This is a genomic window from Streptomyces sp. NPDC005566 (genome assembly GCF_040605575.1).
In the GTDB taxonomy this organism is placed as follows: Bacteria; Actinomycetota; Actinomycetes; order Streptomycetales; family Streptomycetaceae; genus Streptomyces.
Window position 1 is genome coordinate 1 of record NZ_JBEXDB010000003.1, and the last position, 55,703, is coordinate 55,703.

Sequence of the window (55,703 nt, forward strand, 5' to 3'; positions counted from 1 at the left end):
GTCCCGTTTCACCGGGGCCCTCCGGGCGCTTCCCTTCGTTCTTGCGTTTCCGACTCTATCAGACTCTTTCGTGTCCGATTCCCGGTCGAAGCGGGCCCCCTGCGAAGCAAGAGAATTGTTACTGCGCTTTCCAGTTCTTCGCTTTCGCGTTTCCCTTTCCGGCGAGTCCGACTCTATCAGATCCTTTCGGGCCTGATTCCCAGTCAGTGGGGCTTGTCTTCCCGGCTGTTGGGCCGTTCCGACGAGTGAGACTTTAGCGGAATCCGGGGCCCCGACGCTAATCGGGGCATCGTTCCTTCGAACGTGGATTCCTCATTCCGAACGTGCACACAGAAAACGTGCGACACAGGTCGCCGGTTTCTTGTGTTCACTACGGAATGGCTGTCCGGGGACCGACCGGGGTCGGCGCTCACGTCGGACAACTCGGAGCACACTACGGATCCGTACGGACGGTGTCAACCTCCGGCCCGGCCCCCGCGTCGCGGAAAGCTGTCCGGTAGTCGCGCGGACTGGTGGAGAGGTGTGCCGCGAAGCGCTGGCGCATGGTGACCTCGCTGCCGAACCCCGTGCGGCGGGCCACCTCCGGGAGGGGAAGGTCCGTGCGTTCGAGGAGCTTCTGGGCTGCGGCGATGCGTTGCGAGATCAGCCAGCGCAGTGGGGTGGTCCCGGCGGTTGCCTGGAAGTGCCGGGCGAAGGTGCGCGCGGACATGCCGGCTCGGGCGGCGAGGCCGGCCACGGTGTGCGGTTCCGCCAGGTGGGCCAGCGCGTGGGCCCGGACCGAGGCGAGCGTGTCGGCGTCCCGGTCGGACTCCGGGGTGGGGTGCTCGATGAACTGGGCCTGGGTTCCGGTCCGGAACGGGGCCGTGACCATCGAACGGGCGATCGTGGCTGCCGCTTCGGCGCCCTGGGTGATGCGGACGAGATGGAGGCAGAGGTCGATGCCGGCCGCCGTGCCCGCCGAGGTCCAGATGTTTCCGTCGCGGAGGAAGAGGGCGTCCGGCACCACGGTGACCTGGGGGTGATGGGCATGGAGGAGGTCAGTGAGGTTCCAGTGGGTGACGGCCTGGCGGCCGTCGAGCAGCCCCGCCTGCGCGAGCGTGAAGGCGCCGCCGCAGAGCGCGGCGATGGGCGTGCCCCGCGCGTGGACACCGCGCAGGGCTTCGAGCACCGCGGGCGGGGCCGGTGTGAGGTGGTCGTCGAGGCCGGGCACCACGACCAGGTCGCAGCGGGACAGCCAGGTCAGCGTCCGGTCAGGGGTGAGGGACAGACCACCGCGGAGCGGAATGGGTGCCGGGTCGGCGGCAGTGCGGCGCAGGTCGAAGGCGGGGACACCTCGGTCGGTGCGGTCCACGCCCCAGACCTCGGTGATGACGGAGACGTCGAACGCCCTGACTCCCGGGAACGAGACCAGGGCGATGCGGACGGGGCGGTTCGGCGGCGCGGTCATCTTGGCAGTAAAGCATCGATCGATGACTTTCCCTGCTCTGGGAGATGGCCGGCCGTGGGCGGACAGTGGAGGCATGGAGATCGCAGGGAACGCAGCGCTGGTCGTGGTGGATGTGCAGCAGGGGTTCGAGGAGGAGGCGTACTGGGGACCGCGGAACAATCCGGATGCCGACAGGAACATCGCGGGGCTGATCGATGTCTGGCAGGCGAGCGGCCGGCCCGTCGTGTTCGTGCGGCATGACTCGACCGAGCCGGGCTCGCCCCTGCGGGTGGGCCGCCCGGGCAACGCGTTCAAGGAGTACGTGGAGGAGCGTCGCGGAAAGGGGAGCGGGGCGGAGTTGTTCCTGACGAAATCGGTGAACTCAGCCTTCTACGGGACGCCCGATCTGGATGCCTGGCTGCGGGAAGCCGGGGTGCGGCAGATTGTGGTGGCCGGGATCCAGACCAATATGTGCGCGGAGACGACAGCGCGCATGGGCGGCAATCTCGGGTACGAGGTGTTCTTCGCCTTCGACGCGACGTACACCTTCGACGCGGTGGGGCCGTGGGAATGGGCCCTGGGCGCGGACGACCTGGCGCGGGCCACCGCCGTGACGTTGCACGGCGGTGGGTTCGCGAGCGTGGTGCGCAGTGCGGAGCTGGTTGCTGCGGTGAAGTAGGCGAGTGACGTAGGTGAGGTGGGTGGGGCAGGGGCTCGTCAGGTCAGCCGTTGCCGGAGGCGAGCTCGCGGCTGCGGTCGCGGGCTGCTTCGAGTGCGGCGATGAGGGCGGCCCGTACGCCGTGGTTCTCCAGTTCCCTGATGGCGCTGATGGTGGTGCCGGCCGGGCTGGTGACGGCCTCGCGGAGCTTGACCGGGTGCTCACCGCTGTCCCGGAGCATGATCGCGGCGCCGATGGCGGCCTGGACGATCAGGTCGTGGGCCTGGGCGCGGGGCAGGCCGAGCAGGATGCCCGCGTCGGTCATGGCCTCGACGAGGAAGTAGAAGTACGCGGGTCCGGAGCCGGAGAGTGCGGTGGCGGCGTCCTGCTGGGACTCCGGGACGCGGAGGGTCTTGCCGACACCGCCGAAGATCGCCTCGGCGTGGGCGAGGTGTCCGGGGGTGGCGTGGCTGCCCGCGGAGATCACGGACATGCCCTCGTCCACGACGACGGGGGTGTTCGGCATGACACGTACGACCGGGGTGCCCTCGGTGAGGCGCTCCTCGATGAACGCGGTCGGGATGCCGGCGGCGGCGGTGATGACGAGACGGTCGGCGGTGACGTGCGGGGCGAGTTCGTCGAGGAGCTTGCCCATGTCCTGCGGCTTGACCGCGAGGATGAGGATGTCCGCGCTCTTGGCCGCTTCGGCGTTGCTGACGGACTCGACGCCGTAGCGGGTGCGGAGCTCTTCGGCGCGCTCGGAGCGCCGTGTGGTCACCAGGAGATCGGCGGCGCGCCAGCCCGCCCGGATCATGCCGCTGAGCAGAGCCTCGCCGATCTTTCCTGTACCGAGGACTGCGACTGTCTGGGTCATGCGGTTTCACCCTCCGGGTGGCGGTTCTCGTCGTTGCCGCCATCCTCGCACCGGGCGCTCAGGTGGTGCGGCGGCGGAGGGTGGCCGCGCCCAGGCAGAGGACGAGCAGGGCGCAGCCCGCGACGATCACGATGTCGCGGAAGAAGTCGGCGGTGATGTCGGTGTGGGTGAGGACCTCGTTCATGCCGTCGACGGCGTACGACATCGGCATGACGTTCGAGATGGCTTCCAGGACGGGGTGCATCTGGTCGCGCGGGGTGAACAGTCCGCACAGGAGCAGCTGGGGGAAGATCACGGCCGGCATGAACTGGACCGCCTGGAACTCGGAGGCGGCGAAGGCCGAGACGAACAGGCCGAGCGCCGTGCCGAGCAGCGCGTCGAGCAGGGCGACCAGGAGCAGCAGCCAGGGCGATCCGATGACGTCCAGGCCGAGCACCCACACGGAGAGTGCGGTGGCCAGCAGGGACTGGACGACGGCGACCGTGCCGAAGGCGAGTGCGTAGCCCGCGATCAGGTCGCCTTTGCCCAGGGGCATGGCGAGGAGACGTTCGAGGGTGCCCGATGTGCGTTCGCGCAGCGTGGCGATCGAGGTCACCAGGAACATGGTGATGAGCGGGAAGATGCCGAGCAGCGAGGCGCCGATGGCGTCGAAGGTCTGCGGGCTGCCGTCGAAGACGTAGCGCAGCAGCGTGATCATCAGGACCGGGACGATCAGCAGCAGCGCGATGGTGCGGGGGTCGTGCCGGAGCTGGCGCAGGACGCGGGCGGCGGTGGCCAGGGTGCGGGCGGGGCTCAGCGGCTGCGGGGTGGGCGCCGGGGCTGTGGTGCTCATCGGGTCGTCTCCTGGCGGGTGGCATCGGCGGCTTCGTCCACGAGGTGGAGGAAGGCCTCTTCGACGGTGGCGGAGTCGGTGCGGGTGCGCAGGCTTTCCGGGGTGTCGGAGGCGAGGATCTCGCCCGCGCGCATGAGCAGCAGCCGGTGGCAGCGCTCGGCCTCGTCCATGACGTGCGAGGAGACGAGGATCGTGGTGCCCCGGTCGGCGGCGAGGGTGTGGAAGAGGTTCCAGAGGTCCCGGCGGAGTACGGGGTCGAGACCCACGGTCGGTTCGTCGAGGACCAGGAGTTCGGGGGTGCCGAGCAGGGCGACCGCGAGGGAGACGCGGCTGAGCTGGCCACCGGAGAGGTTCCCGGCCAGGGCGTCGGCGTGGGTGGTGAGGTCGACGTCCTGGATGGCGCGGGTGACGGCTTCCCCGCGGGCGTTCCGGTGGCTGCGTCCCGGCTGGAGCACGGCCGCGAAGTAGTCCAGGTTCTGCCGGACGGTGAGGTCGGTGTAGACGGACGGGGCCTGGGTGACGTAGCCGATGCGGGGGCGCAGTGCGGGGTGCCCGGCGGGTCGGCCGAGGACGTCGAGGGTGCCGGTGACCTTGGCCTGGGTGCCGACGACGGCGCGCATGAGTGTGGATTTCCCGCAGCCCGAGGGGCCGAGAAGTCCGGTGATCCTGCCGGGTTCGACGGCGAAGTCGAGGCTGCGCAGGACGGTGCGGTCGCCTCGTTCGACGGTGAGGGCGCGGGCTTCGACGGCAGCTGCGGCGGTGGGCGCGTGCCCGGCACCCGCACCGTGCGGAGAATTCATCATGTGATGAATTTTCGTCCCGCCGGAGGTCCCGCGTCAAGGGATCGGCGTGGCGTGGGGCGCAGTCGGCCCGGGGCGTGATCGGAATGAGTGGTCCCCTCCCGTTCCACCCCGTTCTGCACCCATGCTTCTCACCGCCCACTACCGACGGAGGCACCTTCTTTGCGTGGCATCCCGGTCTCTCGCGCCGACTTCACCGCTTCACTCGTCGTCTTTCTCGTTGCCCTGCCCCTGTGCGTGGGCGTGGCCGTCGCCTCGGGCGTGCCGGCCGAGCTCGGACTGATCACCGGGATCGTCGGAGGAATCGTCGCGGGGCTGCTCCCTGGCAGCAGCCTGCAGGTCAGCGGTCCCGCGGCCGGGCTGACCGTGCTGGTGTACGAGGCGGTCGCGCTCTACGGGATCGGCGCCCTCGGGGTACTGGTCCTCACCGCCGGCGCACTGCAGGTGGCTCTGGGCGTCATGCGGCTCGGACGGTGGTTCCGTGCCGTGTCCGTCGCCGTGGTGCACGGGATGCTCGCCGGGATCGGGCTGGTCCTGATCTCCGGTCAGGTGTACGTGCTCGCCGACGCGACGGCTCCCGGCTCCATGGGGCAGAAGATCGCCGGGCTGCCCGGCCTTCTGCTCGGCAAGGGGGTGTCCGGTCCGGCCGTCGCGTTGGGGGTGGGGACCGTCGTCGTCCTGACGCTCTGGCCGAAGTGGCGGCGTGCGGCGCGCGTGGTGCCCGCACCGCTGGTGGCGGTGGGGCTCGCGGCCGGGGCGACCGCGGTGTTCGGTCTGCCGGTGCGCCGACTGGAGGTGAACGGCCTGCTCGACGCCGTACAGCCGCCCGGCATCGCCGACTGGGCGCGGCTCCTCGAAGCCGGGGTCCTCGGCACCGTCCTCGCCTTCGCGCTGATCGCCTCGGCGGAGTCACTGTTCAGCGCGGCGGCGGTGGACCGGCTGCACAACGGGAAGCGGACGGACTACGACAAGGAGCTGATCGCGCAGGGGGCGGGCAACGCGGTGTGCGGGGTGCTGGGCGCCCTGCCGATGACCGCCGTGATCGTGCGCAGCGTCGCCAACGTGCAGGCCGGTGCGCGGACGAAGGCGTCCCGGATCCTGCACGGCGTATGGCTGCTGCTCTTCGCCGCGGCCCTGCCGATCGCGCTGGGGATTATTCCGGTGGCGGCCCTGGCGGGCGTGCTCGTCCACGCCGGCTACAAGCTCATTCCCGTACGGACACTGGTGCCGCTGTGGCGTGAGCACCGCGGTGAGGCGGTGGTGCTGGCAGTGACGGCCGGGACCATCGTGGCGACGAGCCTGTTCGAGGGGGTCGTGGTCGGACTGGTGCTGGCCGTCGCCAAGACCGCCTGGGACATCAGCCATGTGCATGTGGAGGTGGAGGAGGGCGTCGGTGGTGTGCTGCGCGTCCGGGTGGCGGGCAATGCCACGTTCCTGCGCCTTCCGAAACTGCTGGACGCCCTGGATGCCCTGCCGCGCGACCGGGTGGTGGAGCTGGATCTGGCCGGGCTCCGGCACACCGACCACGCGTGTGCGGCCGCTCTGGAGGGATGGGCCGAGTCCCACGAGGCACGGCGGGACCAGGAGACCGGCGCGGTCAGCGGATCGCCACGATGAGGTCGGCCACGTAGTGCTCCTCTACCGTGCCGTTCGGAAAGAGCGCTGCGAGGTGGCCGCGCTCCGCGCCGAGGAAACGGCGGGTGGCCTCCTCGCCGGCCCTACCGAGCACGAGGAACGCGGAATGGCTGGCGAGGTTGGCGAGGTGGGTCTCGACCGGCACCTTCCGGGACCAGGGGAGCAGGCGCTGCGCGAAGCTGCTGCCGGCCGGCCCGGGCAGCTCCCGGAACCGGCTGCCGGGGACCGGGGACGCGGGTGATGAGCCGTGGGCACTGTCGTCGGCGCCCAGGTGGCGGCGCAGACGGGTGTCCTGGTCCGCGATCCAGGGGACGGAGTGGTCGGAGACGTTCCACCACAGCGCCAGGGCGCCTCCGGGGCGCAGAACGCGGAACGCCTCGGGCATCGAGCGCTCCGGGTCCGTCCAGTGCCACGACTGTGCGTAGGTGATCAGGTCGGCCGACGCGGTGGCCAGGGGCAGACAGTTGCCGTCGCCCCGCACGACCGGTACGGACGGCAGCGTCCGGTGCAGTTCGGCCGCCATTCCGGGGCCCGGCTCCACGGCCGTGACCCTGGCACCCCGGGCGTGGAGCAGCCGGGTGGCGATACCCGTTCCGGCGCCGATGTCGACGGTGCGGGCGCCCCGCAGGGGACGGCCCGCCAGTTCCTCGACGGCGTCGAAGAGGGCGGGCGGGTAGTCGGGGCGGGCCGCCGCGTACTGGGCTGCGGCCCGGTCGAACGAGAGGGCGCGGGCAGAGGACATGGATTCATCGTGCCTCGGCCCCGGCATACGCGGGAGCGGTTTCGGCAAGCGCTACTTCCGCCCGGTGCGCTTGCCCCTGGCGCTCCTGCGGGCCGCCGGGTTTCCCGTGCGGGTCGAGCGGCGCTTCACGTACTGGGCGAGCGCCGTCTCGTACTCCGTGCGCCGGAGCTTCTCGCCCGGCGCCTCCAGGAGCGAGCGGAAGAAGTACGCGAGGAGCGAGCCGATGAAGCCGATGGACTTGAGGCCGCGCAGGCTGTCCTCGCGGGACGGGTCGGCGGGACGGCGGCTGAAGCCGTCCCACGTCCTGCGGAAGGCGATGGCACTGCACACCGCGAACATCAGGACCACGAGCATGCCGACGATGCTGCCGACCTCGGCGATCTCCAGGCCCTGGTACGCGAAGCGGAGGACGAAGCACGAGGCGACGGCTGCCGCGAGCGAGCCGACGGCGGCCCCGGCCCGCCGCAGCCCGTAGCCACCGTCGTGGTCGACCCAGGTCGTACCGAAGAAACGAAGGGGCTCGGGCTGCGGCCCCGGCGTGCTGCCGCCGGACGTCGTGCTGCCTGAGGGCGTGCCGGATGCTTCGCTGTTCTCGCTCACGGAATCGATTATCCCTGGGCGAGCGCCGTGCGTGTCAGTCGCAGCGCGGGGCGATGTAGCCGTCACTGCCCGTGTGCACGTACGCGTCGGACACGAACTCGCCGCTGGCGATGTTGTCCCAGAGGTTCGTCGTGCCGTACGGGCCGCTGACCCTCTCCCCCGGCTTCTGGCAGTAGACCGGGACGCTCATTCCGTACGGCAGCGTCCTGACGATCCCGTACTGCGTGCCGGGGCCCTTGCGGACGTTGACGCGGTAGCCGGGAGCGATGGGATATCTGACGACGCTCGCGGCGAGCGTCGTCACCCCCTCGTCGTCCGCTGCCGCACTGTCGATGATGCCGGTGTTCTCTCCAACGCCCATGAGGGCCTCCCCCGTTGAAAAACCGATGCGTACGACGCGCAGGCTAACAAGCCCCACCCGACTCGCACGCACTATCGACTAGGCTCCGTGCGTCGCGCTTGCGGACGAACACACGGGGGTGGGCGGTGCCGCCGCTGCGAGGTACCGGATCGCATCCGGAAGCGGAACAACCTGAGTACGCCGGGCGGTACCGGCTCGAGGCATGTCTCGGTGCGGGCGGCATGGGTGTGGTGCACCTGGCTCGCTCCGCCTCCGGGCTGCAGCTCGCGGTCAAGGTGGTGCACCGCCAGCATGCGGCGGACCCCGAGTTCCGGGCACGGTTCCGGCAGGAGGTCGCGGCGGCCCGCCGGGTCAGCGGCGCGTTCACCGCGCCGGTCGTGGATGCCGACCCGACAGCCGAACTGCCCTGGATGGCCACGCTCTACGTACCGGGCCCGACGCTCTCCGCACAGGTGAAGCGGAACGGACCGATGAGCCCGGCCGCGCTGCGCAGGCTCACGGCGGGGCTGGCCGAGGCACTGCGTGACATCCATCGGGCCGGTGTCATCCACCGCGACCTCAAGCCGAGCAACGTGATGCTCCCCGACTCCGGCCCCAAGGTCATCGACTTCGGGATCTCCCGGCCGTACGACAGTGATCTGCGCACCGAGACGGGAAAGCTGATCGGCTCGCCCCCGTACATGGCGCCCGAGCAGTTCCAGCGGCCGCGTGAGGTCGGCCCCGCCGCGGATGTGTTCGCGCTGGGCGCGGTGCTGGTCCACGCGGCGACCGGCCGTGGGCCCTTCGACTCGGACAGCCCGTACATCGTGGCCTACCAGGTGGTGCACGACGAGGCCGATCTGACCGGGGTGCCCGCCGATCTGGCTCCGCTGGTCGGCCGGTGCCTGGCGAAGGATCCCGCGGAGCGTCCGACCCCCGACGAGATCATGGCGGCGCTGCATCCCCCGTCGTACGAGGCCACGGCGTTCGTTCCGGCCCAGCGGCGCCCGTCCTCCGTCTCGTCCGTGGCGGGGTCCGGCGCGCGGGAGCCCGCACAGGAGACGGCGACCCACGTACGGGCCGCGGAGCCGCCTCCCGGGGCGAGGCGCGGGCGGCGGACGGGTCGGCGGCTCGCGGTGACCACGGGGGTGCTCGCCCTGGTCGCCGGCTGCGTGTGGGCGGCCGGCGCGTGGCACAGCAGCGGGAGCCCGGACACGGTCGGGGCCGAGGGGAAGAGGAAGAGCGCTGCGGCTTTCGTACCGTGGCAGACACCGCTGCCGTCCTCGGAGGGCTCGACGCCGTCCTGTTCCCCGTCCGGGACGGGTGCGGACGCCGCGCTGTACTGCGTGGCCGCGGGCTTCGGCACGGCGCGGCTGGACCCGTCGGACGGCCGGGTGATCTGGTCGCACCGGGATGCCTCGCCGGAGGCCCCCGAACTGGGAGCGGCGGCCGGCGGACCTGCGTACACCGCCGTGCCGGGCGGAACCCTCCGGGCCCATGACCCCGGCCGGGGCACACCGCTCTGGGACGCGGACCTCTCCGCGTACCTCGACGTCCCCTTCCCTGCCGGTGACACGCTGCTGATGGTCGGGCGGGACGGCACCGCGCGGGGCCTCGACGCCACGACCGGCGCGTCCCTCTGGCAGCGCTCCGTCCCCGGCCACCGGCAGCCGGGCTACGCGCTGTACGAGAGCGGGACGGGACTCGCGTACGTCTTCGAGAACTCGGCGCACGGGACCACCACACTCGTCACTGCGGTCGAGGCGCAGACCGGGCGCACCGCCTGGCAGCGCCGGCTGGACGGGACGCTCACCCCGGCCGGGGCATCCGACGGGGTGCTCGTCCTCACGTCCATGAACGAGAACGCCCAGACCACCGGGCTGGTGCGCTACGACCCTGTGCTGCGGAGTGCCACCCGGACGACGCTGCCCTTCCGGATGAACGAACCGGAGGTCGTGCTCGAAGGCGACACCGCGTACCTGCTGGAACGCGGCGGCACCCTGCTGGCCGTCGGGATCCGTCCGAGCAGCGGGACAGCGGAACGGTGGCGCCTGGAGACGGCTGTCGGGCTCACGTCCTCGCCCGTTCTCGGAGAGGGCGACCGGCTGTACTTCTCCGCGGCCGACGGGCGGCTGCTCGCCGTCGACGCGGAACACGGCACGCTGCTCGGGCAGACCCGTCCGCGGCTGCGGGCGGGGAAGCTCAGTCACGCCTCGTCGCTGCCCGCTCCGGTGGTCCTCGGCACGGCCGTGTACGGGACCTCCCCGGACGGTTCCGTTTTTGCCGTGGACGCGAACGACCCCGCCCACTGGTGATACCGGGGGCGGGGTCGGACGTGCGGTTGTGTCAGCCGAGCCGGGAGACGTCGCGGACGGCGCCGCGGTCCGCGCTCGTCGCCATGGCCGCGTAGGCCCGCAGCGCCGCCGAGACCTTGCGGTCGCGGTTCTTCGGCGCGTACGCGCCGTTCAGGGCCGCTCGGCGGGTGGCCAGCTCGGTGTCGGGGACGAGGAGCTCGATCGAGCGGTTCGGGATGTCGATCCGGATCCGGTCGCCGTCCTCGACGAGCGCGATCGTGCCGCCGGACGCCGCCTCCGGCGAGGCGTGCCCGATGGACAGGCCCGACGTACCGCCGGAGAAGCGGCCGTCGGTGACGAGCGCGCAGGTCTTGCCGAGACCGCGGCCCTTCAGGAACGACGTCGGGTAGAGCATCTCCTGCATGCCGGGGCCGCCGCGCGGGCCCTCGTAGCGGATGACGACGACGTCGCCGTGGGTGATCTCCTTCCGGAGGATCTTGTCCACCGCCTCGTCCTGGGACTCGCAGACCACCGCCGGGCCTTCGAAGGTCCAGATCGATTCGTCCACACCGGCCGTCTTGACGACACAGCCGTCGACCGCGAGGTTGCCCTTGAGGACCGCGAGGCCGCCGTCCTTCGAGTACGCGTGCTCCATGGAGCGGATGCAGCCGCCCTCGGCGTCGAGGTCGAGGGTGTCCCAGCGCTCGGACTGCGAGAAGGCGGTCGCGGAGCGGACGCAGCCGGGGGCCGCGTGCCACAGCTCGATCGCGTCGGGGGACGGGGAGCCGCCCCGCACGTCCCAGGACTTCAGCCAGTCCGCGAGGGAGTCGGAGTGGACGGAGTGGACGTCCTCGTTGAGGAGGCCGCCGCGGTAGAGCTCGCCGAGGATCGCGGGGATGCCGCCGGCCCGGTGGATGTCCTCCATGTAGTACGTGCCGCCGGGCGCGACGTTCGGCGCGACCTTCGCGAGGCAGGGCACGCGGCGCGAGATCGCGTCCATCTCCGGGAGGCCGAAGTCGAGCTCGGCCTCCTGGGCGGCGGCCAGCAGGTGCAGGATCGTGTTGGTGGAGCCGCCCATGGCGATGTCCAGGGCCATGGCGTTCTCGAAGGCCGCTCGCGAGGCGATGTTCCGCGGGAGGACCGTCTCGTCGTCCTGCTCGTAGTGGCGCTTGGTGATCTCGACGATCGTCCGGCCGGCGTCCTCGTACAGCGCCTTGCGGGCGGTGTGCGTGGCGAGGACCGAGCCGTTGCCGGGCAGGGCCAGGCCGATCGCTTCGGCGAGGCAGTTCATCGAGTTGGCGGTGAACATGCCGGAGCAGCTGCCACAGGTCGGACAGGCGTTCTCCTCGATGCGGAGGATGTCCTCGTCCGAGATCTTGTCGTTCACCGCGTCGGAGATCGCGTCGACCAGGTCGAGGCTGCGGACCGTGCCGTCGACGAGGGTGGCCTTGCCGGCCTCCATCGGGCCGCCGGAGACGAAGATCGTGGGGATGTTGAGGCGGAGGGCCGCCATCAGCATGCCGGGGGTGATCTTGTCGCAGTTGGAGATGCAGATCAGCGCGTCGGCGCAGTGGGCCTCGACCATGTACTCGACGCTGTCCGCGATGAGGTCGCGGGAGGGCAGGCTGTAGAGCATGCCGCCGTGCCCCATCGCGATGCCGTCGTCCACCGCGATCGTGTTGAACTCGCGGGGCACCGCGCCCGCGGCCTTGATCGCCTCGGAGACGATCCGGCCGACGGGGGCGAGGTGGGTGTGACCGGGGACGAACTCGGTGAAGGAGTTGGCGACCGCGATGATCGGCTTGCCGATGTCCTCACTGGCTACGCCGGACGCCCGCATAAGGGCGCGGGCGCCCGCCATGTTGCGGCCGTGGGTGACAGTGCGGGACCTCAGGTGGGGCATCGCCGATCGCTCCTTCGACAGATAAAGACTGTCTCCGAGCGTACGCCCCGCTCCAGGATCTGGACAGCGTGTCCGGATTCCGGGACGCGGTGCCCAGTGTCCGGGCAGTCACGCCACCCGATGGGTCCTACGGGACGTCCTGCCCCGAGAGGTAGCGCTGGAGCGTCGGAGCCACCATGGCGATGATCTTCTCCGGGTCCGCCGACGCCAGTGGTTCCGCCTGGATCACGTAGCGCAGGATCGCGATCCCGATCATGTGCGAGGCGGCCAGTTCGGCGCGGAAGGTCGGGTCGGGTACGTCCAGGTCCCCCGCGATCCGCTCCAGCAGCCGTCGCAGCACGAAGCCGCGCAGGACCTTCGCGGCCGCCTCGTGCGTGAGCGCGGAGCGCAGGATCGCCAGCATCGGCGCGCGGGACACCGGGTTCTCCCAGACCCCGATGAAGTACCTGGCCAGCCGCTCGCCGACGCCGTCCATGGGACCGCCGAGGATCTCGGGGATGACGAGCGCGGGCTCGAAGGAGACCTCGATGGCCGCCGCGAAGACCTCGTCCTTCGTACCGAAGTAGTGGTGCACCAGGGCCGCGTCGACGCCCGCCGCCTTGGCGATGCCACGCATCGAGGTCTTGTCGTAGCCGCGCTCGGCGAATTCGGCACGGGCCGCCTCGAGGATCCGCGTCCTGGCGTCGGGGCCGGCGGTCTTCGCCGTACGGGAGGGGCGGCCCCGGCGGCGGGGAGCCGGGCCGTCCGTGCCCGGAGTCATGAGCGGGGTGCCTGCGCGGAGGACGCCAGGTGAAGCCGGGTGAAGGCGAGCGCCTCCGCGAGGTCGGCCTCGCGTTCGGCCGCTGACATGGCGCGGCGCGTGTTGACCTCGATGACGACGTGGCCATCGAAAGCGGTACGGGCGAGGCGCTCCAGCAGTTCCGCGCAGGGCTGGTCGCCCCGGCCGGGCACCAGGTGCTCGTCCTTGTTGGAGCCCTTGCCGTCGGCGAGGTGGACGTGGGCGAGGCGGTCGCCCATCCGGTCCACCATCGCCAGGCTGTCGGTCCGTGCGGTCGCCGTGTGCGAGAGGTCCACGGTGAAGTGCCGGTAGTCGTCCTGGGTGACGTCCCAGTCGGGGGCGTACGCGAGCATCTCGCGGTCCCGGTAGCGCCACGGGTACATGTTCTCCACCGCGAACCGCACATCTGTCTCGTCCGCCATGCGCCAGATTCCGCTGACGAAGTCGCGTGCGTAGTTGCGCTGCCAACGGAACGGCGGGTGGACCACCACCGTCGACGCCCCGAGCTTCTCCGCCGCCGCTCTGGCCCGCTGAAGCTTGACCCACGGGTCGGTGGACCAGACCCGCTGCGTGATCAGCAGACAGGGCGCGTGCACGGCGAGGATCGGGACCTGGTGGTAGTCCGACAGCCGTCTCAGCGCCTCGATGTCCTGGCTGACCGGGTCGGTCCAGACCATGACCTCGACACCGTCGTAGCCCAGGCGCGCAGCGATCTCGAAGGCCGTCGCCGTCGACTCCGGATAGACCGAAGCCGTCGACAGGGCGACCTTCGCATCCGGGATGCGCACCACTGGTTCTGCCACGGAGACAGGGTACGGGCCGCGGTACGCGTCGAAGAGGGACCCCGGCTGAAAGTGAGAAGGGCCATGACCTCCGGGCCGGGGGTCAGCCGAGTGCCACCTGGCCGGTCGGGAGGTGGTCCAGGCGGCGCAGGATGACTCCCTCACGCAGCGCCCAGGGGCAGATCTCCAGTTCCTCGACCCCGAACAGGTCCATGGCCCCTTCGGCAACCAGCGCCCCCGCCAGCAGCTGCGGGGCCCTCCCCTCGGCCACCCCGGGCAGGTGCCCCCGCTGCTCGACAGTCATCGCCGCCAGCTTCGGCACCCACTCCTCCAGTGCCTTGCGGGTGAGGACGCGCTGTACGTACAGGCCCTCCGCGGAGCGTGCGGCTCCCGCGATCCTGGCGAGCTGCTTGAAGGTCTTGGAGGTCCCGACGACGTGATCCGGCGGGCCCAGCCGGGTGAACTCGCCGACCGTGCGGGCGATGCCGGCCCGGACGTGGCGGCGCAGCATCCGTATGTCCGTGGCGGCCGGCGGATCACCGGGCAGCCAGCTCGCGGTGAGGCGCCCGGCGCCGAGCGGCAGCGAGACGGCGGCGTCGGGCTCCTCGTCCATGCCGTACCCGACCTCCAGGGAACCGCCGCCGATGTCCAGCACCAGCAGCTTTCCCGCCGACCAGCCGAACCAGCGGCGGGCGGCCAGGAAGGTCAGCCGGGCCTCCTCCTCGCCACTGAGTACGGCGAGGGCGATGCCCGTCTCGTCCTGCACCCGGGCCAGCACCTGGTCCGCGTTGCTCGCCTCGCGCACGGCGGACGTGGCGAACGCGAGTACGTCCTCGCAGCCCTTGTCCTCGGCGGCCCGCAGCGCGTCGGCGACCGTCGACACGAGCCGGTCGACGCCGTCGGGGCCGATCGCCCCGTCCATGTCGAGGAGTTCGGCCAGCCGCAGCTCCGCCTTGTGCGAGTGCGCGGGCAGTGGGCGGGCGCCGGGGTGCGCGTCGACCACCAGCAGATGAACCGTGTTCGACCCCACGTCGAGGACTCCGAGTCTCATACCCGGAACGCTACTGCTCCGGTCGGTCTTACTCTTGGCCCGTGCCAAAGACGAAAAAGGCGAAGCCGGACAAAGTCACGAAGAAGCAGAAGATGAAGCAGGAGATGCAGCAGCCGGAAGCAAAGGGGCCCGGCGGGCCCGATGAGAAGGGGCTCGACTTCGCGCGGGCCTGGGTCGAGTTTCCCGACCCCGCCGACGACGAGCAGATCTTCCGTTGCGATCTGACCTGGCTGACGTCCAGGTGGACCTGCATCTTCGGCAGCGGCTGCCAGGGCATCCAGGCGGGCCGTGCGGACGACGGGTGCTGCACGCTGGGCGCGCACTTCTCGGACGAGGACGACGAGAAGCGGGTGGCCGGACACGTCGACCGGCTCACTCCCGACCTGTGGCAGTTCCACGACATCGGCACGGAGACGGGCTGGGTCGGTGTCGACGAGGACGGCGAACGCCAGACGCGGCGCTGGGAGGGCTCCTGCATCTTCCAGAACCGTCCCGGGTTCGCGGGCGGCGCGGGCTGCTCGCTGCACATCCTGGCCTTGCGGGAGGGCAAGGAGCCGCTGGAGACCAAGCCCGACGTGTGCTGGCAGCTGCCGGTCCGGCGTACCTACGACTGGATCGACCGGCCCGACGACACGCGCGTGCTCCAGGTCTCGATCGGGGAGTACGACCGCCGGGGCTGGGGTCCCGGCGGCCACGATCTGCACTGGTGGTGCACCTCGGCGACCTCGGCGCACGGGGCCGGGGATCCGGTCTACGTGTCCTACCGTCCGGAGCTCGTCGAGCTGATGGGCAAGCAGGCGTACGACCGGTTGGTCGAGCTGTGCGAGGAGCGGCTGTCGTCGCTGCTGCCGATGGCACCGCATCCGGCTGATCCGGTCTGATCCCGGCCGATCCGGCTGATCCGGTCTGATCCCGGCCGATCCGGCCGATCCGGTCTGATCCCGGCCGATCCGGCCGATCCGGTCTGATCCCGGCCGATCCGGCCGATCCGCGCGGCAGCGCGTGATCCGGCCGCCGGCTTTGGTCCTGTGGTGATGGCGGCCCGGTGTGCGGTGGACAAACGTTCCGCCGCCCACCGGGCCGTGTGCTGTCCGTCAGTCCGTCGGCTCGGGGCTGCCCCCCGGGTCCGTCGTCGCACCGGACGGGCCGGGTGTGGGCGACGGCGGGTCGGTGGCGGGCGGCGTCGGATCCGGGGAGTCCGTCGGGTCCGGGGTCGGATCCGACGGATCGGGCGTCGGCTCCGTGGGGTCCGGGGTCGGGTCGGGCGACGGCTCGGACGGCGACGGGTCGGGGGAACCGGAGGGCGGATCCGGGTCCGGGTTCGGGCCGTGGCTTGCGGGCGGCGGCATTGTGGCGCCGTACCCGCTGATCGCGACCACGGCGCCCGACGGGGCGAGCACGATGCGCGCGCTCCACGGTCCCGCCGGTTCTGCCGCGTGGTTCACGAGGGCGTGGATGGTGACGCTCCGGCCCGGGCCGATCGTGCCCGAGGAGCGGCTGAGGTACAGCCACGGCACGTCCGCCCGGGCCGACCAGGCGACGGCTTCCGTGCCGGTCGCGGTCAGGGTGATCGTCGTGCGGCCGCCGGACGAGCGGGCCGCGACCCTGAGCGCCCCGGGTCCGTGCCGGCCGCCACCGGCACTGATCACCTCGGCCGAGACGTCCGGCCTCCGGTGTGCGTCGGTGAAGCGGCCGTCGGCTTCGGGACGGGCGTTGCCCGCGTTCTCGTAGTGGTCGTACGGATCGCCTTCGAGCCCGCCTCCCCCGTCCACCTCCGTCGCGGTCACCGAGGAACCGTCGCGGCCTTCGCCGGTCAGCGGTGCGCCCCGGTAGGCGGCCCACAGGGCGATCACGGGAGCGGCGACGACCGTCGCCACGACGGTCGTCGTCACGACCCGGGCACGCAGCCGGTCCCGGCGCGCGGCGTGGTCCTTCGGGTCGAGGGGGAAGCCCGTCCGGCCGAAGCGCGGGGTACCCGACCGGGACCGCCTGGCGTGAACCAGGGCGACGCGCACCGAGGGGCGCGGCGCCTCGAGGACCGTCAGCGCGGTGGCCGGGGTGACGGCCGCGCCGGGCCACGGTCCCGCGGCCCCCGCCCGTTCGGCGGCGCGGCGGCACCGGGGGCAGTCGTCGACGTGCCGGACGAGCTCGCGGCGCAGGGCCGCGGAGAGCAGGACCCGGTGGGTGCCGGTGAGCCGGGCGACGGTGGGGCAGTTTCCCGTCTCGACGACCGCGAGGGCGGCGCGGGTGCGCTCCACCTCGCAGGCCGCGGCGGCCAGGAGCTCCCGGGCGGTGGCGGGTCCCAGGCCGAGGACGGCGGCGACCGCGCGCGGGGTGAGCCGGTGACGCACTGCGAGCTCCAGCGCTTCGCGCTGTTCGGGGGTGGTGCCCGCGGCCTCCGGCCAGGCGAGCTGGGCGAGTTCACGCCGGCGCGCTTCGGTGGCGGGGGACTCCGCGTGGCCCGGGGCGACCGCTTCCTCCGGGGTGGCGCCGGTGGCGGGTACCGGGGGAGGCCGGGTGGCCGTCCTGCGGTGGGCCTGGCGGCCCCGCTTCTGCTCCGTGAGCGTGCGCAGGCACATCCACCTGGCCAGGGCGTACAGCCAGGATTTACGTTCCTCCTCGGCCGCGGGACACCGGCTCTCCTGACGCTCCGCGATCGCGAGGACGGCGCCGAGCGCCTCGGTGGCCGCCTCGTGGTCGCACAGGACGGAGAGGCAGTAGGTGAACAGGCCGTCGAGATAGGGCTCGTAACGTGCGGACGATCGCTGCGCCTCCGGGCGGGGCCCGCGACGGTGCGCCCGGGGTGCGCCGGGGGTGTGTACGGGTGTCTCCAGCCTGCTGCTCGTCACCTGGCGACCGTAGGCAGACGAAGGTGCGCCCTTAGCACCCCTTCCACACATTTAATCCTTACGGGTGAACGTATCCCTCGAAAGGGGACAGGAATCCCGGATTCCGACGGAAATGCCGCATCGTGCGCATGTTCGTCACCCGTGATTCCGGTCGACCGGTCGGCACTGTCGGACCACCCCTATACGGTGACGCCATGGCTGCCCGTACGAAATCCGCGAAGGACCGGCCGTCCTACCGCTGCACCGAATGCGGCTGGACGACCGCCAAGTGGCTCGGCCGCTGCCCCGAATGCCAGGCGTGGGGGACGGTCGAGGAGTTCGGCGGCGCCCCTGCCGTACGCACCACGGCCGCGGGCCGCGTCTCCACCGCCGCCGTGCCCATCGGGCAGGTCGACAGCCGCCAGGCCACGGCGCGCTCGACCGGGGTGAGTGAGCTGGACCGGGTGCTCGGAGGCGGGCTCGTGCCGGGGGCCGTCGTGCTGCTCGCGGGCGAACCGGGCGTCGGGAAGTCGACGCTGCTGCTGGACGTGGCGGCGAAGGCCGCGAGCGACGAACACCGCACGCTGTACGTCACGGCGGAGGAGTCCGCGAGCCAGGTGCGGATGCGGGCCGACCGGATCAGGGCGATCAACGACCACCTGTACCTGGCAGCGGAGACCGACCTGTCGGCTGTCCTCGGCCATCTGGACGCGGTCAAGCCGTCCCTCCTCGTCCTCGACTCCGTACAGACCGTCGCCTCACCGGAGATCGAGGGCGCCCCCGGTGGCATGGCGCAGGTCCGCGAGGTCGCGGGCGCCCTCATCCGGGCCTCGAAGGAGCGCGGCATGTCGACGCTCCTGGTCGGCCACGTCACCAAGGACGGCGCGATCGCGGGGCCGCGGCTCCTGGAGCACCTCGTCGATGTCGTGCTGTCCTTCGAGGGCGACCGGCACGCCCGCCTCCGTCTGGTGCGGGGCGTCAAGAACAGGTACGGGGCCACGGACGAGGTCGGCTGCTTCGAGCTGCACGACGAGGGCATCACCGGACTCGCCGATCCTTCCGGCCTCTTCCTCACCCGGCGCGACGAGCCGGTTCCCGGCACCTGCCTGACCGTCACCCTGGAGGGCAAGCGCCCTCTCGTCGCGGAGGTCCAGGCGCTGACGGTCGATTCGCAGATCCCCTCGCCCCGGCGCACGACCTCGGGCCTGGAGACCTCCCGCGTGTCGATGATGCTGGCGGTTCTCGAGCAGCGCGGCAGAATCAGCGCGCTCGGCAAGCGGGACATCTACAGCGCGACGGTCGGCGGCGTGAAGCTCACCGAGCCCGCCGCGGACCTGGCGATCGCGCTGGCTCTGGCCAGTGCGGCGAGCGACACCCCCCTCCCGAAGAACCTCGTCGCGATCGGCGAAGTGGGCCTCGCCGGGGAGGTCAGAAGGGTGACGGGGGTCCAGCGCAGGCTCGCCGAGGCGTACCGTCTCGGGTTCAAGCACGCCCTGGTCCCGAGGGACCCCGGGCAGGTCCCCGCCGGTATGAAGGTCACGGAAGTCGCCGACATGGGTGATGCTCTGAGAGTCCTCCCGCGCAGGTCTCGCTCGGACGGACCACAGGAGGACGGCGCGCGCCGGTAGACTTTGCCCTGGTCTCGCCCGCCCGTACGAACGGCATGAGGGACGCAAGGGCACCGCAAACCTGTGACCGGAGGAGTGCAGTGGCAGCCAACGACCGGGCAGCATCGCCCGGAAAGTCCGGCCAAGGCACCGGCAACGAGGCGCTGATGCGCGCCTCGTTGAGCGCAGTGGCGCCCGGTATGGCCCTGCGGGACGGCCTGGAGCGCATTCTCCGGGGCAACACCGGCGGGCTGATCGTCCTCGGTATGGACAAAACCGTCGAATCCATGTGTACCGGTGGATTCGTGCTGGATGTGGAGTTCACCGCGACGCGGCTGCGCGAGCTGGCCAAGCTGGACGGCGCGCTGATCCTCGACAAGGACATGACCAAGATCCTGCGGGCCGGAGTGCAGCTGGTACCGGACGCCTCGATCCCCACCGAGGAGACCGGCACCCGCCACCGCACGGCGGACCGGGTCTCCAAGGCGTGTGTGTACCCGGTCGTCTCGGTCTCCCAGTCGATGCACCTCATCGCGCTGTACGTGGACGGGGAGCGCAGGGTCCTGGAGGAGTCCTCCGCGATCCTGTCCCGTGCCAACCAGGCGCTGGCCACGCTGGAGCGGTACAAGCTCCGGCTCGACGAGGTCGCCGGGACGCTCTCCGCGCTGGAGATCGAGGACCTGGTGACCGTCCGGGACGTGACGGCTGTCGCGCAGCGGCTGGAAATGGTGCGCAGGATCGCCACCGAGATCGCCGAGTACGTGGTGGAGCTGGGCACCGACGGCAGGCTCCTGTCGCTCCAGCTCGACGAGTTGATCGCGGGCGTGGAGCCCGAGCGGGAGCTGGTCGTACGGGACTACGTGCCCGAACCGACCGCGAAGCGGTCCCGCACGGTCACGGAGGCGCTGACCGAGCTGGACGCGCTCTCGCACACGGAGCTGCTCGAACTTCCGGTGGTGGCACGGGCGCTGGGCTACAGCGGCTCGCCCGAGACGCTGGACTCCGCGGTCTCGCCGCGGGGCTTCAGGCTGCTGGCGAAGGTGCCGCGACTGCCGGGGGCGATCATCGAGCGGCTGGTGGAGCACTTCGGCGGCCTGCAGAAGCTGCTCGCCGCGAGCGTCGACGACCTCCAGACGGTGGACGGGGTCGGCGAGGCACGGGCCCGGAGCGTACGGGAGGGGCTCTCGCGACTGGCGGAGTCCTCGATCCTGGAGCGGTACGTCTAGTCGTACCCGAACGTCCGGGCGGACCTGGGGCAGTCGGACCCGAGGCACACGGAGCGGGTCACCCGGTCCGGGTGGCCGACGGCCGGTGGCCCGATCGGTCCCGGCCGGGCGGGCGCCGGTCCTGCCGTTCAGTCCTTGGCGAGAACGAACGAGGCGCGCTGCAGCGGCTCGCCCGGCGCCTTCGCCTCGAGCAGATACGTACCGGGTGCCGCCTTGCCGGGGGGCGGTGTCGCGCACAGGGGGGCGCTCTTCCTCCGGTCCCATTCCACGGTGTGAACGACGGTCGCCCCCGCCGGGACCTTCAGGAACACCGCGCCGCCGGACGGGCAGTCCTTGGAGGACCACACCTGTTCGTCGTTGGCGCCGGCCTCGGTGATGGTGAGCACCGCGCTCTTCGGCCCGAAGTCGGCCTTGCAGTCGCTGCTGGAGACGTTCTTGGCGGTCAGCCGGAACTTCGGCTTGTCGTCGGGGCCGTAGCTGTTTTCCGTACGGAGACCCAACTGCAGTGCGGAGGGTGCGCAGTTCGGGAGCGAGGAGCCGGCCGGCACCTGTTCGCCCGTGGTCCCGCCGCCGCCCGTTCCCGTGCCGGCCGCCGTCGAGCCGTCGGACCCGCCCGCGCCCGATCCGGCGTCGCCGCCCGCCCCGCCGTCACTGTTGCTTCCGTCGGAGCCCGCGTCGGCGGCACCGTCCCCGCTCCCACCGGAGTCCGACTCGTCGCGCCCGCCCGGCTGTTGGCTGATTGCCGGTCCTGATCCGGAGGGTCCCGGGGTGATGGAAGGGGCCGGATCCGAGTCGCCGGGCTTCGCGTCGTCCTTCGTTCCGCCACCGCCGCCCGAGGTGACGGCCCATGCGACCAGCGCCGCGAGCAGCGCGATCACCATCGCCGCAACTGCCCTCCGCCGCCAGTAGATGCTGGAGGGAAGCGGCCCGACCGGATTGCGCATAGATCCCACGGCGCAAACTGTACGAGAGATCCGGACCAACTCCGGCCCCACCCGCCGCTCTGATCCTCAAGTTTTCCGGATCATCATCACGCAGGGGCCGTTCCCGGCCACTTCCGGCCACTTTGCACCACACGGAGTACTCCCGGGGCGTCCTCGAAGGAGCCGGAGGGACCAGAAGGGTCAGAACGGGTGGCGTTATCACTCACTGAGCCCTCAGCCGGGCCGACACCCCCGTGGCCGTGCCCCATGTCCTGCCTTCCGTGCCAGGATCGTAGGTGCGATGACTGCCACGACTTCCACACACACGCCCCCCGCCTCCCTCCACACCCCCGTCATCGGGTGGTTCGAGCAGCACGCCCGCGATCTGCCCTGGCGCCGCCCCGAAGCGGGCGCCTGGGGTGTGATGGTGAGCGAGTTCATGCTGCAACAGACTCCGGTGAACCGGGTCATCCCGGTGTACGAGCAATGGATGGCCCGCTGGCCGCGCCCCGCCGACCTGGCCGCCGACGCGCCGGGTGAAGCGGTCCGCGCCTGGGGCCGCCTCGGATACCCGCGACGCGCCCTTCGCCTGCACGGGGCCGCGCAGGCGATAACGGAACGCCACGGCGGTGACGTACCCAGCGAGCACAACCAGCTGCTCGCACTGCCCGGGATCGGCGAGTACACGGCGGCGGCCGTGGCCTCGTTCGCGTACGGGCAGCGTCATGCCGTGCTCGACACGAACGTCCGCCGGGTGTTCGCCCGCGCCGCTTCCGGCATCCAGTACCCGCCGAACGCAACCACGGCGGCCGAGCGCAAGCTCGCCCGCGCACTGCTCCCCGAGGAGGACGAGCGCGCGGCCCGCTGGGCCGCCGCGACGATGGAACTCGGCGCACTCGTGTGCACCGCGAAGAACGAGGACTGCACGCGCTGCCCGATCGCCGGACAGTGCGCCTGGCGGCTGGCCGGCAAGCCCGCGCACCAGGGCCCGCCGCGCCGCGGCCAGACCTACGCCGGTACGGACCGGCAGGTGCGGGGCCGGCTGCTCGCCGTTCTGCGCGAGGCGGTGACGCCTGTGCCGCAGTCCGCGCTGGACGCGGTGTGGGAGGAACCGGTGCAGCGCGCGCGTGCCCTCGACGGACTCGTCGCCGACGGACTGGTCGAACCCCTGGCGGGCGGCCAGTACCGGCTTCCCCTGACCTGACCCCACACCGGCGGACCGGGCTGTCCAGCGGCTGTTACACAACCGATGGACAGCCGTGCGTCCGCGTACGGCTGCTCCGCACACCCTCGTGACAACGCCTCCGTAGCGTCTGCGACGTCAGCGAACGGGATCACCTGCTGACACGCGGTACCACGGGGATTCACGGGGACGGAGGCGGTTGTTATGGCGCAGGGCGAGGTGCTCGAATTCGAGGAGTACGTGCGCACCAGGCAGGACGCACTGCTGCGCAGTGCCCGCCGGCTGGTTCCGGACCCGGTGGATGCGCAGGACCTGCTGCAGACCGCCCTGGTCCGCACCCTCGGCCGGTGGGACGGGATCGCCGACAAGTCGCTCGCCGACGCCTACCTGCGCCGCGTCATGATCAATACGCGTACGGAGTGGTGGCGGGCCCGGAAGCTCGACGAGGTACCCACCGAGCAGCTGCCCGACGCGAGCGTCGACGACGGTTCCGAGCAGCGCGCCGACCGCGCTCTGCTCATCGACGTCCTGGGTGTCCTGGCTCCCAAGCAGCGCAGCGTCGTCGTGCTGCGACACTGGGAGCAGATGAGCACCGAGGAGACGGCTGCGGCGCTCGGCATGTCGGCCGGTACGGTGAAGAGCACGCTGCACCGCGCCCTGGCCAGACTGCGCCAGGAGCTGGAGGACCGTGCCGCCCGGAGCCGCGAGGCCGAGGGAACACCGGCGCGGATACCGGCGCAGCCGGACAGGCGTCATGACGAGCGGGGGCGGGAGCGGTGCGCGGCCTGACAGGCAGCGGTACGGCGGCCGGCCGGGGCAGTGGGCTCCGGGCCGGTCTGGCGGCGGGAGGTACGGCCATGGCCGGGCTCGCCGCCTTCGGGCTGTTCTGCGCCGGATGTTCCACCGGCGGCACGGGCACCCGGGACGAGGGGCCCGCGGGCACCCAGCCGGTGGCCCAGGTGACGCCCTCGAACGTGCTGCCCACCGGCACGGCGAAGGCCGCCGCACCGGTCAACGCCGTACAGCTCGTCAAACGTGACCCCGAGGTGAGCCGACGGATCAGCAGCGATCTGAGGCCCTGCACCGGTGACGAGTACCCGGTGGACACCTCGTACGGCTCGCTCACCGACGGTCCCGCACCCGATGTCGTGGTCAACGTGATGACCTGCGGCGATTCGGTGGGGGTCGGCACCTATGTCTACCGGCAGAGCGCGGACGGTACGTACGAGAACGTCTTCGCCGCCGAGATACCCGCGGTCTACGGCACCATCGACCGCGGTGACCTGGTGGTGACGACCCAGGTGTACGGCTCGAAGGACGCCGTCGCCTACCCGTCGGGCGAGGACGTGATCACCTACCGCTGGTCGGCCGGCCGGTTCGCGGAGACCGACCGGGTGCACAACGACTTCAACCGGGCCGTCGGCAACGGGGACGGAGAACTTCCCGCCCCGCCGACGACGCAGAACTGAGAGCCCGCATGGCCGAGACCCATGTCCTCTTCGTCGAGGACGACGACGTCATCCGCGAGGCCACCCAGCTCGCGCTGGAGCGGGTCGGCTTCACGGTCACCGCGATGCCCGACGGCCTGCTGGGCCTGGAGGCCTTCCGGGCGGACCGGCCGGACATCGCCCTGCTCGATGTGATGGTGCCGGGGCTGGACGGGGTGAGCCTGTGCCGCCGCATCCGCGACGAGTCGACCGTTCCCGTGATCATGCTCTCCGCGCGGGCCGACTCGATCGACGTGGTCCTCGGCCTGGAGGCCGGGGCCGACGACTACGTCACCAAACCCTTCGACGGAGCGGTGCTGGTCGCCCGGATCCGCGCCGTACTGCGCCGGTTCGGCCACGCCTCGGGCGGACAGGGCGGCACCACGGCCGCCGAGCCTTCGCACGGGACGGGCGGGGCCCTGGTCTTCGGTGATCTGGAGATCGACACCGAAGGCATGGAGGTACGGCGGGGAGGCGCACAGGTGGGTCTGACGCCGACCGAGATGCGGCTGTTGCTGGAGTTCTCGTCCGCGCCCGGCACCGTGCTCTCCCGGGACAAACTCCTCGAGCGGGTCTGGGAGTACGGCTGGGGCGGTGACACCCGGGTCGTGGACGTCCATGTGCAGCGGCTGCGCACCAAGATCGGGCAGGACAGGATCGAGACGGTCCGCGGCTTCGGCTACAAGTTCCGCGCATGAAGCGGCTCGCTCTGCGGACCGGTGTCCGCTGGAAGATCAGCATCGCGATCGCCGCGGTCGGCGCACTCATCGCGGTGGCCCTGAGCCTCGTCGTCCACAACGCCGCGCGCGTCTCGATGCTGGAGAACGCCCGCGAGGTGCAGCTGGAACGTCTGCTGTTCGCCCAGCGGCTGTACGAGGCGTCGAACACGCAGAAGCCGTCGCCCAAGTTCGGTGCCAAGCTCAACGACCCCGCGATGCCCTCCAGCCTGCGCGACCAGGTCCGGAACAACCGGCGCGCCACCCACGTCGACGAATACGCGGGAGGAGTACCGGACGTCTGGGCGGCCGTACCGATGGCCAACGGTGACGTCCTCTCGCTGCACACCCGCTTCGCCGACCGCAACGCCACGATCATGGGCGACCTCGACCGCGCCCTCGTCATCGGCTCGGTCTCGGTCGTCTTCGGCGGGTGCGCACTGGGGGTTCTCATCGGCGGCCAGCTCTCACGCAGACTGCGCAAGGCCGCGGCAGCGGCGGGCAAGGTGGCCCAGGGGAACACGGACGTACGGGTACGGGAAGCGGTCGGCGGCGTCGTACGGGACGAGACCGACGAGCTGGCCCGCGCGGTCGACGCCCTCACGGACGCGCTGAACGAACGGATCGAGGCGGAACGCCGGGTCACGGCGGACATCGCCCATGAGCTGCGCACCCCGGTGACGGGGCTGCTCACGGCGGCCGAGCTGCTGCCGCCGGGGCGCCCGACCGAGCTCGTACGGGACCGGGCACAGGCGATGCGGACCCTGGTCGAGGACGTGCTGGAGGTTGCACGGCTGGACAGCGCCTCGGAGCGGGCCGAGCTGCAGGAACTACCGCTCGGCGAGTTCGTGAGCCGCCGGGTCACCCTGCTGGACCCGGAGATCACGGTCCAGGTGGTGCACGAGTCCTGGGTGTCCACGGATCCACGGCGCCTGGAACGCATTTTGGGCAATCTGCTGGGGAACGCCGCCAAGCACGGAGCGGGCCCGGTCGAGGTCACCGTCGAGGGCAGGGTCGTGCGGGTCCGCGATCACGGGCCCGGCTTCCCGGAGGCGCTGCTACGGGACGGGCCGAGCCGGTTCCGTACCGGCAGCAGTGACCGGGCCGGCCGTGGCCACGGTCTGGGCCTGACGATCGCCGCCGGGCAGGCGCGGGTCCTCGGTGCCCGGCTGACCTTCCGCAACGCGGCGCCCGCCGGGGCCGCGGACGGTGCGGGCGGGGCCGTCGCCGTGCTGTGGCTGCCCGAGCACGCGCCGACGAACACCGGGAGCTTCCCGGTCCTGCAGCAGTCCGGGCGACAGACGCGGGACTGACGGGTGGGCCGCCCCCGATGAGGGGAGAGCCGGGGTGCGGGTGGGCGACCGTCTCGGAGACGAGTCGGCCACCGCCTCGGACACGTGGGGGCCACCGCCTCGGACACGTGTGGGCCCCGGAGGCATCACGCCTCCGGGGCCCACACGCCGTGCAGCTGATCAGACGTTCTGCGACTGCTTGGCCGATTTCCGTGCCGGTGCCGCGTCGTCGGCCGGAGCGGCCTCCGGCTGCTCGGTGCCCCGCAGCGGGACCTCCTTGACGAACAGCGCCGCCAGCAGGGCCAGCACCGCGATCGAGCCGCCCAGCAGGAAGGCGATGTGCGTTCCCGAGGACACCGCGAACTCGTACGCCTCGCGCATCGTGTCCGGCAGCTTCGCCAGGCTCGCCGCATCCAGCTGGGCGGACTCCTCGGTGGCTCCCCTTCCGCCGCGCGCCGCCATCTCGTCCTGGACCCGCCCGGTGAACAGGGCACCCATGATCGCGACTCCGAAGGAGCTGCCGAGCGTGCGGAAGAGGGTGGTCGCGGAGGAGGCGACGCCCATGTCCTTGAGCTCGACGCTGTTCTGCGCGACGAGCATCGTGATCTGCATCAGGAAGCCCATGCCGGCGCCGAGCACCGCCATGTAGATACCGGAGGTGAAACGCGTGGTGCCGGTGTCCATGGTGGACAGGAGGAACAGGCCCGCGACCATCAGGATGCTGCCCACGATCGGGAACACCTTGTACTTGCCGGTGCTGGTGGTGACCCGGCCGGCGACCAGCGAGACGATCATCATCGCGATCAGCATCGGCAGGAGCAGCAGTCCGGAGTTGGTCGCGGAGGCACCCTGCACCGACTGCTGGAACAGCGGCAGGAAGAGCACCGCACCGAACATCACGAAGCCGGCGACGAAGCCGACGATCGACATGAGCGTGAAGTTGCGGTTGCGGAAGATGTGCAGCGGGATGATCGGCTCCGCTGCCTTCGTCTCGACGAAGACGAAGCCGACGAGGGAAGCCACGCCGAGGGCGATGAGCTCCATGATCACGGCTGAGCCCCAGGCGTACTCCGAACCGCCCCAGGTGGTGACCAGCACGATCGCGGTGATGCCGACGGTGAGCAGCGCGGCGCCCAGGTAGTCGACCTTCGCCTTCGTGCGCTCCTTCTTGGGCAGGTGCAGCACCGCGGTGACCATGGCCAGCGCGACCGCGCCCAGCGGCAGGTTGATGTAGAAGCTCCAGCGCCAGCCCAGGTGGTCGGTGATGGTGCCGCCGACGAGCGGCCCGCCGATCATGGCGATCGCCATCACACCCGCCATCATGCCCTGGTACTTGCCTCGCTCCCGGGGCGGCACCAGATCGCCGATAATCGCCATGACGCCGACCATCAGACCACCGGCGCCCAAGCCCTGGACCGCCCGGAATCCGATGAGCTGGGTCATGTCCTGGGCCATCCCGCTCAGCACCGAGCCGACCAGGAAGATCACGATGGACGTGAGGAAGATGCCCTTGCGTCCGTACATGTCGCCGAGCTTGCCCCAGATCGGCGTGGAGGCCGCCGTGGCCAGCGTGTAGGCCGTGACCACCCAGGCCAGATGTTCCATGCCGCCCAGATCGCCGACGATCGTCGGCATCGCGGTGCCGACGATCAGGTTGTCGAGCATGGCCAGCAGCATCGCGATCATCAGGGCGAGAACGACCACCCGGACGCTGCGTGGCTGTGGTTCCGCTTTCCCGGCCGACGCCGCTTTCTTCAGATCCGCCATGTCCGTACTCCCCTGATCCCCTGCTGTCCGGTCCGCCACCGGTCCGACACTTACTTGCCGCCCGGCTAGTTGGCTACACTGAGGAAAAGTAGACCCCTAACTAGCCGGGCGTCAAGTAAGTTCTTGGGAGAGTCACATGGGCAGCAGGCCGCAGCCGCGCCGGGGCAACACCCGCCAGCGCATCCAGGACGTGGCCCTCGACCTGTTCGCCGAACAGGGATACGAGAAGACCTCTCTCCGCGAGATCGCCGAGCAGCTGGACGTCACCAAGGCGGCGCTGTACTACCACTTCAAGACCAAGGAAGACATCCTCAACAGCATCTTCGAGGACCTGAACCAGCCCGTCGAGGAGCTCCTCGCCTGGGGCAAGGAACAGCCGCGCACCCTGGAGACGAAGAAGGAGATCCTGGTCCGCTACAGCGAGGCACTCAACCGCGCCACCCCGCTCTTCCGCTTCATGCAGGAGAACCAGGCGACCGTGCGCGAACTGAGCATCGGCCACACCATCAAGAACCGGGTCATCGCGCTGGTGGACCTGATCAAGGAACCCGACGCCCCGCTCACCGACCAGGTGCGCTGCTTCACCGCGCTCTTCGCCATGCATGCGGGGATGCACGCCCTCAGGGACGCCGAAGGCGACCCCGAGGAGAAGCGCAAGGCTGCTCTCGAGGTCGCCATCGAACTGGTGACCAAGGCCCATGACCCGGGCCCTTCCGCTTAGCCGCTACTGGCATCGCGGGCACTCCATCAGATGTGGACGTGCTCGGCCTTCAGGTAGGAGACCGGGTTGATCGCCGAACCGTAGTTCGGGGTGGTCCGGATCTCGAAGTGCAGGTGCGGGCCGCTGGAGTTTCCGGTGTTACCGGAAAGAGCGATCTTCTCGCCCGTCTTCACACGGTCGCCGACATTCACTTCGATCTTGGACAGGTGCGCGTACTGCGAGTACTTGCCGTTGGAGTGCTTGATCACGATGGCGTTGCCGTACGCGGGACCGTCGCCGCCGCCGTTCGGGCCGGCCTTGACGACCCGGCCGGAGTGCGCGGCCTCGACCTTGGTGCCGATCGGCACCGCGAAGTCCTGGCCGGAGTGCTTGCTGGCCCAGCGGTCGCCGCCGGTGCCGTAGGTCGCGCTCAGCACGTAGTGGTTGACCGGGGCCTCCCACGACGCGGCCTTCTTCTTCGCGGCCGCGGCCTTCTTCTTGGCTGCGGCCTTCTTGTCGGCCTTCTTCTCGGCCGAAGCCTTCGTGGCGGCCTCAGCGGCCTTGCCCTGGGCGGTCGCCTGCTGGGCAACGGACTGGGCCGTGGCCGCACCGGCGAGAGCCGCGGTGCCCGCAGTGCCCGTCGTACCGGACGCGAACGCCGCGCCCGCACCGAACACCATCGACGCACCCAGGCCTGCGGCCACGACGGCGCCACTGACGCGGGACATGGACGGGCGGCGGGAGTGCTGGAACGTAACGCGCTTCGACATACGGGGAGAACCTCCGGGGTGCTGGGACCCGGCACTCGGACCGGGCTTGCCTCACCTTGGTAACCCGGAACGCCCACAACACTCAAACCCCCCATCTACGAAGAAAAGCCGTAGACAGCCCCTGCGGAAATAGCCTCTCGACCTGCCCGCGATGGTCAGAGCAAACCGACTCAAACATGCTGAAATCAGGATCTGAGATCAGGTTTAAGCCCAGCCCCAAAGGCCCCTTTGCGGACATTGGGCTGTGATACGGGCAAACTCACCCCATCCGCCGAAGGTCCCGGCCGCTCCGAGGACGAAGGTCCTTTGAGCGATCAAGGACTTTGCTCCTACCGCTCCTAGTAGGCCCAAATCGGCTGTGCGCCTTGTCACCGCCGGTGGGACCTTCGGCCTTCCGTTTCGGGACCTCCGCGGCGGGGTACAGCGAGGCGCTTCTGAGGGGTCCCGGCCGCGTTTCGGGGCCAGGAACCGTGGGACCGGGGGCCACACCACCGGGAAACAGCGCTCGACGCACGCGGACGGCCGTCCCCCTGCTCGAGGAGCGAGGCCCGACGCACGCGGACAGCCGCCCCTGCCCGGGGAACGGGCGCCCGCCATGCGAGGAAGAGCCAGGAAGAGCCACCCAGTCACCAGGGCGCGGCATCCGACACCGGGGCACGGCGGTGGCCCATCGCCCACGGCCAGGCCGCCCAGTACCCCCGGGGGCCGGCCCCGCCGCGCAGGGAACCGCGAACCCGACACCCGCTGTATCCGGCCGCCGCACCCCGGGGGTGACCGCCTACCGACCGGGCCTGACCCCCGAGCAGTCGTACGTGCACCGTGCACCCAGGGCAGAGCCCCACGTGGTCGGGCGCACCCCCCGAGAACCGAGGGGCCCGCCTCCCGCCCGCACACGGGCAGACCCGACGCCCGCACGGCCGCCCGAACGCCGCCACCCCAGCCCTCGGGCCACACGCCGAGCCGCGCAGCAGCAGCAGAAAGGGGCTGCCCCGGACCGTTGACCGGTCCGGGGCAGCCCCTTCTACGTGCTCAGGCGCTACGCGCCCTTACGCTTCCTTCGTCAGGTTCGGGCCGGCGCCACCGGCCGCCTGCTCGATCGGCGGGACGTCGGGCAGTGCCGACTTCTCCTCGCCACGGAACGAGAACTTCTTCTCGTCCCCCTCGCCCTCGGTGTCCACGACCACGATGTGACCGGGGCGCAGCTCTCCGAAGAGGATCTTCTCGGAGAGGATGTCCTCGATCTCGCGCTGGATCGTCCGGCGCAGCGGCCGGGCGCCCATCACGGGGTCGTAGCCCTTCTTCGCCAGCAGCGACTTGGCGTTCGGGCTGAGCTCGAGGCCCATGTCGCGGTCCTTGAGGCGCTCATCCACCTTGTCGACCATGAGGTCGACGATCTGGATGATGTCCTCTTCGGTCAGCTGGTGGAAGACGACCGTGTCATCGACACGGTTGAGGAACTCGGGCCGGAAGTGCTGCTTGAGCTCTTCGTTGACCTTGACCTTCATCCGCTCGTAGTTCGTCTTCACGTCGCCCTGGGCGGCGAAGCCCAGGTTGAAGCCCTTGGAGATGTCCCGGGTCCCGAGGTTGGTCGTCATGATGATGACCGTGTTCTTGAAGTCCACGACCCGGCCCTGGGAGTCGGTCAGGCGACCGTCTTCCAGAATCTGGAGCAGGGAATTGAAGATATCGGGGTGGGCCTTCTCGACCTCGTCGAAGAGAACGACGGAGAACGGCTTGCGGCGCACCTTCTCGGTGAGCTGGCCGCCCTCCTCGTAACCCACGTAACCGGGGGGCGAACCGAAGAGGCGGGAAACCGTGTGCTTCTCGCTGAACTCCGACATGTCGAGGGAGATCAGCGCGTCCTCGTCACCGAAGAGGAATTCGGCGAGCGTCTTGGACAGCTCGGTCTTACCGACACCGGACGGGCCGGCGAAGATGAACGAGCCACCGGGGCGCTTCGGGTCCTTCAGACCTGCTCGCGTACGGCGGATCGCCTGCGAGAGGGCCTTGATGGCGTCCTTCTGGCCGATGACGCGCTTGTGGAGCTCGTCCTCCATGCGCAGCAGACGCGAGGACTCCTCCTCCGTCAGCTTGAAGACCGGGATACCGGTGGCGGTGGCCAGGACTTCGGCGATGAGCTCGCCGTCGACCTCGGCGACGACATCCATGTCGCCGGCCTTCCACTCCTTCTCCCGCTTGGCCTTCGCCGCCAGCAGCTGCTTCTCCTTGTCCCGGAGGGACGCTGCCTTCTCGAAGTCCTGGGAGTCGATGGCCGACTCCTTGTCGCGGCGCACGCCCGCGATCTTCTCGTCGAACTCGCGGAGGTCCGGCGGCGCGGTCATCCGGCGGATGCGCATCCGGGAACCGGCCTCGTCGATCAGGTCGATCGCCTTGTCCGGCAGGAAGCGGTCCGAGATGTAGCGGTCGGCCAGGGTGGCGGCCTGCACCAGCGCCTCGTCCGTGATGGAGACCCTGTGGTGGGCCTCGTAACGGTCGCGCAGTCCCTTGAGGATCTCGATGGTGTGCGGCAGCGACGGCTCCGCGACCTGGATGGGCTGGAAGCGGCGCTCGAGAGCGGCGTCCTTCTCCAGGTGCTTGCGGTACTCGTCGAGCGTCGTCGCACCGATGGTCTGGAGCTCGCCTCGCGCCAGCATGGGCTTGAGGATGCTCGCCGCGTCGATCGCGCCCTCGGCGGCGCCCGCACCCACCAGGGTGTGGAGCTCGTCGATGAACAGGATGATGTCGCCGCGGGTGCGGATCTCCTTGAGGACCTTCTTCAGGCGCTCCTCGAAGTCACCGCGGTAGCGGGAGCCTGCGACCAGCGCACCGAGGTCGAGGGTGTAGAGGTGCTTGTCCTTGAGGGTCTCGGGCACCTCGCCCTTGACGATGGCCTGTGCGAGGCCCTCGACGACCGCCGTCTTGCCGACGCCGGGCTCGCCGATGAGGACCGGGTTGTTCTTGGTCCGGCGGGACAGCACCTGCATGACCCGCTCGATCTCCTTCTCGCGCCCGATGACCGGGTCGAGCTTGGACTCACGAGCTGCCTGGGTGAGGTTCCGGCCGAACTGGTCGAGCACCAGGGACGTGGAGGGCGTGCCCTCCGCGGGGCCGCCTGCAGTGGCCGCCTCCTTGCCTCCCGAGTACCCGGAGAGCAGCTGGATGACCTGCTGCCGCACCCGGTTCAGGTCGGCGCCCAGCTTCACGAGGACCTGGGCTGCGACGCCCTCGCCCTCGCGGATCAGGCCGAGCAGGATGTGCTCGGTGCCGATGTAGTTGTGGCCGAGCTGGAGGGCCTCGCGGAGCGAGAGCTCCAGGACCTTCTTCGCCCGGGGAGTGAAGGGGATGTGCCCGGACGGGGCCTGCTGGCCCTGACCGATGATCTCCTCCACCTGCTGGCGGACCGCCTCGAGCGAAATCCCGAGGCTCTCCAGGGCCTTAGCGGCGACACCCTCACCCTCGTGGATCAGGCCCAGGAGGATGTGCTCGGTGCCGATGTAGTTGTGGTTGAGCATCCGGGCTTCTTCCTGAGCCAGGACGACAACCCGCCGCGCGCGGTCGGTGAACCTCTCGAACATCGTTAATCGCTCCTCAGAGCGGTCAGGCAGTAAGGGGTAGGTCCCCTCCCTGTCCTTCCGCAGCTTAGTCCCGCAAGCGGGGACCGCTCATTTCAACTGCCGACACCCGTCGATGGCCTCCTGCCCCGAACGCCGACAACTGCTCCAACCCGATGGTGCGAGACGATGTTCCCGCAGGCCAGGCAGATAGCCCTTTCGCCAGTACGCCGATGGCGAACGTGAGACGTTTTTGCCTGCGTGTCGCCCCTTCTCACTAGGGATGTCTTACCCGCACTCACTGACAGTCCATGCGGCGCACCCCCGTTCCCTCCGCTACGGGCGAACAACTTCACGCTGCCGAATGCTCCCGTACGCCCCCATCACGGACACGAAGAGCAGTCGATCATGAACTGTGCGTAACCCTGGGCCCGGTTCGGCGGTTCATCGGTCATGGCTCCCATCGTCCCGCCCCCCCGCTCGTCGCCCGAAGCCGACGCCTGCGCGCGGTGGTACGCGACGGAGCTCGACTGGGCCACGACGGGAACAGCACCCGTGCGGTTGCTGACCGGGCTGCGCTTCGACGTGCTGGAGCTGCCTGCCGCGGCGGGTCACGCGGCACTGCGCCGGGTGGGGCGCACCGGCCCCGTGGCACTGGCGGGGCAGCGGATGCGACTGCTGGTGGCCGCCGGGAGCGCCGACGAGCTGCCGGGGCTGCTCGACTGGCTTGAGTGGAGCGGTATCGCTCTCGACCTGGCCGCCGTCGGAACGGGCGGACACATCGACGCCCCTGCGCCGCCCGGTGGGGCGGGGGGCTCGCCGGGGGCCGCCTTCTGGCTGCGGCCCCCCGAACCGCGCCAGGAGGTGGAGCCGCTGCTCCCGGCCCTGGCCGGCCTCGGGAGCAGGGGTGGGGATGCTCCCGATCTCGTACGACTGGTGGACGCGGCAGCGACGGAATGCCACCGGCTCCGGCTCACGCATGCCCGGACACACCTGTTGACCCATCGGCCGACAGGTCAGCCGTTGGCCTTCTCGTAAGCCTCACGGATCTCGGCGGGAACGCGGCCGCGGTCATTCACATTGTGGCCGTTCTCGCGGGCCCACTTACGGATCTCCGCGGTGTCCTTGTTGCCACCCGTAACGGCACGGCCCTTGCCGCGACCGGTCGCCGCGCGACCACCCGTGCGACGGCCACTCCGGGCGTAGGGCTCGAGAAGACCACGGAGCTTGTCCGCGTTGCTCGTCGTGAGGTCGATCTCGTACGTCTTGCCATCAAGAGCGAACGTGACGGTCTCGTCCGCCTCGCCACCGTCGAGGTCATCAACAAGAAGGACCTGAACCTTCTGTGCCACCGGATTTCCTTTCATCGAAAATGCAGTACGCGGAAAGGAAACCGCTTTTCCCCGGAAAACACAAACCCCTGGGAGACGTTCAGTAGCACAAGAACACGGGAAACGTGCGCGATTCGGACATAGGGTTCCGGCGTCTAGTCCCGGTCACAGGTGCAGAAGCATCCGACTGTTACCCAAGGTGTTCGGCTTCACTCGTTCGAGACCGAGGAACTCGGCGACGCCCTCGTCATAGGAACGCAGCAGCTCGCTGTAGACATCTCCGTCGACCGGCGTCTCTCCGATCTCGGTGAAGCCGTGCTTCGCGAAGAAGTCGACTTCGAAGGTGAGACAGAAAACCCGGCGGACACCGAGCCAGCGTGCGGTCTGCAAGAGCTTGTCCAGAACTTGGTGACCTACTCCGGCGCCCTTGATGCCGTGGTCGACGGCGAGAGTACGCACTTCGGCGAGGTCTTCCCACATCACGTGGAGTGCACCGCAGCCGATGACACGGCCGTCCTCATCACGTTCGGCGACCCAGAACTCCTGGATGTCCTCGTAAAGCGTCACCGTCGCTTTGTCGAGCAGGATGCCTTCGGCGACGTAGCCGTCGAGCAGGCCGCGGACGGATGCCACATCGCTCGTCCTGGCACGACGGACGGTGATGGCGAGTTTCCCAACCGACGGGTCGGTAGGAAAATCTGTATGCGGCTCGGTTTGCGGCTCGGTTTGCGGCAGCTCTGAGGACATGCCCCGACGCTATCGCCCGATCTCCGGTGGTGCTTCATCGGCCGGGACCGCGTCATCGGGCGGCGCTGCGGCCGGTTCGGGGAAGACCGGCGAGACCATGCGCACCGCATCCTGGAGAGCCTCGCGCTGCTCGGCGGACATCATGCCGAAGAAGGCGACCAGAGCGGCCGCCGGGTTGTCGCTGAGGGACCATGCTTCGTTCATCAGTGCGGCCGAGTACGCGGCCCGGGTGGAGACCGCCGTATATCGATATGCCCGGCCGTCGACTTCTCGGCGCACCCAGCCCTTCTGATGGAGATTGTCCATTACCGTCATCACGGTCGTGTATGCGATGGACCTCTCCTGCTGAAGGTCCTCGAGAACTTCCCGCACGGTGACCGGACGGTTCCATTGCCAGACCCGTGTCATCACGGCGTCTTCCAGCTCTCCCAATTGGCGAGGCACAGAGTCACCTTAGTGCTAGATGTCTGGAATGGGCCATTTTATCGAGACGGCAAAAGGGCGCACAGCTCCTCAGGAGCCGTACGCCCTTCTCGAACCGGTCCGGATCAGACGCCGTCGGCCCGCGGAGCCTGCTGCAGCGATTCGGCGCGGGCGGCCGCGGCATCCACGGCCGCGTCCTCCTTGGCCTTGTTCGGGCCGCCTTGGCTCTTGACGATGGTCACGACAAGACCGATGAAGAAGGCGGCCATCACCACGGGGGGCACGAGCGCGGATACGTAGTCCATGCCGTCCAGGGTAGCGAGCCCGGCATTCCGGTCTCTCCCGGGCACCCCCAGGGTCTTCCGTTCGGATCATGCCGGACCTCGCGAGCCCGGCATGATCGAGCGAGAAGCCCTAGGACACGGCACGTTCCTCGGGCGGGGGTGCGGGCGCCGGGCGCCGCCGGGGCGGGAAGACCTCGGACGGCTTGGGCATGGGGCGCTCACCGGGAGCCGCAGGGCGCGCCGGCGTCGCGGGCCGGGACGGGACCTTGGGACGCTCGGGCTCCTTGGCGGCCGCCAGGCCACCGGGCAGGGCGAGCAGCCGGCTGCGCGGCGCGGGCGTCGTCGCGGGTACGGCGCGTCCGGCGAGGCGGGCCCGTACCGAGCGTTCCGCGAGCACCTGACAGCGCTCCAGGAGCGCCGCCGCGACCGGCCCGGCACGCAGTGCGCGCAGGGCCGCCAGATCGTCGGGACGGGGGTCGTAGCCGGCGGCGAGAGCGTCCTGCAGGAGTTCCAGGTAGCCGCTGAGGGAACCGGGGAGTGCGTCGCGGTACCGGGCGAGATCGGCGAGGAGGAACGCGCGCAGTCTGCCTGCCTCGCTCACCGCCTCGTCCACCGCGCCGGCGAGCCGCAGGCAGTCCTGGACGTCGTCTTCCGGCAGGGACGTGGGGTGGAGGGCATGGGCGAGAGCACGTCGGAGCACCCGCAGCTCGTCCGCACTGAACGCCATGCCGCCGCGTGATCCGTAGGGCGTGGGCATGACGCGACAATACGTGCTAAATGGACAAAATCCGCTTAACTGGCCGCCCGGCGGCGCGCCGTCCTCCGACGCGCCGCCGGGCCGTTCCCGCAGGTGACCGCGGGCGCGCCCTACATCCGGGCGATGTTGCGCTCGTACACGAGACGAAGGCCGATGAGCGTGAGCCAGGGTTCGTGCTCGTCGATGACGGAGGACTCCCCCAACACCATCGGAGCAAGGCCGCCGGTCGCGATGACGGTGACCTCGTCGGGGTCGGCCGCCAGCTCCTTCTTCATGCGCTCGACGACGCCGTCGATCTGGCCCGCGAAGCCGTACACGATGCCGGACTGCATCGCTTCGACGGTGTTCTTCCCGATCACACTGCGCGGCCTGGCCAGCTCGATCTTGCGGAGCTGGGCGCCCTTGACCCCGAGCGCCTCCACCGAGATCTCGATACCGGGCGCGATCACGCCGCCCGTGTACTCGCCGCGGGCGGACACCGCGTCGAAGGTGGTGGCCGTACCGAGGTCGACGACGATCGCCGGACCGCCGTAGAGCTCGACGGCAGCGACGGCGTTGACGATGCGGTCGGCGCCGACCTCCTTCGGGTTGTCCGTCAGTACGGGCACACCCGTCTTGACGCCCGGCTCCACGAGGACCGCGGGGACATCGCCGTAGTAGCGGCGGGTGACCTCGCGCAGCTCGTGCAGGACGGCGGGCACCGTCGAGCAGATCGCGATGCCCTCGATCCCGTCTCCCAGCTCCACGCCGAGCAGCGGGTGCATGCCCATCAGTCCCTGGAGCAGCACGGCGAGCTCGTCGGCGGTGCGGCGGGCGTCGGTGGAGATCCGCCAGTGCTCGACGATCTCCTCGCCGTCGAAGAGGCCGAGGACCGTGTGGGAGTTGCCGACGTCGATGGTGAGAAGCATCAGGCGCCGGCCCCGTCGGTGGGTACCCCGGTGTCACGGAAGTCCAGGCCGATGTCGAGGATCGGCGAGGAGTGCGTGAGCGCGCCGACGGCCAGGTAGTCGACCCCCGCCTCCGCGTAGGCGCGGGCGGAGCCGAGGGCGAGCCGGCCCGAGGACTCCAGCACCGCACGGCCGCCGACGAGGGCGACCGCCTCGGCGGTCGCGGACGGGGTGAAGTTGTCCAGCAGGATCAGGTCGGCACCCGCGTCAAGCACCTCGGTGACCTGCTCCAGTGTGTCGACCTCGACCTCGACGGCGAGCTCGGGGAACGCCTCCCTGACCCGCTTGAACGCTTCGGCGACACCGCCGGCCGCGATGACGTGGTTGTCCTTGACGAGGGCCGCGTCCACGAGCGACATGCGGTGGTTGACGCCGCCGCCGCAGCGGACCGCGTACTTCTCCAGGGCGCGGAGTCCGGGAGTCGTCTTGCGGGTGTCACGGACCTTCGTCTTCGTGCCTTCGAGCACATCGGCCCAGGCCCGGGTCGCGGTCGCGATCCCGGAGAGCCTGCACAGCAGGTTGAGCGCGCTGCGCTCGCCGGTGAGCAGGTCACGCGTACGGGTGGTGACGGTGAGCAGCTTCTGTCCGGGCGCGACGCGGTCGCCGTCCTCGACATGGCGCTCGACCTCGAACTCGTCCGTGCAGACGATGGACAGGACGGCCTCGGCCACGCGCAGACCTGCGACGACACCTGCCTCGCGGGCGGTGAAGTCACCGGTGGCCACGGCCTCCTCGGAGACGGTCGCCACGGTCGTGACGTCCACCCCGCCGTCGAGGTCCTCCTCGATCGCGACATGGGCGATGTCCTCGACCTGCACGGGGTCCAGGCCCGCATCGGCGAGCAACTGGGCCAGAGCGGGGTCGAGGCCGCACTCCAGACCGTCCGGGTCGTAGCCGTCGTCGCAGCCGCAGCCGTCGCCGCAGCCGCCCCCGGACGCGGCGGGCGCGCCGATGTGGATCAGCGGTACGTCCACGGGTGTCGGGCGCGGGTTCTCTTCGGGCGTGCTCACGGTTACGGCTCCTCGGGGGCTGGATGGTCGGGGTACTGCTCGGTGTTGCTGCGCAATCCGGGCGGCGTCGTGCTGTCGCCGCTCAGTCTGCTGAATCCTCGGGGCGTACGGGCGGGAATGCGGCGCTGTCCGTACGACGGACGACGAGCCGCCGGTCCGGGGCGATCCGGACGACGAGGTGACGGCGCCAGTCCGCGTCGTCTCGCTCGGGCCGGTCCTCGCGCCAGTGGCAGCCGCGGGTTTCCTCGCGCTCCCGGGCGGCAGCGACCAGAACCCGCGAGACGAGGAGCAGATTGGTGGCCTCCCATGCCTCGACGCCGGGCACGGCGTCCTTGGCGCCGGTCTCGGCGGTGTCCGCCGCGGTGGCCGCGGTCCGCTGGAGGGAATCCAGCTCCTCGGCCGCGCGGGCGAGACTGGCGGCGGAGCGGATGACTCCGGCGCCCCTCGTCATGATCCGCTGGATCGCCGTCCGGGACTCGGCGGTGAGCAGTGGGGCGGGCTCCGACGCGGGCCGGTGGGCGCCGGGGACGGCTGCCCCGGTCCCGGTCGGCTGCGCCAGGTCCTGATCGCGGCCCTCGCCCCTGCCGTGTTCACCGGACACGTCCTGGGCCGGGTCCTGGGTTCGGTCGTGGGCCGGGTCCTGGGTCCGGTCCGTCACGATGTCCGCCGCGATGCGTTCGGCGAAGACCAGGCCCTCCAGGAGGGAGTTGGACGCGAGCCGGTTCGCGCCGTGCACTCCCGTGCAGGCGACCTCCCCGCAGGCGTACAGGCCGGGAACCGTCGTACGGCCCCGGAGGTCGGTGCGGACGCCGCCCGAGGCGTAGTGCGCGGCCGGGGCCACCGGGATCGGCTCCGTCACCGGGTCGATGCCGTGGGCCCTGCACGCGGCCAGAATCGTCGGGAAGCGCTGCTCCCACATCTCGGCGCCGAAGTGACGCGCGTCGAGATACATGTGCTCGGTGCCCAGGAGGTGCATCTGGCGGGTGATGGCCTTGGCGACGATGTCGCGCGGGGCCAGTTCGGCCAGCTCGTGCTGCCCCAGCATGAAGCGCGTGCCGGAGGCGTCGACGAGATGGGCGCCCTCACCCCGTACCGCTTCCGAGACCAGCGGCTGCTGGCCCTCGGAGTCGGAGCCGAGAAACAGGACGGTCGGGTGGAACTGGACGAACTCGAGGTCGGAGACCTCCGCGCCCGCCCTCAGAGCGAGGGCCACCCCGTCGCCGGTGGAGACCGGCGGATTGGTGGTGGCCGAGAAGACCTGGCCCATGCCGCCGGTCGCGAGGACCACCGCAGGAGCGCGGACCGCGCCGACTCCGTCGTGCTGGCCCTCGCCCATGACGTGGAGGGTGACGCCCGCGGTACGGCCTTCGGCATCGGTGAGCAGGTCGAGGACCAGGGCGTTCTCGACGGTGTGCAGGGCTGCCGAGCGGACCGCTTCGACCAGGGCGCGGGAGATCTCGGCCCCCGTGGCGTCTCCGCCCGCGTGCGCGATGCGGCGCCGGTGGTGGCCGCCCTCGCGGGTCAGGGCGATGGCGCCGGTGTCGGTGGTGTCGAAGTGCGCGCCGGTTTCGATCAGTCGGCGTACGGCGTCGGGGCCCTCGGTCACCAGGGTCCGCACCGCAGTCTCGTCGCACAGGCCCGCGCCGGCGACCAGGGTGTCGTCGAGGTGCTGCTCGGGGGTGTCGCCCTCGCCGAGAGCCGCGGCGATGCCGCCCTGCGCCCAGCGGGTGGAGCCGTCGTCGAGGCGGGCCTTGGTGACGACGACGGTGGCGAGACCGGCCGCGGCACAGCGCAGGGCGGTGGTGAGACCGGCCACGCCGGAGCCGACCACGACGACGTCCGCGTCGATGGCCCAGCCGGGGGCGGGGGCGGTCAGCCGTATTCCGGTCACGTCAGGGCTCCGAGGGTCAGCGGGATGTTGTCGATCAGACGGGTGGCACCCACCCGTGCCGCGACGGCGAGGATCGCCTCGCCGCTGTCGCGGGCGGCGGGGATCTCGGTGAAGTCGGCCGGGTCCACGAGCGCCAGGTAGTCCAGCTCGAGCGGCACCGCGTCCTCGGCCGCCTCGTCGAGGACCGCCTGGGCCGCTGCCCGTACCGCGGCCGGTCCGACCGTCGGCCGGGCCAGCGCCACGGCCTGGGTGTCGGCGGCCGCACGGGCCTCTCCGAGCTTCGTGAGCGCCGCGGCCCGCCCCTCCCGCTCGGGGGTGGTCTGCGCGCGGGCGTGCAGCGCCTGCTGGGCGGCCAGCCGGTCGCGGGCCGCGAACAGGGCCCTGGGGAGGGCCAGCGCGGTGCGGCGTTCGTCGGCGGAGAGGAAGCGGTTGCGGCTGGAGAGCGCGAGGCCGTCGGGGTCGCGGACCGTGGGCACGGCGACGATGTCCACGCCGAAGTTGAGGTCGCGCACCATGCGCCGGATGAGCGCCAGCTGCTGGGCGTCCTTCTGCCCGTAGAACGCCGCGTCGGGCCGGGTGAGGTGGAGGAGCTTGGCGACGACGGTGAGCATGCCGTCGAAGTGCCCGGGGCGCGAGGCGCCTTCAAGACGCTCGCCCATGGGGCCGGCGGTGATCCGGACCTGGGGGTCACCGCCCGGGTACACCTCAGTGACGGAGGGCGCGAAGACGGCGTCCGCACCGGCCGCCGCGGCAAGGGCGAGGTCGGCGTCCAGGGTGCGGGGGTAACGGTCGAGGTCGGCGGCCTCACCGAACTGGAGCGGGTTGACGAACACCGTGACGACGACCTGTCCACCGGGTCCCGCGGCGGCCCGTGCCGTACGGATCAGGGTGGCGTGGCCGTCGTGGAGCGCGCCCATCGTCATGACCACGGCGCGCTGCGCACCGGCCGGCCGGTGCAGGGCGTCCAGTTCCGCGGCGGTGCGCAGAAGTGTGGCGGGTGCGGTGCTCATCGGCCCTCCCCCGGCCCGGTCTCGTCCGTGCCGTCCATGCCGTCCGTGCCGTCCGTGCCGTTTGCTCCGTTCACGCCGTTGCCGGTGTTCGCGCTGTCCGACAGGACATCGAGGAGGTCCTCCGCGAACTCCGGCTTCAGCAGACCGTGGGCCAGCGCCCGGTCGGCCGTGGTGCGGGCCATCGCGACATATCCGGCCACCGCCTGCGGGGCGTGCCTGCGCAGCTCGGCGATGTGCGCGGCCACCGTGCCCGCGTCGCCCCGGGCCACGGGGCCGGTCAGCGCGGCGTCGCCGGAGCGCAGGGCGTTGTCCAGGGCGGCCCCGAGCAGCGGGCCGAGCATCCGGTCGGGTGCGGACACTCCGGCCTTCTGCAGCAGCTCCATGGACTGGGCAACCAAGGTGATCAGGTGGTTCGCTCCGAGGGCGAGGGCCGCGTGATAGAGCGGACGGGACTCCTCCGCGATCCATTCGGGCTCACCGCCCATCTCGATGACGAGCGCCTCCGCGGCGAGCCTGAGCTCCTCGGGCGCGGTGACCCCGAAGGAGCAGCCGGCCAGCCGCTGGACGTCGACGGAGCTGCCGGTGAAGGTCATGGCCGGATGCAGGGCGAGCGGGAGCGCCCCCGCACGCAGTGCGGGGTCGAGCACCTTCGTCCCGTACCGCCCGGACGTGTGGACGATGAGCTGGCCGGGCCGCACGGCACCGGTCTCGGCGAGGCCTTCGACCAGGCCGGGCAACGCGTCGTCGGGGACCGTCAGCAGCACGAGCTCGGCGCGCGCGAGGACCTCGGCCGGCGTGACGAGGGGTACGTCGGGGAGCAGCGCGGCGGCCCGGCGCACGGATGCGTCGGAGACGCCCGAGACCGCGACGGGGCGGTGCCCGGCGAGCTGCAGCGAGGCGGCGAGGGCGGGTCCGACCCGTCCCGCGCCGACGACGCCGACGGTGAGACGGGCGGGGCGGTCCCTGGCGTCGAGGGATTCCTTGGAAACAGATGCGTTCACGCGGCGATGGCCTTCCGTTCCAGTCCGCGGGGGGTACCGGACGATTTCTCTGCATGCTACGCCAGCGTTTCGCCAGACCCCCCGGCTGTCCACAGCCTGTGGGTAACTCTGGGCCGCGACCCGAAAGGCTGTCGGTCCGGGTGATGATCGTCCCATGGCAGTCACCGATGAGCAGAAGCAACGGCACCGCAGGCTGACCGCGTGGAAGCGGTCCCGAAAGGTGCTCGCCCGAGCGTCCGCCGACCACACCCTGGGCGAGCGGCTGGCAGCGCTGGCCGCCGACGCGGGGTCGGTCCACGACCTGGACGAGTGGACGGATGTGTACGGCGACGGGGTCGTCGCCGAGGTGGAGCGGCGGACCGCGGATCTGCTGGGCATGGAGGCCGCGGCGTTCTTCCCGACCGGGACGATGGCCCAGCAGGTCGCGCTGCGCTGCTGGGCGGGGCGTACGGGAAACCCGGTCGTGGCGCTCCACCCGCTCTCCCACCCCGAGATGCACGAAGGGGGCGCCCTCACGTCGGTGAGCGGGCTGCGCACGGTGCATCCGACGTCCGCACCGCGGTCGCCCACGGCGGAGGAGGTCCGGGACTTCCCCGAACCTTTCGGCACCCTCATGCTGGAGCTCCCGCTGCGCGACGCCGGCTTCGTCCTGCCCTCCTGGGAGGAGTTGGAGGCCGTCGTGGCCGCCGCGCGGGAGCGGGACGCCGTCGTGCATCTGGACGGAGCCCGGCTGTGGGAGTGCGGACCCCACTTCGGGCGCGGTCTGCCGGAGATCGCGGCTCTCGCCGACAGCGTGTACGTGTCGTTCTACAAGTCCCTGGACGGATTGTCCGGTGCGGTGCTCGCCGGCCCCGAATCGCTGGTCGACGAGGCGCGGACCTGGCGCCACCGGTACGGCGGCCAGGTCTTCCAGCAGTACCCGGCGGCGCTCTCCGCCCTGCTGGGTCTGGAGCGGGAGCTGCCGAGGCTGCCCGAGTACGTGGCGCACGCGAAGGTCGTCGCAGGGGCGATGGCGGAGGGTTTCGCGGACAGTGCGGCGCCCTGGTTCCGGGTGCATCCGGAACCGCCGCACACCCACCAGTTCCAGGTGTGGCTGCCCTACGGGACACGGGAACTGGACGAGGCCTCGGTGCGGCAGGCCGAGGACACGGGCGTGACGTTGTTCCGCCGGTGGCTGGCCGGGCCCGCGGGGCCGCCCGGGGTCTCGTACACCGAGGTCACGGTGGCTGCGCCGGGGCTGGAGTGGACGGCGGGGGATGTGCGGGAGGCGGTGGCGGAGTTCGTGCGGCGGCTGGGGTAGGCGTGGGCGGCCCGGTCCACACGGTGACCGGGCTCTCCTCGATCACCGGCCGGGCACTCCTCAGACGCTGCGCCGGCCCTGTTCCGCGGTCCAGGCGTGGAAGCGCCTGCGCAGTTCCCGCAGGACCTCCCGGTCATGGCGGCCGGGCGGTGGGGGCGGGGGCTCACCGTGCTGCGCCGCACGGTAACTGTCGAGCATGTGCTGCTGAACGATGTCCATGCATCCAGCGTGAACCCGTTCCCCGCACTCCGCGCGCCGATTGACGGGCCCCGTCAACCGGTGCCCGGCTTCGTCCGCGTACCCCGCACCATGGACGGGTGAGCGTGCACATAGACATCGCGGGCCTGTCCCCCGAACGCATCCATTTCGAGATCTCGCCCCTTGCCGAGCTGGGGCTCGCCCTGCATGCGCTCTCCGAGCCCGGGCACCATCCGGGCCACCACGGGTGGGCGACCGCGACGGCGGCGGCCCTCGAGCCCGACCTCGCGGACCGGCTGCACGAGGCCGAGTTCCTCTGGCGCAACACCTTCTCCGACGTCTTCCTCCCGTTCGCCGGTGTCCGCGGCGGCGAGGGCCGGACCGGTTCGAGCCTGGCCGAGGACCTGGACATCCTCGACAGGATGGACGACGAGCGGTTCGTCTCCGCGGCCCTGGAGTTCACGTGCGCGAGCCTGTACGGGACGGGCGCACCGTCCCCGCTCACCAGCGCCACGATGCGGGCCCGCGCACTGGACATGGCGGCGGCCAGAGGGCCCCAGCAGTTGGAGTTCACCCAGCAGCTGCTCGCCGCACCCGGTTCCGTACGCACCTGGGTGCGTCGCCTCTTCGAGGACTGCGACCAGGCCTTCTTCGCGGACACCTGGCAGCGGGTCCGGGTCCAGCTGGCCGCCGACGCACGGCACAAGACCGAACTGCTGCGGCACAAGGGCCTCGACGAGGTGTTCCGCGCGGTCTCGCCCGCGCTGTCGATCGACGAGGACGCGAGCAGGCTGATCATCGACAAGCTGACCGTCGGCCGGACGAACGCCGCCGACCCGGCCGTCGGAACGGGGCTCACCCTCATCCCGACCAGCTTCGGCTGGCCCCATCTGATGGTGCTCCACGCCCCGGGCTGGCGGCCGGTGATCCACTACCCGGTGCACCGCCCCGAGCTGCCCTCCCCCGCCTCCGTGGAGCTGCTCCAGCTACGGATGGGGGCCCTGGCCCACCCGATGCGGATGCGCCTGTGCCGCAACCTCGCCCGTTCCCCGTACACCACCGGCGAACTCGCCGACGCGCACGGCATCACGGCCCCCGAGGTCTCCCGGCACCTGGCGGTGCTCAAGAAGGCCGGCCTGATCACCACGCGCAGGCGCGGCCGGTACGTACTGCACGCACTGGACCTGACCGTGGTGGCCCGGCTCGGCAGCGACTTCCTGGAAGGCGTGCTGCGGTAGCGCGCCGCTCAGGCGCCCGACCCGCCGCCTGCCCTGACCAGGCCCGTCTCGTACGCGAGGACGACCACCTGGACGCGGTCGCGCAGGTTCAGCTTGGTGAGGATGCGGCCCACGTGGGTCTTCACCGTCGCCTCGGACAGCACCAGACGGGCCGCGATCTCGCCGTTCGACAGCCCCTGGGCAACCAGCATCATCACTTCCCGCTCGCGCTCGGTCAGCTTCTCGATGTGCTTGTGCTGCGGCTCCTTTCCGCTGCTGGGCAGCATCGGGGAGAACTGGTCGAGGAGCCTGCGGGTGGTGGACGGGGCGACCACGGCGTCGCCGCTGTGCACGGAACGGATCGCGGCGAGCAGTTCGCCGGGTGGCACGTCCTTGAGCATGAAGCCGCTCGCGCCCGCCTTCAGGCCGGAGAACGCGTACTCGTCCAGGTCGAACGTGGTCAGGATGAGGACCTTGGGCGGATCGGTCTGCGCGCAGATGCGCCGGGTCGCCTCGACCCCGTCCAGCCGCGGCATGCGCACGTCCATCAGCACCACGTCGACGGTCGTGGACCGCAGGACCTCGATCGCCTCCGCCCCGTCACCCGCCTCGGCGACGACCTCCATGTCCGGCTGGGCGGCCAGCACCATCCGGAAGCCCGTGCGCAGCAGCATCTGGTCGTCGACGAGCATTACGCGGATCGTCATGAGGGTCCTGTCCTTGTGTCACTGGTTGGCGGGCTTGAGCGGGAGCAGTGCGCTGATCCGGAAGCCGCCGCCCGGGCGCGGTCCCGCGTCCAGCGTGCCGCCGACCATGCCGACCCGCTCCCGCATACCGATCATTCCGTGTCCGGCGCCGTCGGCCCCGCCGTCCTCGTACAGCTCGTGCGCGGCACCCCGGCCGTCGTCCTCGACGAGCAGCCCGAGGCCGTCGTCGAAGTAGACCAGCCGCACGCTGGCCCCTGCGTCCGGGCCACCGTGCTTGCGGGTGTTGGTGAGGGCCTCCTGGACGATCCGGTACGCGGTCAGCTCGACGCCGGTCGGCAGCGGACGCGGAGTGCCCTCGATCTTGAAGTCCACCGCGAGGCCCGTCCGCCTCACCTGGTCGACCAGGTCCTCGATCTGCTCGACGTCGGGCTGGGGCACGTACTCGCCGCTCTCCCGGGTGTCGCCGGTGCGCAGCACCCCGAGCAGCCGGCGCATCTCGGCGAGGGCCTGACGGCCGGTGCTGGAGATGGTCTCCAGTGCCTGCCGGGCCTGGTCGGGAGCCGCGTCCATGACATAGGCGGCGCCGTCGGCCTGAACCACCATCACCGAGACGTTGTGCGCGACGACGTCGTGCAGCTCCCGGGCGATGCGAGCCCGTTCGGCGGCCACGGCGACCTTCGACTGCGCCTCGCGCTCGCGCTCCAGCCGGGCGGCGCGCTCCTCCAGCTGGTCGAAGTAGGCCCGCCGGGTACGCATCGAGTCGCCGAGCACCCAGGCGAGGACGAACGGCACGGTCATGACGACGACGACGAAGACCGACTGCACCCAGCTGCCGGACGGGGAATCCTCCGGCCAGCGCAGCTGCGAGAGCCCCGCGGCGCCGAGACTGCACGCCAGGGCGAGCCGGGAGGCCCAGCGCTCCCCCACGGTGGACACGGTGTAGATGATCACCAGCATGGCGAAGTCCGCGGCGCCCGGACGCACGTCGAGCAGCAGCTGCGCGATGCCCATCACGATCGTGAGCAGCAGCATCTTCTCCGGTGCACGACGGCGCAGCGCGACCACGGTGCACAGTCCGACCGCGATCGGTACGGCCGCGACGCGCTCCCTGCCGTCACCGGTCTGCTCGGCCACGATGGACATGCCGGAGAGCCCGAGGAGGAAGACAGCCCAGAAGGTGTCGACGCCCGTCGGGTGTCTGCGGATGAAATCGTAGAAGCGCTGCACGTGACCCAGCGTAGGTACAGGTGATCGGTACACGGGTCAGCCGAAGGGCCGATCCGGGTCCTGGGACCGTACTCCCCAAGGTGGAGACTTGCCTACGTGACGGATGACTGGTGCGGATGGCGGGAAGCGGCAGAGACCGCTTTGTACGGGGACGAGGGCTTCTACCGGCGCCCCGAGGGTCCGGCGGGCCATTTCCGCACGTCGGTGCACGCATCCCCGCTGTTCGCCTCCGCCGTCGCCCGGCTGGTCGTCGGCACGGCGCGCGAGCTGGGAACGGAATCCGTGGACCTGGTGGATGTGGGAGCGGGCCGGGGTGAGCTGCTGACCGGCGTGCTGACGGCGCTGAGGGCCGGGGCCGCCGGTCCGGGACTCGTCGTACGGGCCCACGCCGTGGAACTCGCGCCGCGGCCGCCTGGCCTGGACCCTGCCATCGAGTGGAGCGCCGAGCTGCCGCAGGGCACGAAGGGGCTGCTGTTCGCCAACGAGTGGCTGGACAACGTCCCGACGGACATCGCCGAGGCCGACGCCGACGGAGTGGCCCGCTACGTCCTCGTACGGGCCGACGGCACGGAACGGCTGGGCGATCCGGTGACCGGGGCGGACGCGGAGTGGCTGGCCCGATGGTGGCCGCTGACCGTGCCGGGCTCCCGTGCGGAGATCGGTCGGCCGCGCGACGAGGCCTGGACCCGGGCGGTCGACTCGATGGCCGAGGGGGTCGCGGTGGCGGTGGACTACGCGCATGTACGGGGGGAGAGGCCACCGTTCGGAACACTGACCGGCTTCCGGGCCGGCCGCGAGGTGCGGCCCGTACCCGACGGGAGCTGCGACCTGACCTCACACGTGGCGCTGGACGCGTGCGCGGCCGCGGCGGCCGACGGCGCGGTGGCCGAACTGCTGGATCAGCGGGCGGCGCTGAAGGAGCTGGGGATCAGCGGCGAACGTCCGCCGCTCGCACGGGCGTCGACGGATCCGGCCGGCTACGTGCGGGCACTCGCGGCGGCCGGCGAGGCTGCCGAACTCACCGCGCGGGGCGGGCTCGGGGACTTCGGGTGGCTGCGGCAGCGGACAGCGCCGGGGCTTCGCCCCGTACCCCGGCCGGTCTGAGGGACCTGGGGCCGGGCCCCCGGGACGGGAAGGGGGATACTGTCCCGCATGACGGAGACGACGGTCGGCATCGGCGGCGCGGCAGAGAGCACCGACATGGTGCTCAACATCGGTCCGCAGCACCCCTCCACGCACGGTGTGCTCCGGCTGCGGCTCGTCCTGGACGGTGAACGGATCCAGCACGCCGAACCTGTCATCGGCTACATGCACCGCGGCGCGGAGAAGCTCTTCGAGGCCCGCGACTACCGGCAGATCATCATGCTCGCCAACCGCCACGACTGGCTGTCGGCCTTCTCCAACGAGCTCGGTGTCGTGATGGCCGTCGAGCGCATGCTGGGCATGGAGGTCCCGGAGCGCGCCGTCTGGACGAGGACGCTGCTGGCCGAGCTGAACCGGGTCCTGAACCACCTCATGTTCCTGGGCTCCTACCCCCTCGAACTCGGCGGGATCACCCCGGTCTTCTACGCGTTCCGGGAACGTGAGGAGCTCCAGGCCGTGATGGAGGAGGTCTCCGGCGGCCGGATGCACTACATGTTCAACCGGGTCGGCGGCCTCAAGGAGGACCTTCCCGCGGGCTGGCTGGGCCGGGCCCGGGAAGCCGTCGCCTCGGTCCGCTCCCGGATGGACGTGTACGACCGGCTGGTGCTCGGGAACGAGATCTTCCGGGGCCGCACCCGGGGCGTGGGCGTGCTGTCCGCCGAGGCCGTGCACGCCTACGGGGTGTCCGGCCCGATCGCCCGCGCGTCCGGGGTCGACTTCGATCTGCGGCGCGACGAGCCCTACCTCGCGTACGGGGAACTGCAGGACACCCTCAAGGTCGTCACCCGGACCGAGGGCGACTGCCTGGCCCGCTTCGAGTGCCTCCTGGAGCAGACGCACAACGCACTGGACCTGGCGGACGCCTGCCTGGACCGGATGGCCGGCCTGGCGCCCGGGCCCATCAACCAGCGGTTGCCCAAGGTCCTGAAGGCGCCCGAGGGGCACACCTACGCGTGGACCGAGAACCCGCTCGGCATCAACGGCTACTACCTGGTGTCCAAGGGCGAGAAGACCCCGTACCGGCTGAAGCTCCGCTCCGCCTCGTTCAACAACATCCAGGCGCTCACCGAACTGCTGCCCGGCACCCTCGTCGCCGACATGGTCGCGATCCTTGGGTCGCTCTTCTTCGTCGTCGGGGACATCGACAAGTAGCCGGCGGGCGGTCACCCGCCTCCCGGCGCGCAGCGGCTGCAGCTACGGAACTGCTACGGCTACGGCTACGGCTACGGCTACGAGGAGATCGCGCTGCGCAGCCGCACGACGTCCAGTTGTTCCGTCTCGTCGTGCGCGGTCAGGTCGATGACCTTTCCGACGGCCCGGTTCTCAGCCGTGCGCGTACGGTGCGCGGCCAAGGCCTCCTCGCCCACGACGTCCGCAAGGTCCTCGTTCTGCACGGACTCGATCGCGGCGTTCGCCTTCTGCGTACCGAAGAAGTCGAAGCTGCCCTGCGGGACGAGATGGCGCCGCCCGCCCGCGTACGGGACGACAGCCGAGGCGACGGGTACGGAGCGCGGCGCACGCACGGGCGCGGACGGCAGCTGAGGTGCGGGGAGGGCGGCCGAAGGGCGGTGGTGCTGGTCACCTGCTCCGGCGGCCGCCGCGTGCTTCCCCTTCGGGCCCTCGCCCTCCGAGTCCCGCTCCGCGGCACGCTCGGCCAGGTCGCGCTCCCTGGCCAGCTCGGCCGTGCGGCGGGCCTCCTGGAGCGCGGCGTTGCGCGTCAGCTCCCGCAGGGCCTGGGCGGCGCGCAGGTAGGCGGCCGGGGTCGGGGTCGACCGGGCCGTGGGAAGCTCCCGGGGTATCGCCGCCGCTTCGATGGCAAGCTGCCTGCGGCCCTCCAGGGCCCCGGCCCGCTCGGTCTCGGCGTTCGCGTACCGGCGCAGCAGCGCGGCGTGTTCGCCCCGCAGGCCGGCGAGCTCCACCCGCTTGCGGCGCAGTTTCGTCTCCAGGCGGAGGCGCAGTTCCCGTGATTCCTCGAGGTCGGCCTCGAGCTCGGCTATGCGCTCCTCGGTCTTCCACTCGTCGCTGACGCGGGCCCGGTTCAGCTCCGCGACGCGCAGGCCTGCCGCCCGGTCCCAGCTGCGCATCAGATAGGCGCCGCTGAGAGCGGCGCCCGCTGTCGCGGCCACCAGAACGCGCAGCGCCACAGGATCCGCGAGGAGCCAGGCTCCGGCGGCGCAGACGACCGACGCTCCGGCCACCACGGAGGGCGGCAGGATTTTGTGGAGGGGTGGCGAATGGCGGTGACGTCCACGTGGCATGGCCCGAAATTTACCGTGCGCACGGGTCACTTGGGAGGCCGCCCGGCAATCTGTTCCCGCCCGGTTACCTTGCGGCCCCCCGAATGACTGTTCCGCGGCCGTCTACTTCTTGATCAGACCCTTCGACTGCAGATACTCCTTGGCCGCATCGGCGGGCTTGGCACGCTCCGCGTCGACCTTGCGGTTCAGTTCGGCGAGGTCCTCCGTGGTGAGGACATCGGTGAGCTTCCCGAGCGCCGCGGCGATCTCCGGGGCACCCGCGTCCTTGGCGTTGAGCACCGGAAGGACGTTGTCCGCGTTCTGGAGCTTCTTGTCGTCCTCCAGGAAAACCAGCCCGTACGCGTCCAGCACCGCGTCCGTGGTGGTCGTGAGGACAAGCTGGTCCTTGCCGTCCTTGACCGCCTGCTTGGACTGCGGTGTCCCGACTCCCTTGGGGTCGATCCCGGTGACGTCGATGCCGTACGTCTTTTTCAGTCCCGGTGCGCAGAACGGGCGGATCTCGCACTCGTCGCCCGCTGCGATCTTCACCTTGATCTTCGACCGGCCGAGGTCGGAAAGCGTCCTGAGGTCGTTCTTCTCGGCGAATTCCTTCGACACCGCGAAGGCGTTCTGATCGACCGCCTCGCCGACCGGGAGAACCTTCAGCCCGAGCGGACCGGCGAGCTTCTCCAGAGCTGCGACGGTCGCCGCGGCGTCTCCCGATGCGACCGGCTTCTTCTCCGCCTCGGCGGCACCGTTGACCTTGGCGTTGAGGAATTCGGCGATGGTCGCCGCGTATTCCGGGACGACGTCGATCTCGCCCTTCTCCAGCGACGGCTCGTACAGTTCACGGTTCTTCACCGTGGTGATCGAGGTGCTGTATCCGGCATCACCCAGGAGCTGCGCGTACAGCTCGGCGAGCACCTTGGACTCGGTGAAGGAAGCGGCGCCCACGACGAGCGAGCCCTTCTTGGAGTCCGCGCCGGTCCCGGTGTCCGGGCCGCTCTTCTCCTTCTCCAGGCTGTCGCCGCCGCATGCGGCGAGCGACCCGGCCAGCGCGACCACTCCGATGACCGCACTCGCTATGCGCGAGGTCCTGCTCATGTTGTTCTCCATCCGAGAAAGGGGTGTGCACAGTCCGAAAAGCGCGCGTTCATGGCGTCCGGCGGCGGCGCAGGGGCGACAGCAGCCGGTCCAGCACCACCAGTGCCCCCTCCACCACCAGGGCAAGCAGGGCGACCAGTACGGCGCCTGCGAATACCTGCGCCGTGTCGTAGGTGTTGAATCCTGCGGTGATGATCCGGCCCAGGCCGCCCAGGCCGACCATCGCGGCGATCGAGGCGGTGGCGACCACCTGGACCGCCGCGGACCGCAGCCCGGTCATGATCATGGGATAGGCCAGCGGGAGCTCCACCCGCGCGAAGAGCTGCACACCGGACATGCCCATTCCCCGGGCGGCCTCGATCACCGACCGGTCCACTTCCCTCATCCCGACATAGGCGTTGGTCAGCAGCGGCGGCACGGCGAAGAGCACCAGCGCGATGATGGTGGGGACGTAGCCGGAGTTGCGCAGCGGCGTCATCATGAAGAGGGCGAGGACCGCGAACACCGGGATCGCCCGGCCGACGTTGGAGATGTTGACCGCGAGCGCACCTCCCTTGCCCATGTGCCCCAGGTACAGCGCGACAGGCAGGGCGATGGCGCAGGCGGCCACCAGGGCCACACCGCTCACGTACAGGTGCTCGCCCAGCCGGTGCGTCGCCCCGTTCTCCCCGGACCAGTTGGCTCCGGTGATGAGCCAGGTCCAGGCATCCCCGATGACTCCCATGGGTCAGCCCGCCTCCGTCTTCGCCAGGCCCGCAGGCCCGGTCACCGCCGTGGCGGGCGTCCGTATACGGGTCCAGGGCGTGAGCAGGCGTTGCAGTCCGAGCAGCAGCAGGTCCGCTGCCACCGCGAGCAGCACGCAGAGCACGGAGGCCGTGAGCACCTGGGCCTTGAAGAAGCTGGGCAGCGCGTCCTCGATGAGATTGCCGAGGCCGCCCTTGCCGACGAGGGACCCCACCGTGGTCAGCGCGACCGTCGACACCGTGGCGATCCGCAGACCGGCCATCAACGCGGGGAGCGCGAGGGGGAGTTCCACCTCCCACAGGAGCCGGCCGGGGCCGTACCCCATGCCCTGCGCCGCTTCCTTCGCCTCCTGGGGCACCGCTTCGAGCCCTGCCAGGATGTTCCGTACGAGAATGGTCAGCGAATAGAGCACCAGGCCGGTGACGACGAGGGCCGCGGACAGTCCGAACAGCGGCAGCAGCAGCGAGAACATCGCCAGCGACGGCACCGTGTAGAGCACCGTGGTCAGGCCGAGCACCGGTCCGGCGAAATGCCGGCCGCGGCGCGCGAGAAGCGCGAGCGGAAATGCGACCACGAGGCCGATCAGTACCGAAGCCACCGTGATCCAGATGTGCTGGACGGTCGCCTCGGTCAACTCCTGGCTGCGGGAGCGCAGATACTCGCCGCAGATCCAGTCGTTCGCCACCAGGCAGTTCTGCTCGGCCATCCGTCCCCCACCTCCGTCTGCCGCCGTGGACTCGATGCCTGGCGACCCTATCCCCGAGCACCGACAATCGCCGAGGCTGTCGTATTCCAGCAACATGTCCTTCACAGAACCCGCGTCACAATGGGGAATCATGATCCGTTTCGAGCACGTCACCAAGCGGTACGCGGACGGCACCACCGCCGTCGACGACCTTTCCTTCGAGGTCGCCGAGGGTGAACTGGTCACGCTCGTCGGACCTTCCGGCTGCGGCAAGACGACCACGATGAAGATGGTGAACCGTCTGATCGAACCGACAGAGGGCCGGATATTCCTCGACGGGGACGACATATCCGCCATCGACCCGGTACAACTGCGCCGCCGCATCGGCTATGTGATCCAGCAGGTCGGGCTGTTTCCGCACAAGACGGTCCTGGAGAACACGGCAACCGTCCCCCATCTCCTCGGCTGGAACCGGGGAAAGGCGCGTGAGCGGGCCGCAGAACTCCTCGATCTCGTCGGACTCGATCCTTCCGTTTATGGCGGGCGCTATCCCGAGCAGCTGTCCGGCGGTCAGCGCCAACGGGTCGGTGTGGCCCGGGCGCTGGCCGCCGACCCGCCGGTTCTGCTGATGGACGAACCATTCGGCGCGGTCGACCCCGTCGTACGGGAACGGCTCCAGAACGAATTCCTGAAACTGCAGGCACAGGTACGCAAGACCGTGCTGTTCGTCACGCACGACATCGAGGAGGCCGTCCGGCTCGGGGACCGTATCGCCGTGTACGGACAGGGCCGTATCGAGCAGTTCGACTCGCCGGCCACCGTGCTCGGGGCACCCGCGACGCCGTACGTCGCGGACTTCGTCGGGGCGGACCGCGGTCTGAAACGGCTCTCGGTCACCCCCATCGAGGAGAGCGACCTGGACCAGCCGCCGGTCGTCCATCTCGACGATCCGCTGGCGGAGGCGACCGCGCGGCTGCGCGCCCGGGGCGCCCGCTGGGCGGTCGTGCTGGACGGCGAGGACAACCTGCACGGCTGGATCCCCGCGGGTGACGTCGCGCCGGCCGACGCGGCGGGAACGGTCCGCGAGCACGCCCACCGCATGGAGGCCTGGCTTCCGCTCGGCGCCCCGCTCAAGCAGGCCTTCGCCACCATGCTCCAGCACGACGCGGGCTGGATCGCGGTCATCGACGAGGAGAGCACCGGCCGCTTCCTGGGCGTTCTCACACCGGCCCGCCTCCACGAGGCGCTGCGCCGCTCGATCGACGCGGACGCCCAGGACCTTCCGCGCGCCGAGGTCGCGGTGGAGACCGTCGCGACGGTCGCTTCACCGTGAACCACGGGGCGGGGGCCCCGTACGGAGCCGGGAAGGCCGGGATCAGGTCGCGCCGAGCCTGCCGCTCATCCACTCCAGGGCCGGAGGGATCTCACGCCGCCAGGTGTTGAAGTTGTGGCCGCCGCTGTCGAGCACGATCGAGGACACCCGGGCGGGCGCCTTCACCCGGTCGATGAACTCCCGGGTGCCCCGGAGGTTCCCCTCGCCCTGCCGCGACGTCGTGACCAGGAAGGACGAGGCTGCAGGCGGCCGGTGATCCAGGCTCCACAGCAGATCGGCGCGGTGGCGCGCGTTCCGGTCGCCGTGGAAGAGGTCGCCGGTCGTCGGGTCCTCGGCTGCCCTGTAGTAGGCCGACAGACCGGCACTCGCGGCGAAGCGCTCCGGGTGGTGCAGGCCGAGCTTCAGCGCGCAGTAGCCCCCGGTCGAGTTGCCGATGACACCCCAGTTGCGGGCGCGGTCGCCGACCCGGTACGCCCGGGAGACCGCCTGCGGCAGGTCCTCGGCGAAGAAGGTCTCGGTCTGCGGGCCCTCCGCGATGTCCACGCATTCGGTGTCCCGGGGCGGCGCCACCGTCGGCCGCAGCATCACCAGGACCATCGGCTGCGCCCTGCCCGCCCTGACCAGTTCGTGAGCGGTCTGCGGGTAGCGCAGGCCCTTGACCAGGTTCTCGGCGGTGCCCGGGTAGCCGGTCAGCACGATGACCGCGGGGAACGTCCGCCGGGCGTGCGCCGGCTGGAAGTACTCCGGGGGCAGATAGACGTACGCCGGACCGTCGATCCGCGAAGCCCGCCCGGAGACGACGACCTTGTCGATCCGGCCCGCCACCGCGGGCCTGCCGCCTCCCGGCACATCGGGCCGCTGGGTGCCGATCCGGGCCACGCCCCCGGCGGCGGGCTCACCGGCGCCATGGTCGGTGACCGTTCCCAGGTCCTGCTTCTGCCCGAACAGATCGGCCCAGGAGCCGTAGAAGAGGAAGGAGTTGTTGGCCAGGAGGCCGGCTGAGACGAAGAGCGTCAGCTGGGTCGCCAGCAGCAGACCGATCCGGCCCGCCACCGCGGAGGCCGTGCGGGCGGCGAGCCGGGGCCAGAGCCGGATCGTGAGCGCGAACAGTCCGACGGCCAGTGATACCGCCAGGACCAGAACGGCGTTGCTGGTGAGACCCATGGGTGGAGGTGAGCTTTCTGTGCGGGAAATTTCCGGAAAGGGGATGAACCCACTCCTCGGAAGCCTCGTCCTAGAGGGCGCACATCGTCCGTAGCGGGCTTCGGCCGACGGACTCAGGAAACTCTCGCGGAGCCACGGGAAGCGATGTCTGTCACGGTAGATGGGGATACATCAGGAACGGTTCCGTATGCGGCACGCGGACGCAGGTTCCTGCGCGGACCGCGGCCCGCGTCCGTACCGGCACTGGTGGGAAGCGCCTGCGCGGCGGTCGGACTGATCGATGTCGTCGCCGGGGTCTTCCCGCGGTTCCGGCACAGCCGGATGCACACCTTCGCCGAGGTGCTCCCCGGCGCTCTGGGACCGTTCGCCGCGGCGCTCTCGCTCAGCTCGGGCGTCCTGCTGCTCCTGCTCGCCCACGGCATCAAACGACACAAGCGGCGCGCCTGGCGGGCCGCCGTCGTCCTGCTGCCCGCGGGCG

The 55,703-nt window shown here is 70.8% G+C and carries 53 protein-coding genes (1 of these 53 running past the window's edge); 19 read left to right on the forward strand and 34 right to left on the reverse strand.

Annotation, left to right across the window (positions count from 1 at the left end; translation table 11 throughout):
- Positions 1-433 precede the first annotated feature (433 nt).
- Positions 434-1,447, reverse strand: coding sequence for a helix-turn-helix domain-containing protein (locus ABZS61_RS05315; protein ID WP_356416450.1), 1,014 nt, complete (start codon positions 1,445-1,447; stop codon positions 434-436).
- A gap of 73 nt (positions 1,448-1,520) precedes the next feature.
- On the opposite strand from ABZS61_RS05315, the gene ABZS61_RS05320 reads away from it, so the two are divergent.
- Positions 1,521-2,105, forward strand: coding sequence for a cysteine hydrolase family protein (locus ABZS61_RS05320; protein WP_356416453.1), 585 nt, complete (start codon positions 1,521-1,523; stop codon positions 2,103-2,105).
- A 43-nt stretch (positions 2,106-2,148) separates the two neighbouring features.
- Here the strand turns inward: ABZS61_RS05320 and proC are convergent, their stop codons facing one another.
- Genes proC through ABZS61_RS05335 form a run of 3 tightly spaced genes read right to left on the reverse strand, consistent with a single transcriptional unit; the run spans position 2,149 to position 4,593 of the window.
- Complete coding sequence (proC, locus tag ABZS61_RS05325) at positions 2,149-2,958, reverse strand: pyrroline-5-carboxylate reductase (RefSeq protein WP_356416456.1); 810 nt, start codon at positions 2,956-2,958, stop codon at positions 2,149-2,151.
- A 58-nt stretch (positions 2,959-3,016) separates the two neighbouring features.
- On the reverse strand, positions 3,017-3,790 hold the full coding sequence (locus ABZS61_RS05330; protein WP_356416459.1) for an ABC transporter permease: 774 nt from the start codon (positions 3,788-3,790) through the stop codon (positions 3,017-3,019).
- Positions 3,787-4,593, reverse strand: coding sequence for an ABC transporter ATP-binding protein (locus ABZS61_RS05335; protein WP_356416462.1), 807 nt, complete (start codon positions 4,591-4,593; stop codon positions 3,787-3,789). Before ABZS61_RS05335 ends, ABZS61_RS05330 begins: the two co-directional genes overlap by 4 nt.
- A 159-nt stretch (positions 4,594-4,752) precedes the next feature.
- Between ABZS61_RS05335 and ABZS61_RS05340 the strand changes: the two genes are divergently transcribed.
- Positions 4,753-6,207, forward strand: a complete 1,455-nt coding sequence (locus tag ABZS61_RS05340; protein WP_356416465.1) for a SulP family inorganic anion transporter — start codon at positions 4,753-4,755, stop codon at positions 6,205-6,207.
- Here ABZS61_RS05340 and ABZS61_RS05345 read toward each other — a convergent pair.
- From ABZS61_RS05345 to ABZS61_RS05355, 3 genes are read right to left on the reverse strand one after another with little or no spacing between them, the layout of a single operon-like run.
- Positions 6,188-6,967 carry a methyltransferase domain-containing protein gene (locus ABZS61_RS05345; protein ID WP_356416468.1) on the reverse strand — a complete coding sequence of 260 codons (780 nt, stop codon included), beginning with the start codon at positions 6,965-6,967 and terminating at the stop codon, positions 6,188-6,190. The genes ABZS61_RS05340 and ABZS61_RS05345 overlap by 20 nt on opposite strands.
- Positions 6,968-7,018: 51 nt before the next feature.
- Positions 7,019-7,567, reverse strand: coding sequence for a hypothetical protein (locus ABZS61_RS05350; RefSeq protein WP_356416471.1), 549 nt, complete (start codon positions 7,565-7,567; stop codon positions 7,019-7,021).
- Positions 7,568-7,601: 34 nt separating this feature from the next.
- Positions 7,602-7,928 (reverse strand): SH3 domain-containing protein, encoded by a 327-nt coding sequence (locus tag ABZS61_RS05355; RefSeq protein ID WP_356416474.1) that lies wholly within the window; start codon positions 7,926-7,928, stop codon positions 7,602-7,604.
- Between the two features lie 125 nt (positions 7,929-8,053).
- Between ABZS61_RS05355 and ABZS61_RS05360 the strand changes: the two genes are divergently transcribed.
- Positions 8,054-10,222 (forward strand): PQQ-binding-like beta-propeller repeat protein, encoded by a 2,169-nt coding sequence (locus tag ABZS61_RS05360; protein ID WP_356416476.1) that lies wholly within the window; start codon positions 8,054-8,056, stop codon positions 10,220-10,222.
- A gap of 31 nt (positions 10,223-10,253) precedes the next feature.
- Here the strand turns inward: ABZS61_RS05360 and ilvD are convergent, their stop codons facing one another.
- The 4 genes from ilvD to ABZS61_RS05380 form a co-directional block, all read right to left on the reverse strand.
- The gene (gene ilvD / locus ABZS61_RS05365; RefSeq protein ID WP_356416479.1) at positions 10,254-12,104 is read right to left on the reverse strand and encodes a dihydroxy-acid dehydratase; all 1,851 of its coding nucleotides are present in this window, start codon (positions 12,102-12,104) and stop codon (positions 10,254-10,256) included.
- Between the two features lie 127 nt (positions 12,105-12,231).
- Positions 12,232-12,864: a TetR family transcriptional regulator gene (locus ABZS61_RS05370; RefSeq protein ID WP_356416482.1), complete on the reverse strand. Its 633-nt coding sequence runs from the start codon at positions 12,862-12,864 to the stop codon at positions 12,232-12,234.
- Positions 12,861-13,685, reverse strand: a complete 825-nt coding sequence (locus tag ABZS61_RS05375; RefSeq protein ID WP_356416485.1) for a sugar phosphate isomerase/epimerase — start codon at positions 13,683-13,685, stop codon at positions 12,861-12,863. Before ABZS61_RS05375 ends, ABZS61_RS05370 begins: the two co-directional genes overlap by 4 nt.
- 82 nt (positions 13,686-13,767) lie before the next feature.
- Entirely contained in the window at positions 13,768-14,715 is a 948-nt protein-coding gene (locus ABZS61_RS05380) for a Ppx/GppA phosphatase family protein (protein WP_356416488.1), read from the reverse strand.
- A 41-nt stretch (positions 14,716-14,756) separates the two neighbouring features.
- Here ABZS61_RS05380 and ABZS61_RS05385 point away from each other — a divergent pair, with 41 nt between their 5' ends.
- Positions 14,757-15,596: a hypothetical protein gene (locus ABZS61_RS05385; protein WP_356416491.1), complete on the forward strand. Its 840-nt coding sequence runs from the start codon at positions 14,757-14,759 to the stop codon at positions 15,594-15,596.
- Between the two features lie 213 nt (positions 15,597-15,809).
- On the opposite strand, the gene ABZS61_RS05390 is transcribed toward ABZS61_RS05385, so the two are convergent.
- Positions 15,810-17,615, reverse strand: a complete 1,806-nt coding sequence (locus ABZS61_RS05390; RefSeq protein ID WP_356416493.1) for a sigma-70 family RNA polymerase sigma factor — start codon at positions 17,613-17,615, stop codon at positions 15,810-15,812.
- A 143-nt stretch (positions 17,616-17,758) separates the two neighbouring features.
- On the opposite strand from ABZS61_RS05390, the gene radA reads away from it, so the two are divergent.
- Together radA and disA are read left to right on the forward strand one after the other, a co-directional pair.
- The gene (gene radA / locus ABZS61_RS05395) at positions 17,759-19,171 is read left to right on the forward strand and encodes a DNA repair protein RadA (RefSeq protein ID WP_329209821.1); all 1,413 of its coding nucleotides are present in this window, start codon (positions 17,759-17,761) and stop codon (positions 19,169-19,171) included.
- Between the two features lie 80 nt (positions 19,172-19,251).
- A complete protein-coding gene (gene disA, locus ABZS61_RS05400) occupies positions 19,252-20,376 on the forward strand; it encodes a DNA integrity scanning diadenylate cyclase DisA (protein WP_356416496.1) in 1,125 nt (374 codons plus the stop codon).
- A gap of 128 nt (positions 20,377-20,504) precedes the next feature.
- Here the strand turns inward: disA and ABZS61_RS05405 are convergent, their stop codons facing one another.
- Entirely contained in the window at positions 20,505-21,329 is an 825-nt protein-coding gene (locus ABZS61_RS05405) for a hypothetical protein (protein ID WP_356416499.1), read from the reverse strand.
- 271 nt (positions 21,330-21,600) lie between these two features.
- On the opposite strand from ABZS61_RS05405, the gene ABZS61_RS05410 reads away from it, so the two are divergent.
- From ABZS61_RS05410 to cseC, 5 genes are all read left to right on the forward strand, one after another.
- On the forward strand, positions 21,601-22,503 hold the full coding sequence (locus tag ABZS61_RS05410) for an A/G-specific adenine glycosylase (protein ID WP_356416502.1): 903 nt from the start codon (positions 21,601-21,603) through the stop codon (positions 22,501-22,503).
- A gap of 183 nt (positions 22,504-22,686) precedes the next feature.
- On the forward strand, positions 22,687-23,271 hold the full coding sequence (locus ABZS61_RS05415; protein WP_356416505.1) for a SigE family RNA polymerase sigma factor: 585 nt from the start codon (positions 22,687-22,689) through the stop codon (positions 23,269-23,271).
- A gap of 68 nt (positions 23,272-23,339) precedes the next feature.
- Positions 23,340-23,951 carry a hypothetical protein gene (locus ABZS61_RS05420; protein ID WP_356417150.1) on the forward strand — a complete coding sequence of 204 codons (612 nt, stop codon included), beginning with the start codon at positions 23,340-23,342 and terminating at the stop codon, positions 23,949-23,951.
- A gap of 8 nt (positions 23,952-23,959) precedes the next feature.
- Positions 23,960-24,667 carry a two-component system response regulator CseB gene (cseB, locus tag ABZS61_RS05425; RefSeq protein WP_356416507.1) on the forward strand — a complete coding sequence of 236 codons (708 nt, stop codon included), beginning with the start codon at positions 23,960-23,962 and terminating at the stop codon, positions 24,665-24,667.
- Positions 24,664-25,998: a two-component system sensor histidine kinase CseC gene (gene cseC, locus ABZS61_RS05430; RefSeq protein WP_356416510.1), complete on the forward strand. Its 1,335-nt coding sequence runs from the start codon at positions 24,664-24,666 to the stop codon at positions 25,996-25,998. The genes cseB and cseC overlap by 4 nt, the downstream gene beginning before the upstream one ends.
- A gap of 159 nt (positions 25,999-26,157) precedes the next feature.
- On the opposite strand, the gene ABZS61_RS05435 is transcribed toward cseC, so the two are convergent.
- Positions 26,158-27,744 carry an MDR family MFS transporter gene (locus tag ABZS61_RS05435; protein ID WP_356416512.1) on the reverse strand — a complete coding sequence of 529 codons (1,587 nt, stop codon included), beginning with the start codon at positions 27,742-27,744 and terminating at the stop codon, positions 26,158-26,160.
- A gap of 136 nt (positions 27,745-27,880) precedes the next feature.
- Here ABZS61_RS05435 and ABZS61_RS05440 point away from each other — a divergent pair, with 136 nt between their 5' ends.
- Positions 27,881-28,465 (forward strand): TetR/AcrR family transcriptional regulator, encoded by a 585-nt coding sequence (locus ABZS61_RS05440; RefSeq protein WP_356416514.1) that lies wholly within the window; start codon positions 27,881-27,883, stop codon positions 28,463-28,465.
- Positions 28,466-28,491: 26 nt separating this feature from the next.
- Here ABZS61_RS05440 and ABZS61_RS05445 read toward each other — a convergent pair whose 3' ends face one another.
- Positions 28,492-29,214, reverse strand: a complete 723-nt coding sequence (locus ABZS61_RS05445) for a M23 family metallopeptidase (RefSeq protein WP_356416517.1) — start codon at positions 29,212-29,214, stop codon at positions 28,492-28,494.
- Positions 29,215-30,260: 1,046 nt separating this feature from the next.
- A complete protein-coding gene (locus ABZS61_RS05450; protein WP_329209806.1) occupies positions 30,261-32,789 on the reverse strand; it encodes an ATP-dependent Clp protease ATP-binding subunit in 2,529 nt (842 codons plus the stop codon).
- Positions 32,790-33,218: 429 nt separating this feature from the next.
- Here ABZS61_RS05450 and ABZS61_RS05455 point away from each other — a divergent pair, with 429 nt between their 5' ends.
- The gene (locus tag ABZS61_RS05455; protein ID WP_356416520.1) at positions 33,219-33,803 is read left to right on the forward strand and encodes an SCO3374 family protein; all 585 of its coding nucleotides are present in this window, start codon (positions 33,219-33,221) and stop codon (positions 33,801-33,803) included.
- On the opposite strand, the gene ABZS61_RS05460 is transcribed toward ABZS61_RS05455, so the two are convergent.
- The 10 genes from ABZS61_RS05460 to ABZS61_RS05505 all read right to left on the reverse strand — a co-directional run bounded on the left by ABZS61_RS05460 (position 33,782) and on the right by ABZS61_RS05505 (position 42,166).
- Positions 33,782-34,117, reverse strand: coding sequence for an Lsr2 family protein (locus ABZS61_RS05460; RefSeq protein WP_351178245.1), 336 nt, complete (start codon positions 34,115-34,117; stop codon positions 33,782-33,784). The two genes, ABZS61_RS05455 and ABZS61_RS05460, sit on opposite strands and share 22 nt — an antisense overlap.
- A 144-nt stretch (positions 34,118-34,261) precedes the next feature.
- Positions 34,262-34,843 carry an amino-acid N-acetyltransferase gene (locus ABZS61_RS05465; protein ID WP_356416524.1) on the reverse strand — a complete coding sequence of 194 codons (582 nt, stop codon included), beginning with the start codon at positions 34,841-34,843 and terminating at the stop codon, positions 34,262-34,264.
- Positions 34,844-34,852: 9 nt separating this feature from the next.
- On the reverse strand, positions 34,853-35,287 hold the full coding sequence (locus ABZS61_RS05470; protein ID WP_356416527.1) for a BlaI/MecI/CopY family transcriptional regulator: 435 nt from the start codon (positions 35,285-35,287) through the stop codon (positions 34,853-34,855).
- A 104-nt stretch (positions 35,288-35,391) separates the two neighbouring features.
- Complete coding sequence (locus ABZS61_RS05475; RefSeq protein WP_351178236.1) at positions 35,392-35,571, reverse strand: hypothetical protein; 180 nt, start codon at positions 35,569-35,571, stop codon at positions 35,392-35,394.
- 109 nt (positions 35,572-35,680) lie between these two features.
- A complete protein-coding gene (locus ABZS61_RS05480) occupies positions 35,681-36,277 on the reverse strand; it encodes a hypothetical protein (protein WP_356417151.1) in 597 nt (198 codons plus the stop codon).
- A gap of 140 nt (positions 36,278-36,417) precedes the next feature.
- Positions 36,418-37,215: a type III pantothenate kinase gene (locus ABZS61_RS05485; protein ID WP_329209795.1), complete on the reverse strand. Its 798-nt coding sequence runs from the start codon at positions 37,213-37,215 to the stop codon at positions 36,418-36,420.
- Positions 37,215-38,264: a carboxylating nicotinate-nucleotide diphosphorylase gene (gene nadC, locus ABZS61_RS05490; RefSeq protein WP_356416532.1), complete on the reverse strand. Its 1,050-nt coding sequence runs from the start codon at positions 38,262-38,264 to the stop codon at positions 37,215-37,217. The genes ABZS61_RS05485 and nadC overlap by 1 nt, the downstream gene beginning before the upstream one ends.
- 82 nt (positions 38,265-38,346) lie before the next feature.
- The gene (locus ABZS61_RS05495; protein WP_356416534.1) at positions 38,347-40,155 is read right to left on the reverse strand and encodes an L-aspartate oxidase; all 1,809 of its coding nucleotides are present in this window, start codon (positions 40,153-40,155) and stop codon (positions 38,347-38,349) included.
- Positions 40,152-41,165: a pantoate--beta-alanine ligase gene (gene panC / locus ABZS61_RS05500; RefSeq protein ID WP_356416537.1), complete on the reverse strand. Its 1,014-nt coding sequence runs from the start codon at positions 41,163-41,165 to the stop codon at positions 40,152-40,154. The genes ABZS61_RS05495 and panC overlap by 4 nt, the downstream gene beginning before the upstream one ends.
- Positions 41,162-42,166 (reverse strand): DUF2520 domain-containing protein, encoded by a 1,005-nt coding sequence (locus ABZS61_RS05505; RefSeq protein WP_356416540.1) that lies wholly within the window; start codon positions 42,164-42,166, stop codon positions 41,162-41,164. The genes panC and ABZS61_RS05505 overlap by 4 nt, the downstream gene beginning before the upstream one ends.
- A 154-nt stretch (positions 42,167-42,320) precedes the next feature.
- Here ABZS61_RS05505 and ABZS61_RS05510 point away from each other — a divergent pair, with 154 nt between their 5' ends.
- Positions 42,321-43,466 carry a beta-eliminating lyase-related protein gene (locus ABZS61_RS05510; protein ID WP_356416542.1) on the forward strand — a complete coding sequence of 382 codons (1,146 nt, stop codon included), beginning with the start codon at positions 42,321-42,323 and terminating at the stop codon, positions 43,464-43,466.
- 60 nt (positions 43,467-43,526) lie between these two features.
- On the opposite strand, the gene ABZS61_RS05515 is transcribed toward ABZS61_RS05510, so the two are convergent.
- On the reverse strand, positions 43,527-43,685 hold the full coding sequence (locus ABZS61_RS05515) for a hypothetical protein (protein WP_356416545.1): 159 nt from the start codon (positions 43,683-43,685) through the stop codon (positions 43,527-43,529).
- Between the two features lie 104 nt (positions 43,686-43,789).
- Here ABZS61_RS05515 and ABZS61_RS05520 point away from each other — a divergent pair, with 104 nt between their 5' ends.
- Positions 43,790-44,902, forward strand: a complete 1,113-nt coding sequence (locus ABZS61_RS05520; RefSeq protein WP_356417152.1) for a DUF5937 family protein — start codon at positions 43,790-43,792, stop codon at positions 44,900-44,902.
- Between the two features lie 8 nt (positions 44,903-44,910).
- On the opposite strand, the gene ABZS61_RS05525 is transcribed toward ABZS61_RS05520, so the two are convergent.
- Entirely contained in the window at positions 44,911-45,588 is a 678-nt protein-coding gene (locus ABZS61_RS05525; protein ID WP_356416547.1) for a response regulator transcription factor, read from the reverse strand.
- Between the two features lie 18 nt (positions 45,589-45,606).
- Complete coding sequence (locus ABZS61_RS05530) at positions 45,607-46,815, reverse strand: sensor histidine kinase (protein WP_356416550.1); 1,209 nt, start codon at positions 46,813-46,815, stop codon at positions 45,607-45,609.
- A 96-nt stretch (positions 46,816-46,911) separates the two neighbouring features.
- Here ABZS61_RS05530 and ABZS61_RS05535 point away from each other — a divergent pair, with 96 nt between their 5' ends.
- Both ABZS61_RS05535 and ABZS61_RS05540 read left to right on the forward strand, forming a co-directional pair.
- A complete protein-coding gene (locus tag ABZS61_RS05535; RefSeq protein WP_356416553.1) occupies positions 46,912-47,919 on the forward strand; it encodes an SAM-dependent methyltransferase in 1,008 nt (335 codons plus the stop codon).
- Between the two features lie 48 nt (positions 47,920-47,967).
- Complete coding sequence (locus tag ABZS61_RS05540; protein ID WP_356416556.1) at positions 47,968-49,110, forward strand: NADH-quinone oxidoreductase subunit D; 1,143 nt, start codon at positions 47,968-47,970, stop codon at positions 49,108-49,110.
- 77 nt (positions 49,111-49,187) lie between these two features.
- On the opposite strand, the gene ABZS61_RS05545 is transcribed toward ABZS61_RS05540, so the two are convergent.
- From ABZS61_RS05545 to ABZS61_RS05560, 4 genes are all read right to left on the reverse strand, one after another.
- Positions 49,188-50,216: a hypothetical protein gene (locus tag ABZS61_RS05545; RefSeq protein ID WP_356416559.1), complete on the reverse strand. Its 1,029-nt coding sequence runs from the start codon at positions 50,214-50,216 to the stop codon at positions 49,188-49,190.
- 102 nt (positions 50,217-50,318) lie between these two features.
- Positions 50,319-51,299: an ABC transporter substrate-binding protein gene (locus tag ABZS61_RS05550; RefSeq protein WP_356416562.1), complete on the reverse strand. Its 981-nt coding sequence runs from the start codon at positions 51,297-51,299 to the stop codon at positions 50,319-50,321.
- Between the two features lie 49 nt (positions 51,300-51,348).
- A complete protein-coding gene (locus ABZS61_RS05555) occupies positions 51,349-52,023 on the reverse strand; it encodes an ABC transporter permease (protein ID WP_356416565.1) in 675 nt (224 codons plus the stop codon).
- Between the two features lie 3 nt (positions 52,024-52,026).
- The gene (locus ABZS61_RS05560; protein WP_356416568.1) at positions 52,027-52,749 is read right to left on the reverse strand and encodes an ABC transporter permease; all 723 of its coding nucleotides are present in this window, start codon (positions 52,747-52,749) and stop codon (positions 52,027-52,029) included.
- A 130-nt stretch (positions 52,750-52,879) separates the two neighbouring features.
- On the opposite strand from ABZS61_RS05560, the gene ABZS61_RS05565 reads away from it, so the two are divergent.
- Positions 52,880-54,061 (forward strand): betaine/proline/choline family ABC transporter ATP-binding protein, encoded by a 1,182-nt coding sequence (locus ABZS61_RS05565; RefSeq protein WP_356416571.1) that lies wholly within the window; start codon positions 52,880-52,882, stop codon positions 54,059-54,061.
- Positions 54,062-54,103: 42 nt separating this feature from the next.
- Here the strand turns inward: ABZS61_RS05565 and ABZS61_RS05570 are convergent, their stop codons facing one another.
- Positions 54,104-55,225, reverse strand: a complete 1,122-nt coding sequence (locus ABZS61_RS05570) for an alpha/beta hydrolase-fold protein (RefSeq protein ID WP_356416574.1) — start codon at positions 55,223-55,225, stop codon at positions 54,104-54,106.
- A 144-nt stretch (positions 55,226-55,369) separates the two neighbouring features.
- Between ABZS61_RS05570 and ABZS61_RS05575 the strand changes: the two genes are divergently transcribed.
- Positions 55,370-55,703, forward strand: the beginning of a protein-coding gene (locus ABZS61_RS05575) for a phosphatidylglycerol lysyltransferase domain-containing protein (RefSeq protein WP_356416577.1). The gene runs 1,502 nt beyond the window's last position; 334 of the gene's 1,836 nt are visible here — the first part of the coding sequence; the start codon lies at positions 55,370-55,372; the stop codon falls past the right edge of the window.

What these genes read in the sequence shown, in the direction of transcription:
- ABZS61_RS05315 (WP_356416450.1), bottom strand. Translation starts at nt 1,447, where the DNA reads ATGACCGCGCCGCCGAACCGCCCCGTCCGCATCGCCCTGGTCTCGTTC.
- ABZS61_RS05320 (WP_356416453.1), top strand. Translation starts at nt 1,521, where the DNA reads ATGGAGATCGCAGGGAACGCAGCGCTGGTCGTGGTGGATGTGCAGCAG.
- proC (WP_356416456.1), bottom strand. Translation starts at nt 2,958, where the DNA reads ATGACCCAGACAGTCGCAGTCCTCGGTACAGGAAAGATCGGCGAGGCT.
- ABZS61_RS05330 (WP_356416459.1), bottom strand. Translation starts at nt 3,790, where the DNA reads ATGAGCACCACAGCCCCGGCGCCCACCCCGCAGCCGCTGAGCCCCGCC.
- ABZS61_RS05335 (WP_356416462.1), bottom strand. Translation starts at nt 4,593, where the DNA reads ATGATGAATTCTCCGCACGGTGCGGGTGCCGGGCACGCGCCCACCGCC.
- ABZS61_RS05345 (WP_356416468.1), bottom strand. Translation starts at nt 6,967, where the DNA reads ATGTCCTCTGCCCGCGCCCTCTCGTTCGACCGGGCCGCAGCCCAGTAC.
- ABZS61_RS05355 (WP_356416474.1), bottom strand. Translation starts at nt 7,928, where the DNA reads ATGGGCGTTGGAGAGAACACCGGCATCATCGACAGTGCGGCAGCGGAC.
- ilvD (WP_356416479.1), bottom strand. Translation starts at nt 12,104, where the DNA reads ATGCCCCACCTGAGGTCCCGCACTGTCACCCACGGCCGCAACATGGCG.
- ABZS61_RS05370 (WP_356416482.1), bottom strand. Translation starts at nt 12,864, where the DNA reads ATGACTCCGGGCACGGACGGCCCGGCTCCCCGCCGCCGGGGCCGCCCC.
- ABZS61_RS05380 (WP_356416488.1), bottom strand. Translation starts at nt 14,715, where the DNA reads ATGAGACTCGGAGTCCTCGACGTGGGGTCGAACACGGTTCATCTGCTG.
- ABZS61_RS05390 (WP_356416493.1), bottom strand. Translation starts at nt 17,615, where the DNA reads ATGTGTGGAAGGGGTGCTAAGGGCGCACCTTCGTCTGCCTACGGTCGC.
- radA (WP_329209821.1), top strand. Translation starts at nt 17,759, where the DNA reads ATGGCTGCCCGTACGAAATCCGCGAAGGACCGGCCGTCCTACCGCTGC.
- ABZS61_RS05410 (WP_356416502.1), top strand. Translation starts at nt 21,601, where the DNA reads ATGACTGCCACGACTTCCACACACACGCCCCCCGCCTCCCTCCACACC.
- ABZS61_RS05415 (WP_356416505.1), top strand. Translation starts at nt 22,687, where the DNA reads ATGGCGCAGGGCGAGGTGCTCGAATTCGAGGAGTACGTGCGCACCAGG.
- ABZS61_RS05420 (WP_356417150.1), top strand. Translation starts at nt 23,340, where the DNA reads ATGGCCGGGCTCGCCGCCTTCGGGCTGTTCTGCGCCGGATGTTCCACC.
- cseB (WP_356416507.1), top strand. Translation starts at nt 23,960, where the DNA reads ATGGCCGAGACCCATGTCCTCTTCGTCGAGGACGACGACGTCATCCGC.
- cseC (WP_356416510.1), top strand. Translation starts at nt 24,664, where the DNA reads ATGAAGCGGCTCGCTCTGCGGACCGGTGTCCGCTGGAAGATCAGCATC.
- ABZS61_RS05435 (WP_356416512.1), bottom strand. Translation starts at nt 27,744, where the DNA reads ATGGCGGATCTGAAGAAAGCGGCGTCGGCCGGGAAAGCGGAACCACAG.
- ABZS61_RS05440 (WP_356416514.1), top strand. Translation starts at nt 27,881, where the DNA reads ATGGGCAGCAGGCCGCAGCCGCGCCGGGGCAACACCCGCCAGCGCATC.
- ABZS61_RS05445 (WP_356416517.1), bottom strand. Translation starts at nt 29,214, where the DNA reads ATGTCGAAGCGCGTTACGTTCCAGCACTCCCGCCGCCCGTCCATGTCC.
- ABZS61_RS05450 (WP_329209806.1), bottom strand. Translation starts at nt 32,789, where the DNA reads ATGTTCGAGAGGTTCACCGACCGCGCGCGGCGGGTTGTCGTCCTGGCT.
- ABZS61_RS05455 (WP_356416520.1), top strand. Translation starts at nt 33,219, where the DNA reads ATGGCTCCCATCGTCCCGCCCCCCCGCTCGTCGCCCGAAGCCGACGCC.
- ABZS61_RS05465 (WP_356416524.1), bottom strand. Translation starts at nt 34,843, where the DNA reads ATGTCCTCAGAGCTGCCGCAAACCGAGCCGCAAACCGAGCCGCATACA.
- ABZS61_RS05475 (WP_351178236.1), bottom strand. Translation starts at nt 35,571, where the DNA reads ATGGACTACGTATCCGCGCTCGTGCCCCCCGTGGTGATGGCCGCCTTC.
- ABZS61_RS05480 (WP_356417151.1), bottom strand. Translation starts at nt 36,277, where the DNA reads ATGGCGTTCAGTGCGGACGAGCTGCGGGTGCTCCGACGTGCTCTCGCC.
- ABZS61_RS05485 (WP_329209795.1), bottom strand. Translation starts at nt 37,215, where the DNA reads ATGCTTCTCACCATCGACGTCGGCAACTCCCACACGGTCCTCGGCCTC.
- panC (WP_356416537.1), bottom strand. Translation starts at nt 41,165, where the DNA reads ATGAGCACCGCACCCGCCACACTTCTGCGCACCGCCGCGGAACTGGAC.
- ABZS61_RS05510 (WP_356416542.1), top strand. Translation starts at nt 42,321, where the DNA reads ATGGCAGTCACCGATGAGCAGAAGCAACGGCACCGCAGGCTGACCGCG.
- ABZS61_RS05515 (WP_356416545.1), bottom strand. Translation starts at nt 43,685, where the DNA reads ATGGACATCGTTCAGCAGCACATGCTCGACAGTTACCGTGCGGCGCAG.
- ABZS61_RS05525 (WP_356416547.1), bottom strand. Translation starts at nt 45,588, where the DNA reads ATGACGATCCGCGTAATGCTCGTCGACGACCAGATGCTGCTGCGCACG.
- ABZS61_RS05540 (WP_356416556.1), top strand. Translation starts at nt 47,968, where the DNA reads ATGACGGAGACGACGGTCGGCATCGGCGGCGCGGCAGAGAGCACCGAC.
- ABZS61_RS05545 (WP_356416559.1), bottom strand. Translation starts at nt 50,216, where the DNA reads ATGCCACGTGGACGTCACCGCCATTCGCCACCCCTCCACAAAATCCTG.
- ABZS61_RS05550 (WP_356416562.1), bottom strand. Translation starts at nt 51,299, where the DNA reads ATGAGCAGGACCTCGCGCATAGCGAGTGCGGTCATCGGAGTGGTCGCG.
- ABZS61_RS05555 (WP_356416565.1), bottom strand. Translation starts at nt 52,023, where the DNA reads ATGGGAGTCATCGGGGATGCCTGGACCTGGCTCATCACCGGAGCCAAC.
- ABZS61_RS05560 (WP_356416568.1), bottom strand. Translation starts at nt 52,749, where the DNA reads ATGGCCGAGCAGAACTGCCTGGTGGCGAACGACTGGATCTGCGGCGAG.
- ABZS61_RS05565 (WP_356416571.1), top strand. Translation starts at nt 52,880, where the DNA reads ATGATCCGTTTCGAGCACGTCACCAAGCGGTACGCGGACGGCACCACC.
- ABZS61_RS05570 (WP_356416574.1), bottom strand. Translation starts at nt 55,225, where the DNA reads ATGGGTCTCACCAGCAACGCCGTTCTGGTCCTGGCGGTATCACTGGCC.